This window comes from Sinomicrobium halophytocola (genome assembly GCF_052983395.1).
The window spans coordinates 1-57,671 of sequence record NZ_JBRKIT010000018.1 but is presented as its reverse complement, the minus strand read 5'-3'; the positions used below and the strand labels follow the sequence as shown (position 1 = coordinate 57,671).

Genomic DNA, 57,671 nt, shown 5'->3' with positions numbered 1-57,671 from the left:
TATCCAGGGCTTCTTCCGCAGTGAAGCACTCGTGATCCGTAGAAATGCCCGCGGAAATGTATTGTTCCGCAAGCGCTCCTTTAAGGCCGGGCGCATGTCCGTCTACGGGCTTACCGTATTTCTGTGCCACGGCTATTTTCTGCATGACTTCGGGATTGCGTTGTACGACCCCCGGCCAGTTCATCATTTCGGCCAGGTAAACAATATCTTCCCTGGCCAGTAAAGTATCGATATCTTTTGTGCTTATTTCCGCTCCCGCTGTTTCAAAAGGGGTGGCCGGGACACAGGAAGGGGCGCCGAAATAAAATTTAAAAGGTACATTCTGCCCGTTGTTAATCATGTACCGCACGCCATCCAAACCGCATACATTCGCTATTTCATGCGGATCGGATACCGTCGCTACCGTACCATGCACTACGGCGATGCGTGCAAATTCCGAAGGGATCAGCATGGACGATTCGATGTGTACATGAGCATCTATAAATCCCGGAAGGATGTATACTTCCGGGGCCGTTTCTGTCTTCTTTACGGAGATGATCTTTTTGTCCCGTATATGTATTTCCGCCGGAAATATATTCCTGTTTAGAATATCCACGAACTGTCCGGATATGGTTTTTGCCTGCATTTTACCGTAATTAGGTTTGGTCCGAAATATAAGAAAAAACCGCCAGAAAGGAAGGGGAAGGGCTGTTATTGTCCAACCTCAACCCACTGTCCCTTGGTCCTTACCCGGTAATCGTTGTCATACATGGCTTCACATTGTATTCCCGGCAGGTAATACCTGCCGAGATAGGAGGCATTGACCAATACCCGGAAAGTCTTGGTTTTATGCGCGTCCAGGTCAAAATAGAAATTTGCCCTGTCGTCCCGGAGGTCGGTATAGGTTGCTTCATTTGCAGTACCCTGGGCATCCCCGAAATCGGTAAAACGGGTATTCACGATTTCCCAACCGCTGGGAAATATGTGGGAAAGGGCTATGTTCTTCAGGTTTTCTCCTTTTTGATTGGTAATGCTCACTTCGGCAATAAAATTGGTGCCCTGGGGCAGATTGGAAACATCCAGTACCTTACCATCCCTGCCTTTATAAGTAACTTTTGCGGAGAGGTTCTGCTGTTCGGCGAGTTCCTGGCCTACGGGTAAAATACCGTTGTTCAGTATACGTACAAAAATGGTATTTTCCTTGTTGTTTTTGAGACGGACAGTATTATTTCCTTCTTTGATTCCGAGGTTTCTTTCCGCCAGGGTAAGCGCGGTGTTCAGCGAAGTGGATTTTCCGTTTATCTCGTAGCTTACGTCAATACCTTTACCTCCTATGTAGCCGGCAAATTTAGCCATGGCCAGCAGGCTGTATGCCGTACTTTGCGTACTCATCCAGCGGTCCGTATTCAGGCTTTTAGCGATAACTCCTGCCATTTCCTGTGCCTGTACCTTCTCGTCGAGCAATATGAGGGTTTCCAGGGCCAGGGCGCGGTTTCTTTCGGTAGATCCGTAGGTGTAATAATCGTACTTCACCGGTTTAAAATCGATATTGGCCGTAGCAAATATATCTTTTGCCGCGTTTTTCTGACCTATAAGCGCATAGGCAGCCGCCAGGCGATGTTTCGCTTCGTTGGAAATATTCGGGGTTTCCCGGAGCCTGTTCATGGAAGAGACATCCGCATTTTCGGCCAGGGCCAGGGTGTAAAGCCTGTACGCCTGAGCGAGATCGGAACTTTGGGCGGACTGCCGCCATTGTTTCGCGGCCTGTTTCTGGTAATTTATCCAGCTGTTCTTAAAGCCAATGGGCAGGACATATCCTTTTTTCTCTGCTTCGAGCAGGAAGTGCCCGGCATATGAGGATCCCCAGTCGTTCGCGTAGTTCTGGCCGTTCCAGTAGGCAAAGCCGCCATTCGGCAGTTGATAGCCCCCGAGACGTTTTATGGCTTGCTCCGCATTTTTCTGGACTTCCTGCTTTTTGTTTGCCGTAAGGTCAAAGATATCAGACAGGAACAACTGCGGGAATACAGCAGAGGTAACCTGTTCCACACATCCGTGCGGGTAGCGGATAAGGTATTGCATGCGACCGTTGAAATTCATGGGCGGCAGGGTCGAGAATTCGATACTCGCCGTATTGCTGCCGGCCACACCGAAAGTTTCCAGGGATATTTCCCCGGAACTTCCCGGCTCCAGTACCAGGTCCCTGACAGAAGTGGTTACCGGGTTCGGGTTTACCACATCTATTTCAACACCATAAGAAGCTTTTTCACCATTTCCCGAAGCGGCAATCTCTACTTTCCCGATGCCCTCAAAATCGGAGATTTCCAATTCAAAATAGGCTATTTTCTCGTCCGGCCGGTCAAAAGAGATCGTTTGCGAAGAGCCCCCGACAACCCGGAAAGCCTTGTTGTCTTTTACCTGTATGGTTACATTCTTCACCTTGTCTTCCATGGCAAAGATGGTGACCGGCAGTGTTACTTTTTCTCCCGGTGTTATTTTTCTTGGTAGCGAAGCCAGTACCATTAGTGGCTTACGTACCGGTGTTGTCTTTTCCGTGCTTCCGTAAGCCCCGGTATCCGGGGCTCCGCCTACGATCATTGTTCTTACCGAACCAATATATTTCGGAATGTGTATTTCATGTGAACGGGTTTGTCCTTTGTCGAGGGTAAACGGCCCGAGGTACACTACCATAGGCTTAAAGCGGTTGGCCTTTTTGTTTTTGGCGCCTGCCAGCTCTTCATCTCCCCCTATGCTGAATACCTGGTCTATACGCCCTCCGAAGGCACCTATGACATCGTCATAGATATCCCATGTCTTAACGCCCAATGCCTCCCGCGCAAAGAAAGATTCCCAGGCATCCGGAGTTTTGAACCGGGTAAGGTCCAGCAGGCCGTCGTCTACAACGGCGATAGTATAGGTCATAGATTTACCCTCTTTTTCCCTGACTTTAACCGTAACGGTTTCTTCCGGTTTGAGTACATCGGGCATGTTAACCTGAGGTTCCAGCCTGGTTTCCGGATCTTCGACGGTGATGGGAACCACTCCGTATAAACGTATGGGCAGGTCATTTGCCGTTGAAGCATGCGGTTGTAACAGGGAAATGTGAATATATACATTAGGAGTATAAAGAGCCGCTATGGGCAGTTCGAAACGGGTTTCGCCGTCCTGAGCTTCCACCCACATGGAGTGCAGCACCTCGGTACCGTTTTCTACGGTAACGAGGGCCCGTCCGCCGGCACTGCCGGGGAAAGTGACAACGGCTTTTTCACCAACCTTGTAGTTTTCCTTATCTGTAGAGAATACCAGCATGGTAGCAGAGGAAGGATCGTTCTTCATGGATTTTCCTGCCCATCCCGGCCAGTCGATATAAACGGTTTTTCCGGTGGCATGGCCGCCTTCCGGGTCTTCTATATGTACCAGGTAACGGCCCCATTCCGGGTATTTCAGCTCAAATTCGAAAGCCGCTTTCCCGTCTGCCCCGGTATGGAGTGTTTGAGAAAATACATTTTCTCTCTGGTTACTGCCATTATACGAGGAGAGGTTGTCTTCGGAGGTATCCCACCACCAGCGCCAGCTAACTTTGTATATATTTACTTTGAGTCCTTTTACTGCTTTGGGATTTCCCTTTTCGTCAACCGAGACCACCTCGAAACGGTGCCTGGTGTCGGTGAGGAGCATGCCGCGGGTTTTGTCTCCTTTCGGGGTATTGAGGCCTATGTAAGTACTGTAAGGGGAATAGGTTTTTGTAAAGACATCGGTACTGAAATCTCCTCCTGTTTCGTATACTTTGGTAATAAAAGAAGCCTGTAACATTCCCGGGGCCTGTTTTTCGAGTTGGGGTTTCAGGGAAAAAGAAGCTTTTCCCTCCGCATCAAGCTTGCCGTCAAAAACCGTTTGTTCTTCAGAGCCGAAAGACCTGGAAGGATCGTTAAAGGTATATCCCGGAAACTGTTTGAAACTGGTATTTTGCGGTTGGAACCTGGCCTGGATGTCCGCTTTCAGATTCCTGGCAATGGCCCCGTGCAGCCAGGCTACTGCCAGGCTACCGTTTACCGGTTTGGCGCCGGAGAGGATATCATCTGCAAAATCGGCTTTGATCTTCAGCCGGTTGGGTTTTATGGTTTCTATACGCATGCTTTTGCTGAAAACAGCGCCACCCACAGACACCTGGGCCTGCCAGCTTCCCGTAGGGGCATTCTGGTCAGTTGGAGTTATGAAGGTGTAAAAGTTATTCGTTCCGCTGTTACGTACTTCTTTACGGGTGATCTTTCCGTAAGGATCACGCAGTTCGAATTTCACCGGGTGCCCCGCGGGGAGTTTGTTGGACTTATCGTTCAGGATAAATGACAGGAATAATGTATCTCCGGGGCGCCATACACCACGTTCGCCGTAGATGTATCCCTTGATGCCTTTTTGCAGTTTAACACCGGAAACATCGAACTTACTTACCGAAAGCACATTTCCATCGCTGAGCTTGACATAGGTTTTCTGCTTTCCTTTTTCTGCGATGGCAAAATACGCCGGAAGTGTGGCATCGTACATGGCAAACCCGTTCTTGTCGGTAACTACCGTAGCTACTTCCTGCTGCTGGAAATTGTAGAAAACAACCTTGGTATCTCCTTCCGGTTTGGCGGAAACCAGGTCGGTAACACTTACAAAATACGATTCGTTATCGCCTTTTTTAATAGTCACCCCGAGATCCGAAGCCAGTACGTTAACGGCTACTTTTTTGTCCCTGTAGTAAGAAGTATGACAAGGGTTTTCCCTTTCGCGCCAGTCGTAGGTATAGTCGTAATAATAATCCTCGTAGTAATAATATCCTTCTACATTATCCCAGTAACTGGATTCCTCTTCTTCGTCATAGTTTTCTTCCGTATCAGTATCCTCTTCCGGGAAGTTGGTCTGGTCACATTTATAGGTGCTGTAAGATGGCTTATAGCGGAATTCCACCCGGTATATGGCGCCGGGATCGGGATTGATCAGCTCACGCAGGTCAAGGGCATAGGCATGCCATTTGCCATCGGCTGCGCTGAGACTTCCCTGGAGGGTTATGGTTTTTTTGGCAATGGGACGGGCAACGGTACGCAGGTCTCCCTCGCCGCCGAGGTCCTGGTATTGCAGGAACTGTAAGATATTGTTCTGGAATATTTTGATAACAGATACATCCACGGCGTTGAGATTTACGGCTTCGAAATTTATTTTGAGGTTGTTGGAAGAGGGCAGAATGCTACCATTTTGCAGCATTCTTACTTCCGGTTTCAGCTGCTCAAAAGCGATCTGTTCGGAAAAGACCTGTTTAAGCTTATAATCATCCACATTTAGTATTCCCTGGAACACTTCGAGGGATTTTACGCCTTTAAGTTCGTTCTGAGGATATACCTTCAGTATATTCCCTTCTACCGAAAACTTCAGGGTTCCTGCATCCTGGATGCTTACCAGCCCGTTAAAGTTCTGGTTTTTCTTCAGCGGATCGGAAAAGTTGATCTCTACATAGGGTTTTTCGGTTCCGGCAACATTTACTTCCATGACGGTAAAGTTGTTTTTACCGGGGATAAGGATTTCCCCTTCCCCTTCGGAATCGATGTCATGGGTTTTTCCGTTCCAGGTCAGCTTCACTTTGGAGTCTTCCTCCATGCGCTGTATGCTGTCTATCTTAAAGCGGAAAAGCGTGTTGGTTTCTGTGGTATTATATAATTTAACAGAAAGATTTTTGCCTTCCTGGGAAGCCTGTACCAGTTTTCCGGCAGTTTCGGCCGATAACTGATCACTGCTTCGCAGCGTACCTTCCACATATTGCCAGTTGCGATTGTAGGATTGTACCCTTTCTGTAGTGACATTGAACTGTTGTTTGATGGTTTTTACCTTAAAACGGAAGTTGCGAAGCTCTTCGGGAATGTCGCTTACAATAGCTTCCATGCGTAAGGTAAATTCGTATTCCGTGTCCTGTTTCAAGGGGGATTCGGGAACAAAAGCAATGGTCTGGTTATTCAGGGCGACTACCTTACCTTTGGTCTTGGGAGATACGTTTATGAGGGCATCCGGGAGCTCTTTGTCGGCATCCCATCCGGAAACCGGTTCGCGGAGCATTACTTTTACGTCGGAATGTGCGGAGATGATCCCCTGGGAAACATCCGAAACGTATTCCCGGTATTTATACAGGTTGGATATTTGTTCCTGTATTTCCTGTTTCTGGTCTTTGTCCTTGCAGGCGAACAAGAAAAGAAGAGCGGTAGCGGATAAGAGTAATCTTTTGAATCCCATAATGATCTTTTATTAGGTTTGGTTGCCCGTCAAGGCATTGCTTTTTGATATAAAAGAGGATTCCGTAAGGCTGCTTACATTCCCCTTCTTCCTGTGTTCCTGCTTTTGGGGCCTTTTATTTGCCGTAAATACCTATGTACAGGTCTCCTTCGGCATTCATACTTGCCCTGTACATTCCGGCGGTATTAAATTCCATAACCATATTACCATCGTGGTCCACGGCAATAATGCCACCGTCCCCGCCCAGTTCCGGCAGTTTTTCCCGGATCACTTCCCGGGAAGCTTCCTGAAGGGAAAGGCCTTTGTATTCCATAAGTGCGGAAATATCATAGGCTACCATTCCCCTTATAAAGAACTCTCCCCATCCTGTGGAAGATACGGCACAGGTTTGGTTATTGGCGTAGGTCCCCGCCCCGATGATCGGCGAATCCCCGACACGTCCCCATCGTTTGTTGGTCATTCCTCCCGTGGAGGTGGCTGCCGCCAGGTTACCGTTTTTATCCAGGGCAACACAACCCACCGTTCCGAACTTGGAATCCCTGATGTAAGGATCGTAAAAAGCCGTTTTTTCGTCGTGGTCCAGTTCGGTTTTTTCCTTATCTTTTATTTGCTCCAGCGCTTTCATGCGTTGTTCCGTATAAAAATAGGAGGGGTCTACGATCTCAAGTCCCTGTTCCTTGGCAAAGGATTCCGCTCCTTCGCGGGCCAGCATTACATGTTCGGACTTTTCCATCACGGCCCGCGCCAGGTCAATGGGGTTCTTGACGGTGGTGACTCCGGCAACCGCACCTGCATTTCGTGTTTTTCCATCCATTATGGAAGCGTCGAGTTCATTCTTCCCTTCGTTGGTAAAAACTGCTCCCTTTCCCGCATTGAACAGGGGAGAGTTTTCCATTACGTTAACGGTCTTCTGCACGGCATCCAGTCCGGAGCCCCCGTTTTTAAGGATGTCATAACCCGTTCTTATAGCTTTTTCCAGAACTTTGCGATATTCGGCTTCCCTTTCCGGTGTCATATTCTTTTTTAAAATAGTCCCGGCCCCACCGTGAATAACTATAGCAAAATGTTCTCCTTTCGGCTTGGAAGGTGTTTCCGGTGTTTTGGCGGAGGTATCCGGAGATTCTTTGCATGCTGCGGCCAAACATAATAGTCCTATAAAATAAACAGGTATACGGGCCATGGTTTTTCTGATCATTTCCTGAATAGTTAGTTTTAAGAAATAAATTTAATAAAAATACCTGGCTAATGTTAAGAGACTGTCTAAGTTTTATCCTTTGGTTCTTTTATGCATCTTTTTCCGCCATACTTCAGCTATTTTTCGACACGTAGCTTAGGCTATGTGCCTCAAAATACCTTCGCCTGACGAAAAAATACACTATAATCCCGATAATTATCGGGACCAAAAACAAAATTTAGACAGTCTCTAAAAATAAACCATTTTCCGGCAAACCTGCCCGCGGAGTGCAGGCAGGTTTGCGGAAAGCCTGACTAACTAATCCGGTATTCCGGGAAACCGGTTTCCGGAAAAACAAAACCCTTAACCAAAATTACAATAGTACTGTGTTTCGGGAAATCCCGGGAATCGGGTATTTTTCATATCGGAAAAAATTGGAAGGACACATGCTTTCATACGGATGGAAATCCTTAAATTTAAGGTTTCATAAGAAACAGAACCGGAAAAGGGCAAAACGGGAAGTCTTTTTGTAATGGCCTCCCGTGAATTAGCTTTTTCAACCGAATAAAATTTATATCCGTAGGGAAATACAAATAAACCGGAGATGAGTGTAAAAAAACCTTTTAACCTTCTGCAGTGGATAGAAGACCACAGAGAACTTTTAAAACCCCCGGTAGGGAATAAGAACCTGTATGTAGATTCGGGGGATTATATCGTGATGGTGGTTGCAGGGCCCAATGCGCGTAAAGACTATCACTACAATGAAACCGAAGAGTTCTTTTACCAGATAGAGGGGAACATAAAGGTTATCATCCAGGAAGACGGCCAACGAAAGGAGATGGAACTGGGAGCAGGAGATATTTACCTGAACCCGGCGGGAGTACCACATAGCCCTGTTCGCGGTGAAGGGTCTATAGGCCTTGTTATAGAACGAAAACGGGCAGGGAAAAATTTCACGGACGGATTGTTATGGTATTGCGATAACTGCAATCATAAACTTCACGAAGTATACTTTGAACTGCACGATATAGAAAAAGATTTCCTGCCGCACTTTAAAAAGTTTTACAATTCCGAAGAACTGCGTACCTGTGACCAATGCGGTACTGTAATGGATACCGACCCGCGATTTACGGGGTGACGCACCAGGTGAGCTTTATGCTCCGTCGTTTATAACTATGGGGATTAGTTTATCTGAAACTTTTACTTTGTCCGGTTATTAAGTTAATAGGTTATTTAGGTTACTGAATAACCTATTAACTAAAGTACAATTTCATTGCCGCTTCCTCACCTCCGGACTTGCAGTCCAGAGTGATTTATTTGGTTTTCCGGCTTATCATTACAATTCCTGCGATAAGACAAATAGCACCACCACCCAGCCAGGCATACGCGGTATTTTTGGATGAGGTATCTTCCGCTTTAATTTCAAAGTCGCCGATTTCCAGGCCGCTTTCGCTATCTCCCAGTTTATTTATGCCCATATATCCTGCAGCGAGTCCGGCAAGGACAAGAATAATTGCAATGACTTTTTTCATAATCGTATGTTTTTATGTCTATATCTTATAAAGTTAATAAAAAATTACACATAAAACGGAGAAATAGTTATAATGACCCTGTGGATTCCCTTTTTTATATATGCTATATTGTGTGCTGAATTTCCCTTTTCAAAGAACGTTAGGCCGTTACCTTTTGCCGTGAGCAGTGTAAGTTCTATAAAAGCAGATTTCAGTAAAAGAAGGAATTTTGCGTGCCGGATTTTATTTTTTAACTTCTAACAGAGAAAATAATAATTTGTAACTTCGTGAAAATTTAACAAACCAAGTAAAAAAAGTTATAAATGTCATTAATTGCTACCGATTTTGGAATAGATAAGAGCCTTAGAGCATTAGGATTGACCGATGTTAATAACGGAACTTCTACAGGGAAGAACTTTTTCGGCAGTGGAGATCTCATAGCTTCATATTCTCCGGTGGATGGGGCGCTTATAGGTAAAGTAAGCATCACTGCACGGGAAGATTATGAAAAAGTGGTTACCGCGGCGACCGAAGGTTTTAAAACCTGGCGAACCATGCCTGCACCCCAGAGAGGCGAGATCGTACGCCAGTTTAACGATGAGTTGCGCCGTTTGAAAGAACCCCTCGGAAAGCTTGTGTCTTACGAAATGGGAAAATCTTACCAGGAAGGCCTGGGGGAAGTTCAGGAAATGATAGATATCTGCGATTTTGCGGTTGGCCTGTCCCGCCAGTTACATGGCCTGACCATGCATTCGGAAAGGCCGGGGCATCGTATGTATGAGCAATATCATCCGTTGGGAGTAGTAGGTATTATTTCAGCGTTTAACTTCCCCGTTGCCGTATGGAGCTGGAACACCGCCCTGGCGTGGGTATGTGGCGATGCCTGTATATGGAAGGGTTCGGAAAAAACGCCGCTGACCTCCGTAGCGTGCCAGAACATTGCAGCAAGGGTATTTGCCGAAAACGGGCTTCCGGAGGGCATATCTTGCCTGATTACAGGAGATTATACGGTGGGTGAGATGATGACACGGGACGAACGGGTTCCGCTTATTTCTGCCACAGGATCTATTCGTATGGGGAAAATAGTGGCGCAGGCCGTGGCAGCACGCCTCGGAAAATCCCTGCTGGAGCTCGGAGGCAATAATGCTATTATCGTAACCCCGGATGCAAATATCAAAAATACGGTCATAGGAGCGGTTTTCGGCGCTGTAGGTACCTGTGGACAACGATGTACTTCCACCCGTCGCCTGATCGTTCACGAAGAGATATATGACAAGGTTAAAGATGCCGTTGTAGCTGCATACAAACAACTTCGCATCGGAAATCCTTTGGATGAGAAAAATCACGTGGGGCCGCTTATCGACAAAGATGCGGTAGCCAATTACCTTCATGCGCTGAGAAAGGTAGAAGAAGAAGGAGGTAAGGTATTGGTAGAAGGAGGTGTACTCGAAGGAGAAGGCTATGAGAGCGGATGTTACGTAAAACCCGCTATTGCAGAAGCGGAAAACCATTTTGAAATTGTTCAGCACGAAACTTTTGCCCCCGTACTTTACCTGTTGAAATACAGTGGCGACCTCGACAACGCTATTCGTTTACAGAACGGGGTGAAACAGGGGTTGTCATCGGCCATAATGACCAATAATCTGCGTGAAGCGGAAAGATTTTTGTCCGCAGAAGGATCCGATTGCGGTATTGCGAACGTAAATATAGGGACCAGCGGTGCGGAAATAGGCGGTGCTTTCGGAGGTGAAAAAGAAACCGGGGGCGGACGCGAATCCGGTTCGGATGCGTGGAAAGTATATATGAGAAGGCAAACCAATACGATCAATTATACCACCGAACTTCCCCTTGCCCAGGGAATTAAATTTGACCTATAGCTTTTTTCCGGAAACCGGGGTCGGGTTTCCGGAAGTAATGTTTTTATAAATTGAACTCGTTTAAACTTTTTTGCGCTGCATAGCAGAGCTACGAAGTAATAAAAAGGCAAAATTTGGGGCAAAAAGATCATTTTGCGGCCTCCCGATAATTATCGGGATGGAAAAAATTTAAACGAGTTCACTAACAACATAAATTCACGAAACATGAAAAAAGTAGTTTTAAATGCTGTGGTGGTCATGGGGGTAATGACGCTCCTGATTTCCTGTAAAGACAAGGAAAAACCAGCGACGAAAAGTGTGGAAACGGAACAGATTACAACAGAGGAATCCGAAACTCCTGACATGCACAACGCGGCAAATTCACTGGATTTCGAAGGGGTTTACGAAGGCATTATTCCATGTGCGGACTGTGAGGGAATAAAACTCACCGTCGCCATTAATGAAGATGGGACCTTTAAGGAAGAGAACGAATACCTTGGGGTAGCCAAAGAAAACACTTTTTCGAATGAAGGCACATGGAATATAGAAGAAAGTACCATCACCTTTACGCCCGAAACAGGAGAACCTCATATGTACTTCGTCGGAGAAGGTTTTATTAAGATGCTGGACCAGGAAGGGAATGAGATAGAAAGTGATTTTGCGGAAATGTATATCCTGAAAAAGAAATAATGAAGGTTATTTAATACAGACAAAAAGCGTGGCAGTTGTTTCCTGCGACGCTTTTTTTATTGTGCTTCTTCTCCTTTTACCTGGTTTGTTTTCGACTGATTCCCGGTTTTCCTTTCTTCTTCCCGGGCTTTGTCCTGTGCCTCTTTCATTTCCTTCAGCCTGTTTTCCACTTCTTTATACATGGCTGCATAATCCGAAGGCCTTGAAGCGTAATACGTATTGCTTTCCGCAAACTGAAGACTGTCTACCTGGTGTTTTTGGTAAATATAGGTGTCGGGAACTATATTGTTTTCTTTGAGCACATCCGTGCCGATGCCCCGGGCGGCGTTAACCAGGGCAACATCCAGCAGTATATCCGTCATTTGGTTTTTCGGGATGAGATTTTCCGGTTTTTCCACGGGTTTTTGCTTGCAGGAAGCAATGCTCAACAGGATGCCCGTAAGGATGAATACATGCTTTATGTTCATTTTTTTTCTGTTTCTAACGATTGAACTCCAGCCGCTTTACATTCCGGTATGCGGAGAATTCCCCGTTGTTATACGCCAGGTTACCGTTTACAAAGGTATGGGTTATTGCCGATTGAAAGGTAGTCCCTTCAAAAGGAGACCAGCCGCATTTATATAAAACATTGTCCCTGCTTACGGTTTGAGGGCTGTTGAGGTCTGCCAGGACCAGGTCTGCGAAATATCCTTCGCGGATAAATCCTCTTTGCTTTATGCGGAAGAGTATAGCCGGGTTGTGGCTCATTTTTTCTACCATCTTTTCCAGGGAAATCTTCCCTTTGTGATAGGCTTCCAGCATGGCAACCATGGCGTGTTGCACCAACGGACCTCCGGAGGGTGCATGAGTATAAATATTTTGCTTTTCTTCGAGGGTATGAGGTGCGTGGTCGGTTGCGATAACATCTATACGATCGTCCAGCAATGCCTGCCATAAGCCTTTGCGGTCCGCAGGTGTTTTTACAGCAGGATTCCATTTGATAAAGGTCCCTTTTCTGTCGTAATCGTCATCGCAAAACCAGAGGTGGTGTATACACACCTCGGCAGTGATCTTCTTCTCACGCAGCGGAATATCATTGCGGAAAAGGTCGGTCTCTCTGGCTGTGGAAAGGTGAAAAACATGCAACCTGGCCCCGGTTTTTTCAGCGAGGGCAACAGCACGGGAAGAAGACAGGTAACAGGCTTCTTCACTGCGTATGGCGGGATGGTATTTTATGGGAATATCATCGCCATACATGGTTTTGTATTTCTCCAGGTTGTGTCTTATAGTCGTCTCGTCTTCGCAATGAGCAGAGATCAGCAGGTCGGTTTTGGAAAAGATATTTTCCAGTACCTTTTCGTCATCCACTAACATGTTCCCGGTGGAAGACCCCAGGAAAAGCTTCAGTCCTGCACATGATTTCGGGTCAACCCGAAGTATTTGTTCCAGGTTGTCATTGGTGCCGCCAAACATAAACGAGTAATTGGCGGAAGAGGTATTGGCCGCTATCCCGAACTTTTCTTCAAGCTTTTCTATGGTCGTGGTTTGCGGATTGGTATTTGGCATTTCTATGAAAGAGGTTATCCCTCCCGCAATGGCTGCCCTGCTTTCGGTTTCTATGGTTGCCTTGTGAGTAAGTCCCGGTTCCCGGAAATGCACCTGGTCATCTATAGCGCCGGGAAGGAGGTATTTTCCTTCTGCATCGATCACCGTACAATCTGTAGCAGAGATATTTTTATCGATCCTGGTAATGATCTCGTCTTCGATTAATATATCCGTTTCGAATTTCCGGAATTCATTTACTGCGGTGGCGTTCTTTATCAGTGTTTTCATGGTGCTTCTTTTTACAGGCTTTCGAATAATGGTCCGGAAGCGACTGTGCTTTTATAAGCGTATTGTTTTTGCCCGGCCTTTAATTCACCAATAAAAAGTTATGGAATATCAGTGTATTAATGGCTTATATATTGTTAAAATTTCCGTGTGCTTTTTAAAACCCTTCCCTGTTGAACAGGCTCCGGAATTTCATGGTCAATACTCCAAGAACGGCTTCATTAATGATCTTGCCACTCATCTTTGAATTGCCTTTTTCCCGGTCTTTAAAGATAATAGGTACTTCTACGATATGGAATTTTTTCAGGAAGGCACGAAACTTCATTTCTATCTGGAAAGCATAACCTACGAAACGTATATTGTCGAGGGGAATGCTTTCGATGACCTCTTTTTTGTAACAGATAAAACCTGCCGTAGGGTCGTGTATACGCATGCCTGTGATAATTTTCACATAGAAGGAAGCCCCGTAAGAGAGGAGTACCCGTTTCATGGGCCAGTTCACTACATTAACTCCTTTTACATACCTGGAACCTATGGCAACATCGGCCCCGTGAAGAGAACAAGCATTGAACAGGCGCACCAGGTCGCGGGGATTGTGGGAAAAATCGGCATCCATTTCAAAGATGTAAGGATATCCTCTGTGCAGAGCCCACTTAAAGCCATGGATATATGCCGTTCCCAGTCCGGATTTTTCTTTTCGTTCCTCCAGAAAAAGGCGTTCGGAAAACTCTTGTTGCAATGCTCTGACTTTTGCCGAAGTGCCGTCCGGTGAATTATCGTCCACGATCAGGATATGAAAATCTTTTTTTAACAAAAAAACTTCTCTGATAATGGCTTCTATGTTCTCAATTTCGTTATATGTGGGGATAATCACCAGGCCGTCGGTTCGCATAAATTTTTTAACTAAGATGCAAAAATAGAATTTCCTTCGTTTTTAACTATTATGGCTGGAGAATATTTGATATACAGAACTGTTTTAAGGCTAAAATAGTGTATTATTCTCATATATTATTAAGTATTTTTGCTTGAAATTTTTCGGAAGTATGAGTGTTGCGCAAAGAAAAGAACAATTATTACTGCTTTTTTTAGGAGTATTGACCCTGGTAAATCTGGTCCAGAGCGGGACGACCCAACTGATATATGACGAGGCTTATTACTGGTATTTCTCTCAGGATCTCGCTTGGGGGTATTTCGATCATCCGCCGATGGTTGCATTTTTTGCGGCTGTAGGAACAGCGTTATTCGACAATGAACTGGGGGTGCGTTTTTTTGCACCGTTCCTGTTTTCCGGAACCATCTTCCTGTTGTGGAAACTTATAGACGACCGCAGGAAATATGACCATATATGGATATTTATATTGCTGTCTGCTTCCGTAGCCCTGTTTAACGCGTATGGTTTTTTTATGCTTCCGGATACGCCCTTGTTGTTTTTCGGGGCCTTATTCCTGTACACATACAAAAAGTTCCTGCAGCGCCCGGGCATATGGATGATACTTGCGCTGGGCTTTTCCATGGCGGCGATGATGTACAGTAAATACCACGCGATCCTTCTTATCGGTTTTGTTATCTTGTCCAATCCGAAAATCCTCCTGAGATCTCGTTTCTGGATGGCAGCGGTTTTTGCCCTTATGCTTTATATTCCGCATTTTTACTGGCTGAACGAAATGGACTATGCCCCGTTAAAGTACCATTTGTCCGGCAGGGCAAACAGTTATTATAAGGTTAAATACACGTTGAATTACCTGACGAATGTACTGGTGGTCCTCGGTTTTTCTTTTCCTTTGATATACTGGGCACTGTATAAGTTTACCCGCTTCGGTTATTTGAAAAACCATGTTTTCGACAGGGCGCTTGTTTTTACGGCCTGGGGGATTATCGGATTTTTCTTCCTGTCTTCCTTTAACCGGAAAACACAGGCACAATGGCCGCTTCTCACGGTTTTACCCTTGATTATTTTCGCTTTCCGGTATGCGTTGGACCGGCCGGGATTCAGAAAATGGTTGCGAATTACAAGTATTATTTCCCTGGTAGTGTTGTCTATGGCCCGGGTTATACTGGTCAATGAAAACATCTCTCCTATAAAATACGAAAGCCATGGAAACAAAAAATGGGTACAGAAACTTTATGAAAAAACAGGAGGCCTGCCCGTCGTTTTTGAAGATTCTTACCGCAGTGCCAGTATGTATGGCTTTTATTCGCGGGTACCGGTATATTCGCTGAACAGTGTAAAAAACAGGCAAAATCAGTATGATATTGATAGTGCCGAATATAAATTCCGGCATAAGAAAGTGGCATATATTACAGAGCGTAAAGATTATGATTCTGTCATAAAGGTGCGTATCGGCAAGGGGAAAGGACATATATGGAGAGGGAAGTTTATAAAAGATTTCAGATCTTTCCGCAAACTAATATGCCGGGTGGATAATAAACGAGTGGTTCGGGGAAAAGACTCTCTTTCCCTGACCCTGATAAACCCGTATAACGAGGGCGTGCCATTCGAAGACCTGGAGTTTTACGGACTTGTGCTCAATGAAAAAAGGCATATTATGGATACGATAAATATTTCCCTTGGCAATAACACCGGAAAGACCAGAGTGCTGAGCCCGGAGAGCACTATACACCTCAGTGCCGGAATGGACAGTATCCGGAAATTGAACAAAGGCGTATTTTTCAGGATGTCCGTATCCGAATACGGATATCCGTCAGGTTTTCAGGGGGAAATAGTACCGATAGAAAATGAGTAAGGTGTCGCTTAATCGATAAAAGCAGCTATCATGGATATGGAAATACTGTACAGGGAGGTTGACCAATACACTGTGGAGACTATTTTGCTCATCGGTTGTATTGCCCTGATCACTTTTGCCAAAATCACCCATGAGATAAAGTTCCAGCGTTTTCTGGAAACCTTTTTTTCGGATAAATATTTAAAATTATACGGTAAAGAACAGGAACCCAGCGTTAACAGGTTCAATATCCTACTTTTTATCGTGCAGTTGGTTGTCTTTGGTATGCTCCTGAAACTTACCCTGGAGTATCTGGACTTTGTTCCCGGCAATATCAACTTATTGTTAATTATAACAGGGCTGGGGTTGTTTGTGCTGTTCAAGTTTTACCTGGAAAAGATCATCGCCACGATCTTTGATCTGAATTACTTTCTCGAACAGTACAATTTTTACAAGCTGACGTACAGAAACCTGGTATCCATTATATTACTACCTTTCATGGCACTGCTTATTTATAACCCTATGAATAAGAAGGTTGTCTTATTTGTAACAATTGCCCTGTTTCTTTTGTTAAATGTCATTGCATGGGGCAGGATGTTTAAAAAACATCAAAAATTTCTGTTTAAGAAGTTGTTTTATTTTATTTTGTATCTTTGCGCACTGGAAATAGCACCTTATTTGATTATTGCCCGAGTGGCATTTTTCAGTTAAGGAAATCAAACAAATGGTTAATATGAAAGTGAAAACAATCTTGGTTTCCCAGCCGGAACCTAAAGTAGAAAATTCACCATATTTACAGCTTGTAGAAAAGCAAAAAGTAAAAATAGACTTCAGGCCTTTTATTCATGTCGAGGGAGTTAATGCAAAGGAAGTAAGGCAGCAAAAAATAGATTTAACCAAGTTTACTGCTATTATTCTCACTAGTAGGAATTCCGTAGACCACTTTTTCCGGATTGCCGAGGAAATGCGTTTTAAAGTACCGGATACGATGAAGTATTTTTGCCAGTCCGAAGCCGTGGCTTATTACCTGCAGAAATATGTAGTTTACCGGAAACGTAAGATCTATGTGGGGAAACGTACTTTCCAGGATCTGGCGCCAATGATGAAGAAGTATAAGGATGAGAAGTTTTTACTGCCTTCTTCGGACGTGTTGAAGACGGACGTACCGGAAAGCCTGGACAAGCTGGGAATAGACTGGAAAAGGGCGATTCTTTACAAGACTGTGATCAGTGACCTCTCAGACCTGAGAGATGTTTATTATGACATCCTGGTGTTCTTTAGTCCTTCGGGGATAGAGTCACTTTTTAAGAATTTCCCGGACTTTAAGCAGAACGATACCCGGATAGCCGTATTCGGCAATACAACGGTAAATGCTGCAAACGATGCAGGACTTCGTATAGATATACAAGCCCCGACACCGGAAACACCTTCAATGACTATGGCATTGGAAAAATATATCCTGGAGGCCAATAAGAAATAGAGAAATACGTTAAAAGATTAACTAAAAACCCCCGGTTGCTGTCGGGGGTTTTTGTTTTTGTACAAGTACGGTAGCCTAAAGAGGAGCGCCACTCATAATCTCTTCACTGGCATGAGCCTCAAACCTGGAGAAATTGTTTTTAAAGGCCATGGAAAGTGCTTCTGTCTGTTTGTCGTAGGCAGTCATGTCTTTCCAGGTATTTCTCGGATTGAGCACTTCTGAAGGTACTTCCGGGCACGATTGCGGTACTGCCAGGCCGAACACTGGATGTTTCTCAAAAGCCACTTTTTCCAGGAGCCCGTTAAGGGCGGCAGATATCATAGCCCTGGTATAGCGCAGTTTCATACGCGACCCTAAGCCGTAAGGTCCGCCGGTCCATCCGGTATTTACCAGCCATACATTTACCCCGGCCTCTTTCATTTTAGCACTGAGCATCTCCGCATATTCGGTGGGATGCAAAGGCATAAAAGGAGCTCCGAAGCATGCTGAGAAGGAAGGTACGGGTTCATCGATACCCGCTTCGGTACCTGCTACTTTAGCGGTGTAACCGGATATGAAATGATATGCCGCCTGACCCGGTGTTAGCCTGGAAATAGGAGGCAGAACGCCAAAAGCATCTGCCGTAAGGAAAAATATATTTCCGGGATTATACCCGATAGAGGGTTCCCGGATGTTTTGTATATGGTTAATCGGGTAACTTACCCTGGTGTTTTGAGTGATGGAGATATCGTCAAAGTCGACTTCACCCCTGTTGTTGAGAATAACATTTTCGAGCAAAGCACCTTTTTTGATGGCCCGGTATATGTCCGGTTCGTTCTCTTCCTTAAGGTTAATTACCTTGGCATAGCATCCACCTTCAAAGTTGAATACGGAGTTTTCCGCGGTCCAACCGTGCTCGTCATCACCTATAAGTCTGCGTTGCGGATCGGCGGATAAGGTGGTTTTTCCGGTACCGGAAAGGCCGAAGAAAATGGCCGTACGGTTGTCTTTACCCACATTGGCACTACAATGCATCGGCAGGGTATCCTTAAATACGGGCAATTCGAAATTGAGCGCGGAAAAAATCCCTTTTTTGATCTCACCCGTGTAGCCGGTACCACCGATAAGGACTATTTTTCTGGAAAAGCTGAGAATGGCGAAATTGTGCTGTCTGGTACCGTCTTCCGATGGGTTTGCATGAAAGCCCGGCGCATTAATAACGGTCCATTCCGCTTCAAAATTTTCCAGTTCGTCCTGCGTAGGGCGGAGGAACATATTGTAAGCAAAGAGGTTGCTCCAGGAGTATTCCGTTATAACACGGATATTTGTGCGGTAATCGGGGTCTGCACAGGCGTAACAATCCCGGGCGTAAACCTCTTTTCCGGAAAGATATCCTGTCACCTTCCGGTACAACCGATCGAAGGCTTCCTCGTCAAACGGAATATTAATATCGCCCCACCATACTTTGTCTTTCGTAATATCGTCTTTTACGATAAAACGATCTTTCGGGGACCTCCCGGTAAATTCACCGGTGTTGATGGCAAGAGCCCCGGAAGAAGCTTCTTTACCCTGCCCTTTACTAATGGTGATCTCATGCAACTTTTGCGGAGAAAGCTGATAACGAACCCTGGCATCTTTAATGCCGTACGCCTCTAACGAAATCGTTTTAGTGTTCAGTGTGTTGTTAATCATTACAAAATAGTTAGTGTGTGTGTTTTTACACTACAAAAGTAAAAATTAATCCAAACGAAATCGTTATAGTGTTATATTTATTTGGTTTTTAGCCTAAGAAAGTTAAAAAATAAAACTCCCCAGGCTATGATGAGAAGTGTTCCTCCTATAGGGGTGATAATTCCGATCGTCTTAAAGTCAAAAGAGGTGAGGTCATTGGTTGCGAGCCCGTATATGGAACCGGAGAAAAGAATAACTCCGACCGTCACCAGCGAGTAAATAGTTTTCAGGGCCTTTTCGGATAGCGCGGACAGGTTACCAATCAGTAACAGGAACAGGGCGTGGTACATTTGATATTTAACCCCCGTTTCAAAGGTAGAAATAGCATCGGTCCCGATGGCGGATTTTAAGGCATGGGCCCCGAAAGCCCCCAGTATAATGGCAATGAACCCTAAAATCGTTGCAGTGAGAAGAATAGTCTTTTTCATATAGTGTTTATTCAGGAGAAAAGTTGATGGTAAAACCAACTTATCCCGCTACAATTTTTTATAAATATAACAATTTACTACATTCGTGTTATAAAAATTAATAACGGTAGTTTAAACCAATACAAAAATACATCAGAAAAGTATTATGGAAAACATCTTGATCGTCGGAGTGGGAAAATCTACATCATATCTTATCGATTACCTGTCAAAAGAGTCACGGAAAAAGGGTATACGCATAACCGTAGGGGATATTAATGCGGATAACCTGGAAAGGCTGAAAATGACCTATAATGATATAAATGGTATCCGCCTGGATATTTTCGACAAGAAACAGCGGGAAGAAGCGGTGAAAGCGTCGGACCTGGTCATATCCATGTTGCCTGCCAGGCTCCATGTGGAAGTAGCCAAAGACTGTATTGCTTTCGGGAAGCACATGGTTACGGCGTCTTATGTAAGCGATGAAATGCAGGCGCTTGATGCGGAAGTAAAGAAGAAAGGACTTGTGTTTATGAACGAGATAGGCCTGGACCCGGGCATAGATCATATGAGCGCCATGCATGTTATAGACCGTATACGTGACCGTGGCGGGAAAGTACTACTTTTTGAATCGTTCTGCGGAGGATTGGTTGCGCCTGAGAGCGATAATAACCTGTGGAACTATAAATTTACATGGAACCCGAGAAATGTGGTTGTTGCAGGGCAGGGGGGAACAGCGAAGTTTATCCAGGAAGGGACATACAAGTATATCCCTTACCACAAGCTTTTCCGTCGTACCGAATTCCTGGATGTGGAAGGATATGGCAAGTTTGAAGCTTATGCCAACAGGGATTCGCTGAAATACAGGGAAGCGTACGGACTTGAGGATGTACTCACTCTTTACCGGGGAACCATGAGAAGAGTAGGTTTTTCCAGGGCGTGGAATATGTTCGTTCAATTGGGAATGACCGATGACAGCTACGTTATGGAAGATTCCGAAAACATGAGCTATCGCGATTTTGTCAATGCTTTTTTACCCTATTCCCCGACGGACTCCGTAGAGTTGAAGATGCGGCACTACCTGAAGATCGACCAGGATGATATTATGTGGAACAAACTTGAGGAATTGGGACTGTTCAGCCGGGATAAAAAAGTGGAGCTCCCGAAAGCTACGCCGGCACAGGTCCTTCAAAAGATACTGGAAGAGAGCTGGAGCCTTGCGGAAGATGATAAGGACATGATAGTAATGTACCACAAGTTTGGCTATGAACTGGAAGGTAAAAAGTTCCAGATCGATTCCAGCATGGTCGTAACGGGAGAAGACCGGAAGTTTACGTCGATGTCCAAAACCGTCGGATTGCCGGTCGCCATGGCTGCGTTGCAGATACTCGAAGGGAAAATTACCACACCTGGTGTACAAATACCTTTGAAAAAGGAAGTATATGATCCCATTTTAACGGAATTGGAAAAACAGGGGGTTGTGTTCCGGGAAAAACAAGGTCCTTATATGGGATACAACCCACATAATGTAGCAGGTTAGGAAGAACGCTTAGGGACCTGTTACCTTTTTTTATTGTTGGTGAAGAAATAAAATTTCCTTATTATATTTATAATTTGTTAATGTAATACCCTTTTTAAAGCACAAATGTGTTGCAAATGTTGTATATTTAATTGCAATTTAATATCTGTGCTATGAAGATTATTAATGAAACGGTAGAAATTGACGGGATAGATAAGGAGATTCTCCGTTCCCTCATGAACGATGCGCGAAAGCCTATTCTGGAGATCGCGCGTAAGATCGGTATTTCGGGAGCAGCCATTCACCAGCGGTTGCGAAAACTGGACGACTCTGGACTGATTGCCGGGTCCAAGTTTGTCATAAACCCGAAAGTACTGGGATATTCCACCATGGCTTTTATTGGTATTTACCTGGATAAAGCCATGCGAAACCCGGAGGCGGTTAAACAATTGAATGAGATTCCGGAAGTACTGGAATGCCATTATACCACCGGAAACTGGAGCATACTTATTAAGATGCTCTGTAGAGACAATGAGCACCTCATGTACCTACTCAATGACAAGGTGCAAACTATTGAAGGCGTTTCCCGTACGGAAACATTTATTTCCCTGAACCAGCAGATCAACAGGCAGATACAGCTGTAAAAGGGAGGCAGATTACAAGTTCCAGGTTGCAGGAGTGTAAATAGTTGTAACGCAGAGACACGCAAAGAAAACACAGAGATACACAGCGCAGTTGTACTTTGTGGTTCTTTGTGCCTGCTCCGTGAAGTTTAGTGTTACTAATAAAACTGTTCCCCAACTACCCTGTGATCATTGGCCAACCTGCAACCTTCAATTTTCTGTGATAAAAACTGTAATTTAGTTTGTATTTATTCTAAATAATAATTAATTTCGCTCCCGTAATGGAGACGATATTATTTAAATCCAGGTATTATACGGCGTATCAGCCCGAGAAGGGGCGCTGTTTTTTTGTGGATATCCAGGATAAGAAGATAAGGATGTCTTTTTGTCAATTGCTGGCTTTCCGGCAGAAAATACTGGCAATAGACCTGGATGCGCACTTTGATTCCGAGTTAAATCGTCACGGCATAGAAATTCTTACCCTGTGTAACAGGGAGCATCTCTTCATACTGGATACCCTGGAAGTTCTTGATCTTAAAATGTTTGTACAGGGTATATTTGCCATGTCCGAACTCCACGCTTTGGTTACGGTATAAAGCCCATCGCGTACCTTTCTACTGTTTTTATTTTCCCTTATTTATATTTAGTCTTAGACCGGATACAAATTCTCTGTGTTTTAGATAGTTACGTGTTATTTTTGTAAATTTGTACCAGACAAGTAAAAGATTTAGGACAGCTTAAATAAAAAATCAGACCGATGAAAGATTTAGTACGACAACGATTGAGTATAAATGTAGATGTAATGGACCTGTTAAACGAGCAGATCGCTAAGGAGGCACATTCATCTTCCATATATCTGGCTATGGCTTCCTGGTGCGATCACAACGCTTTGGAAAACAGTGCCGAATTCTTCTATGAGCAATCCAAAGAAGAAAGAGATCACATGATGAAAATATTCAAGTTCATCAATGATAACGGCGGAATGGCGATTTCTCCGGAAGTAGCCGATGTTACTCATGATTTCAATTCCCTCGAAGGCATATTCGAGTCCGCACTGGAACAGGAAATAGCGATCACAAAATCCATTCACAATATTGTGCTGAAATGCCGAAAGGTAAATGACCTGGCAACTGAGAACTTTTTACAGTGGTTCGTTAAAGAACAGATGGAAGAAGAACAAACCATGCGAAGAGCGCTGGACCTGTTTGACCTTATGGGAACAGAAGGGATAGCTCTTAAGCTTATCGATGAGCGTATCCCGAAAATTAAGGAATAACATGTAAAAATTAATTTCCAAATAATTGAGGTTGTCTTAACGGGCAACCTCTTTTTTTGTCTTGATAGTTTTGGAGTTGGAAGGGTTTTAACGTGTTAATTGTCGGTTTGGGCTATTTACGCAGTGATTGAATACCCCGGTAGAAGGAGAGAGTCAAGGGCGGGTTTGTAATACCGTATTTGTTCGTTGGGATCCCGAAGTCCGGCCCTCGGCATTTGCTTTTCCCATTTGGTGATACAGGTGTGGAAATAAAACGAGGGGAAATCCGAAATAAAAAGGCTGCAGGAAGTTTTATCTCCTGCAGCCTTTTCGATACTAATCTGTTCTTAACTGCAAATTACTGAGCTTGTCCGTGCACAAGTTTCTTATCGCCGATAAAATCATGATTTAAAATCTGTACTTTTTTAGCATTGTTAGCCATGTTAAGTACTTTATCCAAAAGATCGGTTTCGTTTTTAAACAACGATTTTTTCAGTGCCTGCATCTCTATTTCCATATTGTGTCTTATCTGTTTCTTAAGCTCTTCGGTAAAGGAGAGGTTAAAAACTTTTTCATATAGAAACTTGTGATTGGAAAGTGAGAAATTTCCATTTCCGATACAAATGTATATTTGATTCTCATCGTCAATAAGAAAGTATTCTTCGGAAATCGGAGAAATCAATTTCTTCACATTGTCGTTCTCAGAAAAATACTGTACGATTTCTTTAATGTATTTTTCGTCTTCTGTTAATTCTCTTTTTTTAAATCCAAACATATCTCTCGAATTTTGAAGAAGCGGGCCTTAAGTCTGAAAAGTCTTAATGGACTGTAAGCTTCTTCTGTTCTATATATTTGGACACAGAACATCGCAAAAAGTCACCTTCGGAATAAAATATTGTTTAATAAGCATATATACAGTTAGTTATATGCGGTGGTTATAGTAAAAGAAATTCGGTTTGGTCCGGTACTACGGATTATCATGAAGTATTTCAATGTTTCTATTAGTAATATTTTTTATGGGGAACACTATTTTTTTATCCTCCATGGCTATTACAAGACTTAGGTTATCAATTAAAACAATTGTTCCCTCAATGCCGTCTATGCGAATTCTCATTCCAGCCTCAAAATTTTTACGGGTGTAAAAACCAAGTATGAGCCGGTATACAATATCTTTTGAACCGAATCCTAGCGCAATGGTAAAAGCTGCGAGGAATGCCCCCAGGAGAATGAGAATGTTATTGGTAATGATATTGGTGTTTACTCCAATCTGGTTAAGGGCTGTTATGGCTGTTATTATTAAAATGATGTAGAAAGCCAGTCCACCTATAAACTTTGAGCCGCTCATATCGAATGACCTAAGCATCCCCTGTATGGTATTTTTAATAAAAGTTGCAATTACAATTCCTATGGCCAATATGACTACACCACTTAAAAAACGAGGCAGATATGTGATTAATTGACCGGCAACATCCGACACTGCCGTAAGCCCCAGCATATCGGCCCCCATTATAAGCAGGATAAGGATCACAAAACACTTTACAAAAAACAGTATAACCCTGCTCAAATCGATTTTAAGAGAAGATTTCTCCAGGAAATCCGCTTCGTTGATTTTTGCCGAGAGTTTATCGATTTTTGATAATTTTAGTACACTACCAATTAAAAGTACAATCAGTTTATAAACTACCCATCCCAGGAAGATAAAGAAAACGGCCCATAATATTTTGGGAAGTATATCGTAAAGTTGTTCAAAAAGTGTTCTGAGTATATTGAAATCAAGGTTATTTTCCATGATCATATCTTTTACCGGTTTGAGTAAGCTATTTTTTATTTGGTTTGTCTTTAAGTTTTAATATCTCGTTTACGGTCAACGGATATTTTACAGCGACGAGATCGGCCAGGTCCAGGGAAAGTTTTATCAGGGCAACGTCATCCATTACCTTTTCTCTAAGGGACTTGGGTAGTTCCTCGTCATGAATTATTTTTTTGAAAGGATTATCCACTGGCTTTCTCAATTAATTTTATTGTACAACTCCATAAGGCGATGTTTGGCCCGTTTCAGACGCATTTTGGCAGCACTTTCTCCTATTTCCAGGGTTATGCTTATATCCTTTACCGAAAAATCATCCTGATATTTCATCAGAAGAATCATTTTATCGTCCGGATCAATGTCCTCCATGGCATTTTTCAATGTCTCTTCTTTTAGTTCGAAGATGACCTCATCTTCTATTTCGGCCATTTCACTGGTAAAGTCTTCCGTTGGGACAAATACCTGCCTGTATTTATTCAGGTTTCGTTGCATATAGTTAACACAAAAATTATAGACAAAAGAATACAGCCATGTTGAAAACCTGGATTGCCCCCTGAAGGTTTTCAGTTTAGCAAAAAGCAAAACAAAAATGTCATGGGTTAAGTCCTGTGCTTCTTCTACGGATTTTGTAAAGGAGAGGCACTTATAATAAACGATGCGTGCATACCTGTCATACAATATCCCGAACCAATAGGTGTCGTTTACCTGTACTATCCGTGCGACAAGCTCTTCATCGGTGATGTTTTCAACATCCGTTCTCTGATGATTTCTCTCCATAGCAGGTAAAGAGCAACCTTTTTTAGGGTTAGACACATGATGTACCGGAAAGGTCACATTTTTTTATAAAAATACTTATTTATTTTTAATAAATAGCATTACCGAATTGTTATTCAGTTTGTTAAGAAAGCTCAGATTATTTTAATCAGACTGTAGGCGGAAGAGGAAGGAGAAGGTTTATAAAGGGACCCTCCAAAGCGGATTCATTCCATGTAAAGTAGTGTAAAACGCAAATATGATAACTCAGTCAACCCACTAACTAAAAACCCGCCTGAGATCTCAGGCGGGCCGTTTTCTGTATGAAATATGTGATTATTCTTTAATTTCTCGAACCCAATATACGAAGGGCCCAATACAGCAGCATGGCCAGGGAACCGATAGCAGCTACCAGGTAAGTCCTTGCTGCCCATTTGAGGGAATCTTCGGCTCCGTTGTATTCCTGCGGACTGAGCATATTTTTGTTCTTTAACCAGGCCAGGGCACGGTTACTGGCATCGTATTCCACCGGAAGGGTTACCAGGCTGAAAATGGTAGCGAGTGACATCAGTACGAGTCCGGCTACGGCTATCAGAAACCCGAAACTATTGGCTATACCAAGAATAAGCCCACCGATGATAAGCCACTGGGACATCCCGGAAGAAACGCTTACTACAGGCACGAGTTTGGACCGTAGCTGTAACCACTGATAAGCTTTGGCATGCTGTACGGCGTGTCCGCATTCGTGGGCCGCTACGGCGGCAGCGGACGCGTTACGTTGATTGTACACACCTTCACTGAGGTTAACGGTTTTGTTTGCGGGGTTGTAATGGTCTGTCAGCATCCCGGGAGTAGAGACGACCTTTACGTCACGAATACCGTGATCCGCAAGCATTTTTTCGGCAATTTCCGCTCCGCTCATGCCATTGCGCAAATGTACCGTCGAATAGTATTTGAATTTGCTTTTCAGCTTGTTGCTCACCAACCAGCTTATTAAAGCGATTCCCCCTATAATGATATAATATCCTAACATTCTTTCTCCGTTTTAACTTTATAAAAATACGAAATTTTCTGTTTCCGTTACTGCGGAAACTCCTTTTCGGAATAAAAGACAAAAACCCGGCCAAAAAGAACGGACCGGGTATGTTATTAAGAATATTTTAGTATTTACTGCCGGATGCAGTGAATTTTTGTCAGGCCACCTCATTACACCACGGCTTCCCATCCGAAAGCTTCGGCTATGCCTTCATATACGAGCACCCCGTTTACGATGTTTACTCCTCTGCCTAGTGCTGCATGTTCTTTACAGGCCTTTTCCCAGCCTTTGTCGGCCAGTTGCAGCACATAAGGCAATGTCACATTGGTAAGGGCCACAGTGGAGGTGTAAGGGACTGCTCCGGGCATATTGGCTACGCAATAGTGAACGACATCATCTATAATGTAGGTAGGATCCTCATGGGTGGTAGGCCTGGTGGTTTCGATACATCCTCCCTGGTCTACGGCAACATCCACGATAACGGTACCCGGGTGCATTTCACTGAGCATGTCGCGTGTAATGAGACTGGGCGCTTTGGCGCCGGGTATGAGAACTCCGCCAATGATGAGGTCGTGGGTTTTTATATGTTTTCTGATATTGTATTCACTGGAGAATTCAGTAACCACATGACTGGGCATAATGTCGTTTACGTAACGCAGGCGTTTCATATTGATGTCCAGGATGGTAACATGTGCTCCGAGCCCGGCAGCCATTTTAGCGGCCTGTATACCTACGGTTCCCGCCCCGAGAACAAGGACTTTTCCCGGAGGTACGCCGGGAACTCCGCCAAGGAGCACTCCCCGTCCCTTAATGGGCTTTTCCAGGTATTTAGCACCCTGTTGAATAGCCATGCGTCCGGCTACTTCAGACATGGGGATGAGCAATGGCAGGCTGCCGTCGCTTTCCTCTACGGTTTCATAGGCAATACAAACGGCATTGCTTTTCAGCATGGCCCGGGTAAGGGGTTCGCTGGAAGCAAAGTGAAAATAAGTGAATATCACCTGGTTTTCCCGTACCAGCGGATACTCTTTTTCAATTGGTTCTTTCACTTTGACGATCATGTCACTTTTGGCATACACTTCCTCGATAGTGGAAAGTATTACGGCGCCTACGGCTTCATAATCGGTATCAAAAAAGCCACTTCCTTCTCCGGCAGTGGCTTGAATGTAAACCGTGTGGTGGTTCTTTACCAGTTCGAAAACCCCGGCGGGCGTTATACCGACCCTGTTTTCGTTGTTCTTGATCTCTTTTGGTACCCCTATTTTCATAATGTGTGTGTTTTGTACTTAGAACTTGTTTCAACTGAATTCATCCCGATAAGTATCGGGAGGCTAAAAAAATGTCCTTTTTGCCCCATACTCGTCTTTTTTTCACCCCATAGCTAAGGCTATGCGGCTCAAAAAAGCCTTCATATGGAACAAAAATCATCATTTTTCGCTACAATCAATCCAGTTGAAACAAGTTCTTAAAATTAACCATTTAGGAGAATAATCGTACAAAGATTTATGCAAAAAGAAAGGGAGTTGTTTCGTTAGTACGAAAAAAAACTCCCTGTATGTTGAAAATATTTAATTATATCCGACTTATGTTAGAAGGAAATGGGCCGGAAAAACGTTGTTATCCCACAATATTAATGATCTTACCGGGTACGATAATGATCTTTTTCGGGGTCCTTCCCTGAAGCTGTTCCTGTGTCTTTTCATGCGCCATTACAGCTTTTTCCATGTCTTCCTTGCCCATATCGAGAGGAAGTTCCAGCTTAAAACGCATTTTCCCGTTGAAAGAAACGGGGTATTCCTTGCTGCTTTCCACCAGGTATTTTTCTTCGAATTCGGGAAAAGGAGCAAAAGCTACCGATTCTTCATGTCCCAGTTTTTGCCATAATTCCTCTGCGATATGGGGGGCATAAGGAGAGATTATGATGGCAAGAGGTCCGAGTATGTCCCCGGAATTACATTTCTGTGCCGTCAATTCGTTCACAGCGATCATAAATGAGGAGACCGAAGTATTAAAGGAGAAATTCTCTATATCCTCTATTACCTTCCTGATGGTTTTGTGAAGGGTTTTGAGGCTTTCTTCGGAGGCGGGTTCTTCCGATATGTAAAAGGTGTTGTCCGGCCCGGAATGATACAGTTTCCATAATTTTTTCAGGAAGCCGTGGACGCCGGTAATGCCCGCGGTGTTCCAGGGTTTGGCCTGCTCCAGCGGACCGAGGAACATTTCGTACATCCGAAGAGTATCCGCACCGTATTGTTCGCAGATATCATCAGGATTGACGACATTGTATTTCGATTTGGACATTTTTTCCACTTCACGGCCTACGATATATTTACCGTCCTCCAGTATGAATTCCGCGTCGCGGAATTCGGGACGCCAGTTTTTAAAGGCTTCCACATCCAGTTCCTCCGAGGCATTTACGAATGAGACGTCGGCATGTATCGACTCCGTTTCCCGGTCTTCTATCCTGTTTTTGGAAATGAAGGTATTCGAACCTTTGACCCGGTAAACAAAAGCGCTCATTCCCAGGATCATGCCCTGGTTAATCAGTTTTTTGGCGAATTCGTCCACCGGGAGCAGTCCTTTGTCAAACTGGAATTTCTGCCAAAACCGGGAGTACAGCAGGTGGCCGGTGGCATGTTCGCTTCCACCTATATAGAGGTCAACATCCTTCCAGTAATCCAGCGCTTCCCGGGATGCGAATATATCTTCATTACGGGCGTCCATGTAACGGTTAAAATACCAGGAACTTCCCGCCCAGCCCGGCATGGTATTCAGTTCCAGGGGGAAAATGGTTTTATCATCGATGAGGTCGTTGCTGACCACTTTATTCTTTTCGGTATCCCAGGCCCATGTTCTGGCATTTCCTAACGGGGGCTCGCCGGTTTCTGTAGGGAGGTATTTTTCTACTTCGGGCAGTCGTACGGGCAGATGTTCCGCGGCGATCATTTGCGGTAATCCGTTTACATAATATACCGGGAACGGCTCGCCCCAATAACGCTGACGGCTGAACACGGCATCCCGCAGACGATAGTTTATCCTGCCTTTTCCGGCATTGATGGCCTCAAGTTCGGCGATGGCCTTTTTGGTAGCTTCTTCATAGGGTAACCCACTGAGGAAACCGGAGTTGGCGATGACCGCACCGTTCTTTTCACTGTATGCGGCTTCGGAAATATCCGCATTTTCGAATATATTGGGTATAGGAATATCGAAATGCTTTGCAAAATCGTAGTCGCGCTGATCTCCACAGGGAACGGCCATTACAGCGCCGGTACCGTAACCTGCCAGGACATAATCGCCTATCCACACGGGAACGGGCTCTTTGGTGAACGGATGTTCCGCATAAGCACCGGTAAAAACCCCGGAAATGCTTTTTACGTCCGACATACGATCGCGTTCGCTTCGCCTGGCAGTTGCTTCAATGTAAGCATCTACGGCTTCTTTCTGCCCGGGAGTGGTAATTATGGGTACGAGGTCGTGTTCCGGGGCGAGGGTCATAAAACTTACCCCGAAAATGGTATCCGGCCTGGTCGTAAATACAGGGATCTCATGATCGGAACCCTTTACTTTGAATCTTACTTCAGCGCCTTCGGAACGGCCTATCCAGTTGGTCTGTGCATCTTTCAGCGGCTGCGGCCAGTCTATACGGTCCAGTCCCTCCAGCAGGCGTTGGGCATATGCGGTGATACGCATGCTCCACTGGGTCATTTTTTTCCGGATAACCGGGTAGCCGCCTCTTTCGGAAACGCCGTTCACGATCTCGTCGTTCGCCAGGACCGTTCCCAGGGCAGGGCACCAGTTTACTTCGGTTTCTGCAAGGTAAGTCAGCCTGTATTTTAATAGTAATTTTTGTTTTTCTTCGTCTGTGAAAGCCTGCCATTGCCCGGAAGAAAAGGTTTCCGTATCACTGTCACAAACGGCATTGACATCGGCATTCCCGTTGTTTTCGAATTTCCGGACCAGTGTTTCGATGTCTTCTGCCTTGCCGGTATCGTTGTTGTACCAGGAATTGAAAAGCTGGATGAATATCCATTGTGTCCACCGGTAGTAATCCGGGTTGGACGTACGTACTTCGCGGCTCCAGTCAAAAGAAAACCCGATTTTGTCCAGTTGCTCCCGGTATCGTTTGATATTCGTTTCTGTGGTGAGCGCAGGATGCTGCCCGGTTTGAATGGCGTACTGTTCGGCGGGAAGTCCGAAAGAATCATATCCCATAGGATGTAAGACATTAAATCCCCGGTGGCGTTTATATCGCGCGTAAATGTCCGAAGCAATATATCCGAGGGGGTGTCCTACGTGCAGTCCCGCGCCGGACGGATAAGGAAACATGTCCAGCACGTAATATTTGGGTTTGTCTGCTCCTTCGGAACCGGGATTTTTCGCTTCGAAAGTTTTATTTTCTTTCCAATACTGCTGCCATTTGGCTTCGATTGCGTTGTGATCGTATTTCATATGCGGATATTACCGTTTTTACGGAATGCTTTTTAGCTGATTAGAACGATGAATGATGCGCAAAAATACAGTTATTGAACGAAACAGGCAATATCCGGAAAAGCTTGATGGAGGGGGATATTGTTTCAGGTTACAAGCTACAGGTTGCAGGTTTTTTTAAACGGATTTTTGAATATATTCTTTAAGATCCGTCGGGGAATACTTCTTTTTAAAGGTGAAGGCATAGGGTGTTTCTCCGTGTTGCCGGATGTGATCCAGGCGTTCACGGGCATCGGTCACCGAAGGGAACATACCGTCCTCCACATACCAAAGGGCCATGTGCATTTCGTGCATTTTGTGAAACCATTCTTTTTTTCGTTTGAATATTTCCACATGGTCCGAATGGTAAACATAGCGGAACAACGAATCCATGTCTGCCCATACGGACATATTTACGATAATAAAATCATCGTCATATATTTTCATGGAGGTGGCATTATTGGCGTCGTCCTTAAGTCGCCATACAAATCCGGTACTGCTTTCGGCGAGGGCATTGATACGGTCCAGGTTGGCTACGAAATCGGACATCACGGGGCTATCGATCGCTCCTTTCATACGGGCGATGTTTACTTGCGCTAATTGCATAGATCTTGCATTTTTGGAAACAGACGGAATCTGCCAGGCAAAATACAAAACAAAAACGAAAAAAATAGTGCAGGTGAGGTATCCTTTTAAAATTTAAGGATGGGGTTGATGGTAAAAAAGGGGAGGAGGTTGTCCGGAAGGGAACTTAGTGACATAACAAAACCGGTTGTAATGCCTATAAGTTCTTCAGGTCCTTGATCACTTTAAACGCCTTGTCTATTTGTCCCTCGCCTACGATAATCGTAAATTCGTTGGTGGTGGAAATTACTTCGTGCAGAATAATTCCTTCCCATGCCAGTCGCTGAAAGATAAAGTAATAGATACCGGGGATAACTACGTTTTCTTCGGGAAGTTTGACGGTAATGGAGGCCAGGTCTTCTACTTTCTGTGTCATTTTTTCCTCACGGAACAAAGATTCGACCATAGAATTAAGCGAATTGCTGACCACAATATTGGTTTCGTTAACTCCCCTCGAAGATGTATAGAAAGCATCTTTGTTCTTGTTTACCTCCTTGAGTAAGCTGGCCTGGCTGTTCAGTATGGTATCAGACAGCAGAAAGGTATAATCCGTGAGTGACGAACGTACGGTAATTTCACCAATGTTCTTAAGCACTTTCAGTATTTTGTGTGTGGCACGGAATTCCATATCCATGGATAAACGTTTGAGCGCCATCACAACAGCCCCGCTTCTTACCTCTTTTCCCAGTTGCTCCTCTATCTCCGGCCCTATAATTCTGGATAAAGAGGTCAGGTTAATAATGCCCTGTGCCAAAGCGCTCTGCAGAAAAGGCTTTGTTTTAATGTAATTCTCAACTACGGAAGAAATGGTTTTCATCTTGAATGGTTTTGGTTTACGGGGCTAAATTAACAAATTGTTTTATTTAAAACAAATAGTAATTTAAATAAATTAATAAAAAAATGGAGGAGTAGGTTTTTTTATGTATGTGCTGTTGTGAAAAATCGATATTTATTGTTGCGAAAGGGCTATAATTTAGGGGCTAAAAGTGATAAAAGGCATCCGGCATATGTTCCAGGGTATGGCTTTTACCTTTTCTGATAATGGTAATGATATCGAAACGGACTTCCGTATCTATGTTTTTTGTAACAACATAGTGGTCTATAGCTTTGACAAGCAACTGTATTTTCTTCTTATTGACGGCGTCCTGGGGATTTCCGAAGTCTATAGAGCTCCTCGATTTTACCTCTACAACGGCCAGGATATCCTCTTTTTGTGCTATAATATCAATTTCCGCTTTACCGAAAGTGTAATTTCGTTCGAGGATGTGATACCCGTTTTGCAACAGGTGTTGTGTAGCCAGTTCTTCTCCTTTTTTCCCGAAGTTGTTGTGTTCTGCCATGGTTTTCGTATTCCGCCCTATGAACTCATCTTGACTTTTGTGATTGAAGCGAAAAATAGAGATTTTTGCTTCAGATGCAGGCTTTTTTGCGCTGCATAGCCATAGCTACGGAGCAAGAAAAAGGCGAAATCTGGAGTAAAAAGATCATTTTGTAGCCAATTAGAAAAGTCAAGATGAGTTCTATCTGTAAAATTAAGGAAAAACCTTATAACATGCAGGGATTCTTTCTGAGGTGCTGCTTATTTTGTCATTATATCCGTACTTTTATATATAAATATTTCGGATATGTATTTTCAAAAATCAGGAATTGCCCTGGGTTTAATAGTGTCGTTGTTCCTCATCGCCTGTGGGGGTAAGCGCGAGAAAACAGGAGAGAAAAAATCAGGTTCTGCCGGAAACCCTGTAGCGGGAATAACGGAGGTTTCCCGAGATACCCTGGCATTGTCGTTGGAAAATGGCTTTGTTAAGGGAGAAATATATAAAGAGGAGCGGGATAAAAAGTATTTTGTGCTTAAAACCGATGCCCCGGTACAATTATCTGCCAGACTGGAGTCGAAAGACACGCTGGCCAACCTGCGCTTCACCCAGATATTCTTTCCGGACGGATCGGCAGACGGTCCGTTTGGCCGGGAACTGGAATACGACCTGGAAAAGCCCGGGACCTATGTTTTGTCCGTAGGGGAAAATATGATGGCCGGGGAACCCTGGTCCGGGGATTTTACTATTGAAGTGAAAGTGGAATAAGGATTCTCCTGTTCCGGTATTATTTTTTAAGGGCCTTAAACTCCAGGGTAACGGAATCCCTGGCAACGTTCAGTTTGGCGTCTTCACCCAGTATCAGGGCCCTGTTGTCCTGGATATGTCCTGCCGGAAAATCGAAACAGACCGGAAAATTATACTTGTCGGCAATTTCCTTTACAATACCTATGGCATCTTTCCCCCACGGAATGCTGTTGTCGTGCATTCGGGTCATACCACCCACGATCAGGCCTTTGATATTATCAAAGTACCCGTTGCGTTTCAGGTTCAACATCATCCGGTCTATGTGGTAGAGGTACTCGTCCAGGTCTTCGATAAACAGTATTTTTCCCTCCGTTTTTATAGCCGAGGGAGAGCCTAACAGGCTGTATAGAATGGAGAGGTTTCCTCCGACAACTTCTCCCTCTGCAACTCCTGCCCGGTTTTGTAGACGTGAAGGGATGGTGTATTGGAGTTTTTTGCCGAAAAGAGCTTTTTTAAAGCTTCGTATGGCTTCTTCGGAGTTCTTTTTCACATTTATGGGCATGGTGGCATGGAGGGTAGCTATACCGAGATTGTGAATATGGCTGTGCAGCACGGTAACATCACTGTAACCTACGATCCATTTGGGTTTTTGCCGGAACCTGGTAAAATTGAGCATATCCACGATCCTCACCGTACCGTAACCTCCTCTTGCCGCCCAGATGGCTTTAATAGCCGGGTTATCCAGCATGTCCTGTAAATCCTGTGCACGGGCTTTGTCTGTTCCCGAAAGCTGATGGTATTCCGGTCCGATGGTCTTTCCCAGCACCACATGTAATCCCCATTGGCGCAGGGTGTCTATGGCAGGTTGCAGGTCTTCCGGCTGAAAGCTTCTGGCCGTGGCTACAATGGCTACGGTATCTCCTTTTTTAAGGTTCGGGGGAAAGATCATGGAGTCTTGGGCATATCCTGTTCCCGTGATTAAGGTCAAAAAGAGGATAAATACAAAGTGTTGCGTGTGTTTTAACATGTGTAATCCTGGTATGATTAGTATCCGACGGAACAAAATAACAAATTACCCGGGAAACAGGACTACGATTTCCCGATTTTTAAGGTCTAATCCATCCTAATGCTTATTTTTGCACCCTGATCCGGCTGTGTGCCGGATTTTAAAGAACAGGACTTCACGGATTTGTCCGGATGAGTCTTTTTTACAGTAAACGAAATAAGAAAAGAATATACTATGCCACAAAACCCAAAGCGCTATACGATCACGTCAGCATTACCCTATACCAACGGCCCCATACATATAGGCCACCTGGCCGGGGTGTATGTCCCTGCCGATATTTATGCCCGTTATCTCAGGTTACGGGGAAAGGATGTCGCTTTTATCTGCGGAAGTGACGAACACGGGGTGGCTATTTCCATGCGGGCTAAAAAAGAAGGGGTTACACCACAGGAGATCATAGACAAATATCATGCGATCATCAAAAAATCCTTTGCGGATTTCGGGATCTCATTTGATAATTATTCACGTACTTCGGCAGAGATACATCACAAAACAGCATCCGGTTTTTTCCGGAAATTGTACGATGACGGGAAATTTATAGAAGAAGTTACCGAGCAGCTATACGATGAAAAAGCCGGGCAATTCCTGGCAGACCGTTTTGTTATTGGGACCTGTCCGAAATGCGGAAATGAAGAAGCCTACGGAGACCAGTGTGAAAACTGCGGAACTTCACTGAATGGCACGGACCTGATCAACCCGAAATCGACCATAACCGGTACTAAACCGGTGCTGAGAGAAACCAAACACTGGTTCCTCCCTTTAGATCAATACGATGCTTTTTTGCGGGAATGGATACTGGAAGGACATAAAAGCGACTGGAAACCCAATGTATACGGCCAGGTAAAATCGTGGCTGGACGACGGACTAAAACCCCGTGCCGTCACCCGAGACCTGGACTGGGGAATCCCGGTTCCGGTGGAAGGCGCCGAAGGAAAGGTGCTTTATGTGTGGTTCGATGCGCCTATAGGATATATTTCGTCTACCAAAGAGTGGGCGGAGCGCGAAGGGACAGACTGGGAGCCTTACTGGAAAGATAAAGATACCAAACTGGTACATTTTATCGGGAAAGACAACATCGTCTTTCACTGTGTGATCTTCCCGGCCATGCTCAAAGCGGAAGGAAGCTATATCTTACCGGAGAATGTTCCGGCCAACGAATTCCTGAACCTGGAAGGGAATAAATTGTCAACTTCCAAGAACTGGGCGGTTTGGTTGCACGAATACCTGGAGGATTTCCCGGAAAAACAGGACGTACTTCGGTATACCTTAACGGCCAATGCCCCGGAGACCAAAGACAACGATTTTACCTGGAAGGATTTCCAGGCCAGGAACAACAACGAACTGGTAGCCATCTTCGGAAATTTTGTAAACCGGGTTATTGTACTTACCAATAAATACTACGACGGTGTTATCCCTTCCCCGGCGACGTTTACCCAAAGAGATGAGGATACGCTGGCAGAACTGAAGAAATACCCGCAGGTCATATCTTCTTCCGTAGAGCGCTATCGCTTCCGGGAAGCCCTTGGCGAACTGATGAATGTAGCCAGGCTGGGGAACAAGTACCTGGCGGACGAGGAGCCGTGGAAGCTGATAAAAGAAGATGCGGAAAGGGTACAGACTATTATGTATGTAGCATTACAGGTGGCCGGTGTGCTGAGTGTGTTGAGCGAACCCTTCCTGCCGTTTACCGCGAAAAAACTCCAAAAAATGCTCGGGCGGCCGGTTTCCGAAGAAAAAGCCCCCTGGGATGCCGTTGCGGAAGGAGAGGACCTTCTCCCCGCAGGACATCGCGTGAACCAGGCCGAACTGTTGTTTACCAAGATAGAAGATGCGGAAATAGAAAAACAACTGGAGCGGCTGGAACAAACCAAACTTGACAATAAAGCGGAAAATAAGGAGGTAGCTCCGCAGAAAGAAACCATATCCTACGAGGACTTTGCCAAACTGGATATGCGTGTGGGGACCATTATCGAGGCGGAAAAGATGAAGAAGGCCGATAAACTGCTCATTCTGAAGGTAGATACCGGTCTTGACGTCCGAACCATAGTTTCCGGAATAGCCGGAAGTTTTAAGCCGGAGGACATTATAGGCAAAAAGGTAACCGTACTGGTAAACCTCGCCCCGAGAAAACTCAGGGGAGTGGAGAGCCAGGGAATGATACTGATGACACAGAACAGCGAAGACAAACTGGTTTTCATGAACCCGGACGATACGGTAGATAACGGGGAAACGATCTCCTGATTCAGGATTATTTTTAGTATATGAAAAAATTCGATCCGGGTGGATTTTCCTCTCCCGAAAGGTTTCGGGAGAGGAAAATCGGATTCCCTTTAATCCCGATATTTATCGGGATCGGTCAAACTGATTTACCGATAAATCTGTATAAAACAAATTTTGCCATATACTAAATAGATTATTATAAAATTAAAAAGACAATGTTTCCCCCCTGGGGAGATGCCGAAGGCAGAGGAGGATTTCTCCAGACTATAGACTATAAAATAACGAACAGATGAACATATTAATATTGGGAAGCGGCGGTAGAGAGCATACATTTGCCTGGAAAATTGCCCAGAGTGATAAGGTAAAACGGTTATTTGTAGCCCCCGGTAATGCCGGTACGGCCAAAACAAAACTGGCTTCCGGAAGTACGGTAACCAATGTAGATATATCCGCTACCGATTTCGGGGCGGTAAAAGAACTGGTGCTTCGTGAAAATATTGAAATGGTCGTTGTAGGGCCCGAAGATCCTTTAGTGAGAGGAGTTCACGATTATTTCCTGGATGATCCCCAACTGAACAAGGTAGCGGTAATAGGTCCGCAAAAACAGGCGGCTTTACTGGAAGGAAGTAAGGAATTTGCCAAACAATTTATGGCACGGCATGATATTCCCACTGCGGCATACCAGAGCTTTACCAAAGACCAGCTGGAAGCCGGGTACGGTTTCCTGGAAACGCTTAACTCTCCATATGTACTTAAAGCGGATGGACTTGCAGCCGGAAAAGGCGTGTTGATACTGGACGACCTGGAAGAAGCCAAAGCAGAGCTTAAAAACATGCTGGTAGCGGAAAAATTCGGGAATGCCAGCGCCAAGGTAGTTATAGAGGAATTTTTGAGTGGAATTGAACTCAGTTGCTTCGTCGTGACCGACGGAAAAAATTACCTCACCCTTCCTATGGCAAAGGATTATAAACGGATAGGAGAAGGAGATACCGGGTTGAATACGGGGGGTATGGGAGCAGTGTCCCCGGTGCCTTTCGCGGATGATGATTTTGTAAAAAAGATAGAAGAACGTATTGTAAAGCCTACCATTGCCGGTTTGCAGGAAGATAAGCTGCCCTATAAAGGTTTTGTATTTATCGGGTTGATAAAAGTAGGAGATAATCCTTATGTTATAGAGTATAACGTCCGTATGGGGGACCCGGAAACGGAAGTAGTGCTCCCCAGGGTAAAGACAGACCTGGTAGCGATCTTTGAAGCGGTAAGTACAGGCACCTTAGACCAGGTGAAACTTGAAGTGGATGAACGGGCGGCAACTACCGTTATGGCGGTTTCCGGCGGATACCCGGAGGCCTATGAGAAAGGAAAAGAAATTACCGGGGAGGATGCTATAGGAGAATCGTTGGTTTTTCACGCCGGAACAGTTCCGAAAGATGGTAAGACTGTTACCAGCGGAGGGCGTGTGATAGCCGTTACTTCTTATGGAAAAGATTTTAAGGAAGCTTTACAAAAGTCCTATCAGAATATGGAAAAACTGGACTTTGACGGAATGTATTACCGGAAAGATATAGGCTTTGACCTGTAGTCTTAACTAAAAACGGCATCCAGAGAGCGTATATACCCAATGATACGATCTTGTATCGAAAAAGCCATTAACTTTGGATGCCGTTCTTTGGAGTAGGGGAACCTCTTTATTTCAGAAAAGAATGTGCAGAGACATCTTTGTTCTCTTCACCCCCGTCATTGTATTTTTTCAGTTGCATAATCCAGTATACCAGGGCGGACATACAGATAAGGATAAATATCCAGTTCAGTGTATTTGCCGCCCACCAGTTTTCGAGTTCCAGGGACCGTAACCAATTAAGAGGTACGAACAGGATGTTTTCGAACAGGTATTGAATGCTTTCCAATAGGTCTTTCATCTGTTATTTTTTTAATTGTTTTTCATAGGTCATGCCGATAATATTATGGTCTGCTAACAGGCATTTCATAACCAGAAGGTAAAAGTTATACTATATTTACGCAGCAAATTTACGTTTTTTACGTTGTAAAATATAAAAACACGAGATGATTTCCAGTTTTTTTAACCGGGCAAAACCCATAAATTTTTTATTGATAGCACTTTATGTGGGTTTTTTCTACTGGATGACACAATTTTATCTTTACCATACGGATTGGACGGGACCGACTTTACTCTCCCGGTTTTCCGTTTTTCTGGTTGTTGTCTTCAGTGTTTTCCTGGCCAATTTCATCATTCGTAAAAATACACTTTGCGAGGGGAATTCCTATGCTGCGCTGCTTTTGGTGACATTCCTTTGCCTGTTCCCACAGATATTCCGGAGTTCCGAAATTATAGTGGCCAATCTGTTTGTATTGCTGGCTTTACGGAGGATGATCAGTATCCGCTCGCTGATACAGATAAAACAAAAGATATTTGATGCCGCCCTGTGGATCTGTGTGGCCGCCCTGTTTTACGAATGGGCCCTGCTGTTTCTCCTGGTAGTATTTGCTTCTATCCTGGTTTATCGCCTCGGGGATTACAGGAACTGGCTGGTGCCTTTTGTCGCGATATTTGTAGTGGCCTTATTGCTGTTTACCTATGTTATATGGTTTGCCGATATAGAATGGATAAAGGAGGTTTTTCCGTTTTCCGTGAATTTTTATAGCATCAGGACCAGAACAGTAGGATTTATACTGCCTATAGCTTTAATAACATTTTTCAGCCTGTTGTCCCTGGCGGCTTTTATAGCCAACTATAAGGCGAAACCCTCTGCTATACAGTCTTCCCTGCTTTTAGTGATCATAACATTGCTGGTAGCGGCCGGAATAGCGGCAGTTTCGAATAACAGGGAAAGCGATGAGGTGGTTTTCGCCTTTTTTCCTGCTTCCATACTCATCACCAATTACCTGCAATTGATCTCCAAAAAATGGTGGAAAGAATTTATGCTCTGGTTGTTTTTGATGTTGCCGGTAGCGCTGTTGTTTATTTGATGTAAGTTTAGTTTGTTTTGGTTTTGTAACCAGGGATTTAATGTGTGACGAAAATGATTTCAACCCTGTTTCCCGGAAAATCAGTTTTACCCCAGCCATTTCGACTGTTCTGATAAATATCGGGATCGGGAGAAGAGGGGTGGACCGCTTTGCGGGGTAGGGAGTTTTGACCAGCCCGAACCTTGGCGCATATACATAGTGTTTACGTTTATCCCTATGGTTTGGGCTTTCAAAACCCTCCCCCCTTCGCTGCGCTCGGGTACCTCCCTTCTCCCGATAAGAATGTCGGGATTATCGGGGGAGCAAATCGAGGAAAATCAGGCTCCCTTTAGGGTCGGGGTTAAACTGATTTTCCGAACTTATATTTAACAAAACAAACTTCTCAGTGTTGTAGTTTGCTCCCGTAGGCAAGGTCGCCGGCATCGCCCAGGCCGGGTATAATGTATCCTTTGTCGTTCAGCTTATCGTCTATCGCCGCAATCCAGAGATGGGTGTCAGCGGGGAAATGTTTTTCGACCAATTCAATCCCCGGTTTGGCACCGATAACGGCCAGAAGGTGTATTTCCGCCGGAGTTCCCAGATTTTTCAGGCTCTCATATACCGAAATAAACGATTGCCCGGTGGCCAGCATCGGATCGGCCAGGAGCAGTGTTTTGCCATCCAGGGAAGGGGATGACAGGTATTCCACCCGGATCTCGAAATCATCTCCGTTTCCGGTGTGGTGCCGGTATGCCGAGATAAATGCGTTTTCGGCATGGTCGAAATAATTGAGTAGTCCGTTGTGAAAAGGTAACCCGGCCCGGAGAATGGAGCATATGACTATTTCGTTCTCCACCAGCGGGACTTCCTTTTCGCCCAGGGGAGTGGTCACGGATTTCGGAGCATAGGAAAGCGTTTTGCTGAGTTCATAACCCAGAATCTCCCCGATGCGTTCCAGGTTCTTCCGGAACCGCATACGATCCGTTTGCATAGAGCGGTCGCGCACCTGCGCTATAAAGTGATTCAGTATGGAATTCCGGCTTTCGATATGATGAATATGCATTTGAGACTTTTATTTATTCAAATGTACGCAAAATGAGGATAAAGAACGTGTTTGGAATAAGGTACGGGTTTCCGCTTTGAACTTTAAAGGATTATCGTACTTTTGCGCAAAGGAGAAGAAGAGATAAAGATGTTTTCATGAAATTAGAGCGGGTTTTTAAGCAACGGAATTAAGGGGATGGCGTCATAAGGATGTGAAGAAAAGAGATAAGATGGATATCTTGCTTGGAGTGTTTATTTTTATAATTTTTTAATATGTCAAAATATAAATCTTTAAGGGAAAACAAAATTGCTGTTATTGGTTTGGGATATGTTGGATTGCCTTTGGCGGTAGAATTTGCAAAGAAAGGATATTCCGTTTTAGGATTTGATATAAACGAAGAACGAATTAAGGAGTTAAAGAGAGGGAAAGACAATACCGGTGAAGTTTCAGAAGATGAATTACAAGAGGGTAGAGATATTAGTTATTCTTCACAGCAAGAAGCTCTTTCGGAATCCAATGTTTATATAATTACTGTTCCTACTCCTATTGACAAGTTTAAACAGCCGGATCTGTTTCCTTTGTTGAATGCAAGCAGATTAATTGGGAAATTTCTTAAAAAAGAAGATATTGTAATTTATGAATCCACGGTTTATCCCGGATGTACAGAAGAAGATTGTGTCCCTGTTTTAGAGGAAGCAAGTGGACTGAAGTATAATGTAGATTTTTATTGTGGGTATTCACCGGAAAGGATAAACCCAGGAGATAAGAATAGAAGAGTACATAATATTGTTAAAGTTACTTCGGGGAGCACTCCTGAAATAGCGGATATAGTTGATGATCTTTACAATTCGATAATCGAAGTAGGAACCCATAAGGCCCCGAGTATTAAAGTAGCGGAAGCTTCGAAAATTATAGAAAATACCCAAAGGGACCTGAATATTTCATTAATAAACGAACTAGCTCTGATATTTGATAAGTTAGGAATAGATACCCTGGATGTTTTGGAGGCAGCGGGGACTAAATGGAACTTTCTTCCATTCAGGCCCGGATTAGTTGGAGGACACTGTATCGGAGTAGATCCTTATTATTTAACTCATAAAGCAGAAAGTGTTGGATATCATCCGCAAGTAATACTTTCTGGCAGGCGTATTAATGATAATATGGGGATACATGTAGCCAGTAGTGTGATCAAGTTAATGGTTAAAAATGAATTAAAGGTTAAAAATTCAAGGATACTTATTTTGGGCTTTGCATTTAAAGAGAATTGTCCGGATGTTAGAAATTCCAGGGTTATAGATGTTATTGAGGAATTGCGGAGTTTTGGGGCAAGGGTCGATGTGTATGATCCTTTGGCGGACAAAAAGGAAGCTTTTAATCATTATGGTGTAAATCTTATTAATGATATAAAAAATAAGTATGAAGGGATAATTTTAGCTGTTGGACATGATGAATTTAGAAAAATAGCGATAGAAGACCTTAAGGTTCATCCCAAAACGGTAGTATATGATGTTAAAGGTTTTTTGTCTAAGGACATAATAACAGGAAGGCTATAATAAGATGAAAGAGAGGGAATTTTTTGCTCATAAAACCGCAATTATTGATGAAGGATGCTCAATAGGTGACGGAACTAAAATCTGGCATTTCTCTCATATTATGACTGGTTGTGTTATAGGTGAAAAATGTAATATAGGCCAGAACGTTGTTGTTTCCCCTCAGGCAATTCTCGGAAAAAATGTGAAGGTACAGAATAATGTATCCATTTATACCGGTGTTATATGTGAAGACGACGTGTTTTTAGGGCCTTCTATGGTATTTACCAATATAATAAACCCCAGAAGCGCCATAGTCAGGAGGGATGAATATATAGAAACATTGGTAAGTAAGGGAGCATCTATTGGTGCTAATGCAACTGTAATTTGTGGCAATGCTATAGGACAGTATGCGCTAATAGGTGCCGGGGCTGTCGTAACTAAGAAAGTTAAGGACTACGCATTGGTTGTTGGGAATCCGGCCATACATATCGGATGGGTGAGTGAATACGGGCATCGCTTGAATTTTGACGATAAAGGTGTTGCAATTTGCCCTGAAAGTCTTCAGGAATACCGACTGGAAGATGATAAAGTAAAACGAATTAAATAACTATATTACCCTTTTACATGAAGAACTTTGCATTGGTAGGAGCAGCGGGCTATATAGCCCCGAGACATATGAAAGCTATTAAAGAAACAGGCAATAATTTGTTAGCGGCTCTGGATCGGAGTGATAGTGTAGGTGTTATTGATTCTTATTTTCCAAAGGCCGATTTCTTTGTCGAATTTGAACGTTTTGACAGGCACATAGAGAAGTTAAAATATGAGAATAGCACCTATCTGGACTATGTGAGCATATGCTCTCCTAATTATTTGCACGACGCCCATATTCGATTTGCTTTGCGGAGTGGAGCAGATGCGATATGTGAAAAGCCTTTGGTGTTAAACCCCTGGAATGTAGATAAACTTCAAAAAGTAGAGGAAAAAACAGGAAAGAAGGTCTATAATATTCTTCAACTAAGAGTTCATCCAAGTATCATTGCATTAAAAGAAAAAGTAAAAAATGCGACAAGAGACCGGAAATTTGAAGTAGATCTGACTTATCTGACATCTAGAGGACACTGGTATTATACATCCTGGAAAGGAGATATGAATAAGTCAGGGGGTATTGCGACGAATATTGGTGTTCACTTTTACGATATGTTGTCTTGGATCTTCGGGGATGTACAGGAAAACATAGTTCATATTCATGATAATGACCGGGCCGCGGGATATCTGGAATTTGAAAATGCCCGGGTCCGATGGTTCTTATCTATAAATGCACAGTATTTGCCAAAAGAGGTTAAAGCAAAAGGGCAAACTACCTTTAGGTCCATCACTATAGATGGTGAAGAACTCGAATTTAGTGGAGGCTTTACAGATTTGCATACTATGGTGTATAAAGATATATTGGAAGGTAAAGGGTATGGGCTGGAAGCGGCCAGAACAGCAATCGAAATTGTACATAGTATTAGGGGTATGAAACCGGTTGGGGTTAAAGGGGAGTATCATGGTTTGTTGGTAAATGTTTAGATGAAACTATATATGTCTTTTAAATTAATTAAAGAAAAATTTTTAAAATCTGAATTCACGAGACATGTATTAACTCTGCTTAGTGGAACTGCCTTAGCCCAAGCCATTCCAATATTAATTAGTCCTATAATAACGAGGTTATATTCACCCGAAGAAATAGGAGAATACACAATTTTTTTTGCTACGTCTAATATATTAGCATTATTAGTTTCTGGAAGATTAGAATTGGCGATATTGATTCCCAAAAAAAGGAAAGAAGGAATCATGGTGTTGATTCTATCTTTATTTTTTTCATTAATTCTTTTTTCATTCTTATTACTTCTTTTTGTTTCTTTTAACGAAACTATAGCTAGTTTTTTAGGTTTAGGTTCATTTAGTAGATGGTTGTTTTTAATACCATTTACTTCATTGTTTTTGGCATTTTTTCAAATTTTCAGCTATTGGTTAAATAGAGGAGATAAATATGATATAATATCAAAGGGTAAGGTATTGCAAGGCACAATAACAGGAATTATTCATGTAAGTTTTTCTTTTTTAAGTGTTTTGGGGCTTTTTCTAGGAAGGATAAGCGGAGTTTTTACTTCTGTTATTTATATGTTGATATCTAAAGGCACTTTGGATATGGAACAAAAAAATGCTATTAACTCAAAGTTAATGATAAAAACACTTCAAAAATATAGAGTATTTCCACTTGTAACAATGCCTAATGCATTGCTTAACATGACTTCGAATAATTTACCAAATTATCTACTAGAGACACTATATACCCTACAACAAACAGGTTTTTATGCATGGTCGGTTAGAATTGTTCAAGGTCCTATGTGGCTGATAACTAGTTCTTTGCAACAAGTTTTTTTTAAAAGAGCTTCAGAAACATTTAATGAACATGGAGATTTATATGGTCTTGTCATTAAGATGTATAAAAGGTTATTTATATTAGGTATTATTCCATATACATTATTGTATTTGTTTTCAGCAGATATCTTTGAAATAATATTTGGGATGGAATGGAGAACAGCGGGAGAATACACTTCTTATTTAGTTCCGTGGTTGTTTGTAGTATTTTTAAATTCACCTGTAAGTAATGTTATTATAATACTTAATAAGCAAAAGGAATATTTCTTATATGAAATAGCTTTGTTTTTATGTAGGTCAGGAGCACTGGTTAGTGGATATTATATTCTAAATGAGGCAAAATATTCCATTATTTTTTATGGTATAGTAGGTTTAATTTTCAACACCTTGTTGTTTTTTATAACATTAAAAATATCAAAGCAAGCATATGATTAATCAAATGAGAGTCAATTTTATTGGAGATATAAGCCTAACATATTTTTTAAGTCAGGAGTCAAATCTAAAGAAGAAATTTTTGACGATAAGTTGTCAAATGTTTTTAATCTAAAGAATTCTTCGGGGCTTGCCCCGGGGTGGTAAGGAAAAGTTTGAAAAAGTGTAGCTTAGTGGAGTGGAAGATAAAATATATACAAGGGTCACAATAAGACTTTATTGTTGTGCCATTTCGTGTCTCCAATGAAGTATATGCATAAAGTATTGACAGCTGTCGAGATCAACGCTTAAAGAAATTTTGAATATCTGAACGCTATTAGATTGCCTTTATAGAGAGATAGGATATGAATCCGATCATGTCCATTTTTTAGTTCAGAATATACCCTCTATATCTGTGAGTGATATGGTTCGTACTTTAAAGAGTATAACAGACAGGTCGGGAATTGTTTCGTTTGCATCTTGAAACAGAACAATTTTTGTGGGCGGTAGTTTTTAGACAAGTGGATATTATGCCAACACCGTAGGTCAATATGGGAATACTGAAGTGATTCAGAAGTATATTGAGTCAAGGTAAAGAAAAAGAGTACGAAAAAATATATTCAGGACAACTCAAGTTGTTCTAATACCTTGGGGCTTGCCCCCGGGGTAGTTTATTATAGAAACTGGAATGGTAGAATCTCATGATATAGAAGAGATAGATCGACTCGAACAGCGCTCATCAAAATAAATAAAAATATTATAAGAATAAGATAAGAGAGTCTACCGTGCTTTTTTAAGACTAGGAGAATAGAAAAATATATCGCGAAGAAACCAAACAATTCTATCCTTAATTAAGGGTAAAAGCAATATTATACATTTTATTTCTTTATTAAGATCAAAAAATAAAAGGCTTTTGTTTATAGGTACTATAAGATTTAAATAAATTTGGATTATTAAATGAAAAATCATAAAAGATTAATGCACTTGTCCTATTTTTTAAAAAGAAGAAAGGATATACAATTGTATTATAAATTTAAAAAGGAATATTATACACCAATTGAAGTTTTAGAAGCAGAACAATTGAATAATTTTAAAATATTATTTGATTATTCAAAAGATAACATACCTTATTATAGAGAATTATTTAATGATCTAAAGCTAAAATCTGATGATTTTAATAGTATTGAAGATCTGAGTAAAATACCTGTTTTAACAAAAAGAGAGATTATTTCTAATTACGAAAAATTTATTCCAATAAATAAAATATTTAGGAGTGTCACTCGGTCTACTGGAGGATCGACTGGTGAGCCGTTGAAATTCAGAATGAGTATAGAGGATTATTCAAGGGCATATGCTTTATTATACAGGGGGTTTTCAAAAGCGGGGTATAATATTGGGGACAAAATGGCAATAATTGCAGGTGGCTCACTTGTAAACGATGATTCAGGGATAAAAAATAAAATTCAAGACTACATATTAAATTTTAAAAAATTATCCTCATATGGTATTAATGAAGAAGCTCTTAATGATTATTTTGATAAGCTTTATAAATGGAAACCATTGTTTTTAAGGGGTTATGCTAGTTCACTATTTTTATTTGCAAAATTTGTAATGGCTAATAAAAAACCCCCTTTAGAGTTGAAGGGAGTTTTCTCAACAGCAGAAATGCTAAATGATAATCAACGTGATTGTATAGAAAGAGCTTTTAATACAAAAGTTTTTAATAACTATGGGTTAAATGATGGCGGAGTGTCGGCATTTGAGGATGAGAAACAGGATGGCTTTATTATTGATACGGAAAGAAGTATTATGGAAGTAGTGAATAATGCTGGCAAAAATATTTTCAATGATAACGGAAAAATTATCGCTACTTCTCTTTATAATTTTAGTATGCCTTTTATCCGATATGAAACAGGTGATTTTGGGGCTCAAATTAAATCGAAAGGGGAGCAATATTCTAGACATAGACTTGTAAACCTAGGAGGAAGAACTACAGATTATATTTCTTTCAATAATATGGTCATAGGGAGTCCAGTTTTGACAGTATTAATGGGTAAATTGGATATACTTAAATATCAAATTATACAGAAAAAAAATAATAAAATTCAATTTCGAATAGAGCCCGGGAATAGCTATACTGAAGAAGATGAGAACTATATAAGAAGATCATTTAAGGATAATTTGGGAGATAATTCTTGCATAGAATTTATATATACAGAGGAATTTTTATACTCCGAAAATAAGCATAAATTTATTATAAAAGAAAAGTAATCAATAGTCCATGGGGTATTATTATAGAGATTTTTTATATTAAAATACAGCTTTCACTAAAAACTACTGCAGTAATCATAATCAATTTGTTTTTATAAAATGATTTTGTATTCAATCAATTTTTTAATGTGACTTAGCGTCATAAAAGATAAATAATAAAGAAGATAATTGATGAAAAATTTATCATATATAATTAAAGATAATGGGTATGTATACGGAGCATGTTTATTTGCCTTCTTACTACCATTCAATCAATTTGTTTCTACATTTGCCATAGTTTTATGGTTATTGTTATCAATAACAAGCCTTAAGAAGGAAAATATAAATAAGAATAGGTTATTAGGTTTATTTCCTTTGTTGTATATATTGTATGGAATTAGCCTTTTATATTCTCAGAATGAATCCTTTTATATTTTGGAGAGGAAACTCTCGTTAATAATATTTCCGTTACTTTTTTTCTTACATAAATATCATGAACATCAAAGAAAAGCAATTCTTAGAATGTTTATTTATGGTTTAATGATTTCAGGGTTATTATGTTTAATGATTGCTATATTTAAGTCTTCTCATTTTGAAAATGGAGTACTATATTTTAAAGCAAATGTTGAAGATGGGAGAGGGTTTATTGAGTCTATTATGTACGGGGGAAATTATTTCTTTGGAAATTATTTCTCTGTATTTCATCAAACAGTATACTATGCAATTTACCTATGTGTAGGTGTCGCTATTTTGCTTTGGGGGAAAAGGATTTTTGAAAAGAAAACCCGTACAGCTTTACTATTTTTTTTTATAATGTTACTTTTTTTAATATCAAATAAAGCGAGTTATTTGGTTTTATTTGCTATTCTATTGATAAAATTAACGTTTACTGATACATTGACTGTTAAAAGGAAGTTTATTATAATAATAACAGTTTTGATTGTTTCTATAGCGTTTAACTTCGTAAATCCACGAATGGGTTTGAGTTTAAGAAAAATACTCACAAAAGGAATTGAGTTGGAGAAAACGGCTAGGTATGATTATAAATTAAGGTTGTTAAGTTGGGATGCGGCGATTACTCTAATAAAAGAAGAGCCCGTTATAGGTTATGGTGTAGGTGATGCTCAAGATTATCTAAATGATGTTTATGAACAGAATGGGTATGTTTGGCCATTCAAATGGTCATTAAATGCGCACAATGAATACCTTCAGCTATGGATTGAAACAGGGATTTTTGGAGTTGTAATTTTTTTGATAATTTTATTTGTTCTGTTAAGGCATGGAATATACAACCATAGAAATTCATTGGCGTTGTCAATATTCATTATTTTCTTTATGAACGCTTTATTTGAAAGTTATTTAAACAGGTACTCAGGAATATCGTTTTTTTCTTTTATGTATTGTTTTATCATTTCGGCTTTTAATTACAAACCGCATGTCATTAAAAATTAGGCTTACTATAAAACAATCTTTTTGGTTGTATTTTACCTTGTTAATAGTTCTTTATCATCATGAAATCAAGGATTATTATTATTGGAAAGGTGTTGCTGATATTATTGGTGGGAAATTTGATTTTTCAATACCTAGGCTTATTTTGTCTGTTCTTTTTTTTAGTATCAATCTAAGAACACTAATGGGCTTAAATAAACAAAAACTTTCGTTTATTGTCATTAGCTTGTTCTTTTTACTGTTAACAGTACCTTCATTAGTTGCCAACACTTCCGGAGAGATATATCCTTTTAAACTATTGGTATATCATCAGTTGTTTTTCTTTTCATTATGGACGTTTTTTAAAATTAAAATTAACCTAAAAAAGTTACCACGACTAAATAAAACACAATCTCTTTATTTGTTAATCGTAATTGTTACAATTGGTATTATACCATATTTATGGGTTTATGGTCCATATATCAATTTAAAGAATCTATTTTTAGTTGAAGTATACCAAACAAGAACTAAAATGGCAACAGTATCTAATCCGTATATAGCATATACTTATTCTCTATACAGTAAAATAATAATTCCGTTAATTATAGTATTTTCACTTGAGCTAAAAAATAAGCTTACTTTTATTTACGGAGTTGTTTTACTTATTCTATTTTATTTGTTTGGAGCGCACAAAACAGTGTATGTTGGGCTGCTAATTATACTTGTTTTTTATAAGCTATCATATTATTATGCTATCAAGAAGATGGTATGCCTTCTAAATATTTTATTAATTGTTTGTTTTTTATTGGTCTTATTTTTTGAATATGATTATTTATGGATACTCACAATAAGGAGGGTCCAATTTTTGCCAACCTTATTGGATATTTGTTATATAGATTTCTTTAATAAGAAGCCGCTTCTTTGGTCTGAATCTGTATTTAAATCTTTTGTCGAATATCCATATGATCTTAACCATGGTCAATTAATTGGGAAGCATTATTTTGATAGATCAGATATGAGAGCCAATAATGGGTTGATATCAGATGGATATATGAATTTTGGTTCACCAGGAATTTTGATAAATATTTTATTTGCTTCAATCTATTTTTTCATAATTAACAATTTGAATATCCCGTCAAAGTATTTTGGATTATTCTTTTTAGTGATCTTCTCTTTTGTAAGTTCTTCATTGTTTACAGTATTATTAACTCATGGAGGGATAGCTTTATTAATTGTTTCCATGTTTATCCTAAATAAGAAAAGTGAGTTTTAACTCAAATTATATAAAGATGAAAAGCATCACGCATATAACTACAGTTCACCCAAGATACGATACAAGAATTTTTCTTAAAGAATGTAACTCTATCAAGGAAAATTATAAAATAGTTAATCTTATTGTCGCGGACGGGCTTGGGAATGAGGTAAAGAATGGGGTTAATATATATGATATTGGGAAGCCTAAAAATAGATTAATTAGAATGCTTTTTTATACAAAAAAGGCTTATATGGTTGCAAAAAAGATGAGTTCAAGTATATATCATATTCATGACCCTGAGCTTGTTTTTTCTGGCTTAAAGTTAAAAGGAGCGGGAGAGAGAGTAATTTTTGACGCACATGAAGATTTACCTAAACAACTCAAAAGTAAACCCTATTTGAATGGTTTTTTGAGAACAACACTATCAATGTTAGCAAGTATTACAGAAAAGTATACCTTAAAAAAATATACTATGTTGGTAGGGGCAACACCTAGTATTACCAGTAAATTAAAAAAGATTAATAGTAATGCTGTAAATATAAATAATTATCCAATACTTGGGGAACTTGATAACAATACTAAATGGTCTTCAAAAAGAAATGAGGTATGTTACTTAGGGGGGATTACTAGGATAAGAGGGATTGTTCAGCTAATAAAAGCAATGGAATATGTTGAAGATGATATTAAATTGAATTTAGTAGGAGGTTTTTCAGAGAATGGTTTGATAGAAGAACTAAAGCAAGAGCGTGGTTGGGAAAAAGTAAACTACCTTGGCGTTTTGTCAAGAAAAGAGGTGTCAAAAATATTAGCAAGATCTAAAGGTGGAATAGTTACATTTTTAAATGTTCCTAATCATATAGAATCTCAGCCTAATAAAATGTTTGAATATATGAGTTCAGGAATTCCGGTTATTGGTTCTAATTTCCCATTGTGGAAAGAGATTTTAGAAAAACATAAATGTGGTTTAACTGTAAATCCGGAAGATCCAAAGGCAATTGCTGAAGGGATAATGCAGCTGATTAGAAATGATGACCAAAGTAAAGAGATGGGAGAAAATGGAAAAAAAATAGTGAATATTATTTATAACTGGAGTGCGGAAAGTAAAAAATTAATTAATGCATATAAAGTGATTTTAAGCCAATGATGAAAATAATTACAATAGTAGGGGCTAGACCACAATTTGTAAAAGCGGCAATAATAAGTAGAGAGTTTGCTAAGTATAAAAATGTTAAAGAAATAATTGTACATACGGGGCAGCATTTTGATCAAAATATGAGTGAGGTGTTTTTTAAAGAAATGAAAATCCCTAAACCACATTATAATTTTGATATTAATGGTTTGTCACATGGAGCCATGACAGGGCAAATGATTGAAAAAATTGAACAAATCTTGTTAAAAGAAAAGCCGGATTGGGTATTGGTGTATGGAGATACTAATTCTACTTTGGCCGGAGCACTTGCTGCTAAAAAGCTGCATATTGAGATAGCTCATGTAGAGGCAGGGTTACGATCTTTTAATGATAAAATGCCAGAAGAAGTCAACAGAATTTTAACAGATAGGATTAGTAATGTATTGTTTTGTCCAACAGATACTGCTCTTAAGAATTTAAAACAAGAAGGATACGATAATTTAGATTCAGAAATAGTTCTATCTGGAGATGTAATGGAAGATGTAGCTATTTTTTATAAAAAATTAGCAAAGCGTCCTGAAAATTTGGAATTGGCAAAAGAATTTGTACTTACAACAATACATAGGGCAGAAAATACGGATGAAGAAGAAAAGCTTAAAGAAATTTTTGAGACTTTAGATGAATTAGCAAAAGAAATACAGGTAATATTGCCTTTACATCCAAGAACAAAAGGAAAGTTGAAATCTTGTGGAATCAAAGTGGAAAATATAACGTTTATAGAGCCCGTGGGATATTTGGAAATGGTGTATCTTTTGGAAAAATCTAAAATGGTAATAACAGATAGTGGAGGTTTACAAAAAGAAGCATTTTTCTTTCATAAGCCATGCATAACTTTAAGGGAGGAGACAGAATGGGTAGAGTTGATAGAGAATAATGTGAATATTTTAGTGGGATCAAACAGAGAAAAGATTCTCCTGGCTATCGATAGTTTTAAGGAAAGAGATTTGAACTTTAATATCAATTTATACGGAAAGGGACATGCAGCAAAAAATATTGTAAAATACTTTATGGAAAAAACATTTTAGATAATTACCAGAATGTGAAATTACTTAAGTTATGATAGACAGTAAAGTTTCAATAATTACCCCGGTATATAACTCTGCAAAATATATGAAAAAGTGCATTGATTCAGTATTGAATCAAACGTATTCAAACTTTGAACATATTTTAGTTGATGATTGTTCTACAGATAATAGTGTTGCGATTATTGAAGAATACTTTTCCATGGACCGTAGAATTAAACTGATTAAACTATCTGAAAACGAAGGAGCAGGCATTGCTCGGAATACAGCCATAGAAATGGCAAAAGGGAGGTTTATTGCTTTTTTGGATTCTGACGACGTTTGGGATTCTGAAAAACTTGAAAAGCAGATAACCTTTATGATTAAAAACAATTGCCCATTTACATTTACGTCGTATGGTTTAATAAATGAAAATGGTAAGCCATTAAAAAAAACGGTTAAGGCCAAATCATTCGTATCATATAAATTAGCATTGTATTCTAATCCTATAGGTTGTTTAACTGCAATATATGATACAGCATTTTATGGAAAACGATATATGCCCGATATTCGTAAAAGACAGGATTATGCACTATGGTTATCACTTTTAAAGGAATCTAATGGTATAGGATTACAAGAATCTCTTGCTTTTTATAGAGTTAGGTTAAACTCAATCTCTTCAAACAAACTAAATCTAATAAAATATCAATGGGATTTGTATAGAAATATAGAGAAGTTGTCGGCGGTTAAAAGTGTTTTTTATTTAACTACTAGTTTTTTAGCGAAAATAAGAACTGCGTTATAAATAATTTTATGAAGTATGCATTTATTTTAAACCCAATAGAAAGGCAAATTATTCTTCTTATAGGAGATTTGTTTTTTATTGGTGTTTCTCTTAATTTGTTTGTCAATTATGCTATTGATGAGGATTATCTATCGCCGCTTTTGGATAGCTCGCTATTTGCTTTGGGAATATGTATATATTTATTTCTTTCCTATGTACTGGATTTCTACAACCTGGAAAAAGCCAGCCGGTTTAATACAATTATATCGCAATCTATCTTTGTTTCAGGGCTTTTTGCATTAATGATATTTTTCGGAGCCATTTTACTTTTTGATGCAAGTTTTTGGAGAATACCTCTTCTAACGTTTTTAGTAGGAACTCCATTATTAATTTTTTTATGGAGGTTATTATATAAGAATACATTTCGTTTTATTCCAACTATAAGAAAAACCCTATACATTTATGATAAAAGTAATGAGAAGGACTATTCTGATTATGTTGGGTACATCAATGGAAATGAATTAAAGGAAACTTATTATAAGGTAAGGCTCAGCTATGATATTGACAAAAACATATTAGAAGGTAAAAATAAATTTATGGAATCCTTAAGTAGTATAGATACTTGTATAATAAATATTAAGGATTACGGTAATTTACCTGAAGATGTTAAATCGATTATAATAAGACTTATTGAAGAAGGCAAAGACGTACAGTCATATACATCTTTTTATGAAAACAATTATGAGGCGTTACCAATACAATCCCATAATGATAGTTTTTATGAGATACTTCAGATGAGAAATAAGAAAATAAGATATTTACAGATCCTTTTTACAGCTATAACGGATTATTTGTTATCTTTTTTAATAGGGTGTATTTTACTAGCGGTTTTACCCTTTGTATGTTTTTTTAACTTCTTTTTCAATCAGGGGCCATTGTTTTACAGTCAAAATAGAGTTGGTAAAAACGGTAAAGAATTTAAAATATATAAATTTCGCTCTATGGTAGTCGATGCAGAAAAAAGCGGTGCCAAAATGGCCACCACAGGGGATACTAGGATAACCCCTTTCGGCAAAATACTCCGCAAACTCCGGATTGATGAATTACCTCAGATTCTCTCTGTTATTAAAGGAGACATGACATTTATTGGCCCCAGACCAGAGCGAAAAATATTCACGGAACAATTAAATAAGCTAACCCCATTCTATAGTATACGACATATAGTGAAGCCAGGTATTACAGGATGGGCTCAGGTTAAATATAAATATGGTGAAAATCTCCAGGATTCAATTAAAAAATTGGAGTATGATCTTTATTATATCAAAAATAAATCAATAACTCTAGATGCTAAGATTATCTTTAAAACAATTACTGCAATTTTATTTTCCAAGGGAGTGTAATGTTTTTAGTTTCGAGATAATCTCGGCACTTAAAGAAGTAAATAAATATTTGTAGGCACTTTCAGAAGTAAGCTAATTTCCCAAAAAATAGACAACAAACTCTAGTGATTTTGTATGGATCACCGAAGTTTTTTTCTTTTTTTGAGGGTCACCCTGGTGTTTTTGTAATCTTCCCTAACATTAGCTACAATTGTGTATCCGTCCGACTAAGTACATCTTTTCCGGAATATTTAGGTCCTATAATTTTGGACACAAAAAGAACGATGTCTAAAACAACGAACTACAGACGCATGGTTTCTGACATCTGTCGGGAGCAGGGCATCACTTTTATCCCAGGTTTAAAAATGGTAAAATTTTCTTTTTTTGAGCAGTAAATGAAAATATTTTATATTTTTATACTCCCTAAGTAATTTAACCCCCCTAATAAATTATTTGCCTGGCATATGCCAGGGTCTTTTTCGTACGCCTTTTTTAAAGGTTTGCGATGGGACAGTTAATGATGTAAACAGAAATATTAACTTAAATATATTAGCGTGGAAAAATTTTTACTCTCTTTTTTGAAATCTTGTTTTCTATTCTTTTTTTCGTTTGCCTTTTATATGGCAGATGCACAGGAAATCACTTTTACTTATGACACCGCCGGGAACCAGACAAGCCGGAAATGGGTATGTGTGAACTGCAGAACTGTGGAAGACCTTGCCAAAGCGGCCAAAATGGAAGAAGCTGCGGAAACCCCCGAGGAATTACAGGAGGTAGCCATGGCGGACGAAGAAACTTTGGCCCGTCCTTTAACCTTATATCCCAACCCGGTGTCTTCTACCTTATATGTGGATTGGGAAGGCGATTTCCCGGTGCGGGAGGTACAGATCTATGGCAATACCGGTAACCTGGTCGACAAAAATGCTGTTGCGAAGAGTCAGACCCAGGCCGAACTGCAATTCGGTATGCTCCCCATAGGGGCATACGTCATGGTAGTGATCTATGAGGACGGTCATAAGGAAACCCGTAAGATCATTAAGAAATAGATAGTACTTCATATCCATGTCTTTAGTCCATGATCAAATTCATTATAGGTAGATTTTCCTTTAGACGATGCTTTGATCCCGATCCCAATAATTATTGGGATTATCGGGACAGTTGCCATGGTCAGTGTAAAACTGATTTTCTGACAACGCATTGAAAAGCAAATGTTGCCATGTACTAAAAACAGATGTAATTATGTATTTCCCTGTATAAGAAATCAAACCCAATTGACTTGTGAAATATGAATAAACAGATCAACTTAAAAAGCCGTAATATGAGAAATATATTCAAAAAAATATCAGCATATGTTCCCTCCCCCGGGGGGAGGGTCAGGGCGGGGGTATTGTTTCTGCTGCTCCCTTTTACTTTTTATGCCCAAACTAATACGTTTCCGGCTTCCGGAAATGTAGGGATAGGTACAGCATCTCCAGAAGCAAAACTTGATGTAGCAGGGATTACCTATTTAAAAGGAGCACCAACACATTCCCGGGTTTCAGAACAACTTAGAATAGGGAGGTCAGATCAAAGTATCAGGTACCATTCTATCTATTCCAATCATACAGGTACAGCACATTCTAATTATATTCAATTCCGGATACATAATGGTAATACTACTGATTTCACGGAACAAATCACTACAATGACATTGAATGGAGAAGGCAACGTAGGCATAGGAACAGAAGTGCCCGGCACCTGGAAACTCGCCGTAAATGGAAAAATACGTGCCAAAGAGATCAAAGTAGAAACCGGCTGGAGCGACTTTGTCTTTGAAGACAATTACAACCTGCCCACTTTAGAAGAAGTGGAACAGCATATTAAAGAAAAGGGTCATTTAAAGGATATTCCCAGCGCCAAAGAGGTTGAGGAAAATGGAATCTTTCTTGGAGAGATGAATGCTAAGCTGTTGCAGAAGATAGAGGAGTTGACTTTATACATGATAGAGCTAAAGAAAGAGAACCAACAACTCCGAAAAGAAATCGATGAACTCAAAAAGCCGTAATATGAGAAATATACTCAAAAAAATATCAGAATATATCCCCTCCCCCGTGGGGAGGGCCAGGGTGGGGGTCTTGTTCCTTTTGCTCCCTTTTACTTTTTATGCCCAGACCAATACTTTTCCGACTTCGGGGAATGTAGGGATAGGGACCACTAATCCTTTAGACAAACTGCAAATCGGAGAAGGGATAACTTTTCATAGTGGAGGCCATAAGGTCATAGGGTTTAGTTATGCTCCCAGCGGAGCAGTGGATTTAGACGAGACAGCATATTCAGGGGAAATTCGTTTTGATCCCGGTCAAGGAGAACTAATGCTAGGAGTTTCATCCTCAATTACAAGCAAACCCTCCACCAGGATCATTATGCGAAAAGATGGAAACGTAGGCATAGGTACAACCAACCCCGGCACCTGGAAACTCGCCGTAAACGGCAACATCCGCGCCAAAGAGATCAAAGTAGAAACCGGCTGGAGCGATTTTGTCTTTGAAGACAATTACAACCTGCCCACTTTGGAAGAAGTAGAACAACACATTAAGGAAAAAGGACATTTAAAAGATATTCCCAGCGCTAAGGAAGTGGAAGCGAACGGGATATTCCTGGGGGAGATGAATGCTAAATTGTTGCAGAAGATTGAGGAACTCATGCTTTATACAATTAAACAGGAAAAAAGAATTCTTCAATTGGAAGAAGAAATAGAAACGCTTAAAGCAATCGTCAAATGAAAAAACTATTCTCAGGGATTATTTTGTCCCTTACTTTTCTGAGTGTATCGGGTCAAACCCAATATTCGGGGCAATGGTCTTTGGGTAATTCGTCTGCGGAAAAATGGTATAAAGTGGCTTCTCTCGATTTTTCCGGACGAAACTTTAATACAGTCATTGCAGATGCCACCATTAATTATGCAAGGTCCTCTGTTCAGGGCTATAAGGCTTCCGTACA

The 57,671-nt window shown here is 41.2% G+C and carries 52 protein-coding genes (1 of these 52 running past the window's edge); 30 read left to right on the top strand and 22 right to left on the bottom strand.

The genetic code is table 11. The features are described from left to right. The 3 genes from ade to ACVBDY_RS06325 form a co-directional block, all read right to left on the bottom strand. A protein-coding gene (ade, locus tag ACVBDY_RS06335; RefSeq protein WP_447174624.1) for an adenine deaminase crosses the window boundary here: on the bottom strand, nucleotides 1-625 show its beginning. It extends 1,007 nt beyond the left edge of the window; the window shows 625 of its 1,632 coding nt (coding positions 1-625); its start codon is at nucleotides 623-625; its stop codon lies off the left edge, out of view. 65 nt (nucleotides 626-690) lie between these two features. Next, nucleotides 691-6,237 carry an alpha-2-macroglobulin family protein gene (locus ACVBDY_RS06330; RefSeq protein WP_447174623.1) on the bottom strand — a complete coding sequence of 1,849 codons (5,547 nt, stop codon included), beginning with the start codon at nucleotides 6,235-6,237 and terminating at the stop codon, nucleotides 691-693. 115 nt (nucleotides 6,238-6,352) lie between these two features. Further along, nucleotides 6,353-7,432 (bottom strand): isoaspartyl peptidase/L-asparaginase family protein, encoded by a 1,080-nt coding sequence (locus tag ACVBDY_RS06325; RefSeq protein WP_447174622.1) that lies wholly within the window; start codon nucleotides 7,430-7,432, stop codon nucleotides 6,353-6,355. 583 nt (nucleotides 7,433-8,015) lie between these two features. Here ACVBDY_RS06325 and ACVBDY_RS06320 point away from each other — a divergent pair. After that, nucleotides 8,016-8,549, top strand: coding sequence for a 3-hydroxyanthranilate 3,4-dioxygenase (locus ACVBDY_RS06320; protein ID WP_447174621.1), 534 nt, complete (start codon nucleotides 8,016-8,018; stop codon nucleotides 8,547-8,549). A 175-nt stretch (nucleotides 8,550-8,724) separates the two neighbouring features. On the opposite strand, the gene ACVBDY_RS06315 is transcribed toward ACVBDY_RS06320, so the two are convergent. Beyond that, nucleotides 8,725-8,943, bottom strand: a complete 219-nt coding sequence (locus ACVBDY_RS06315) for a hypothetical protein (protein ID WP_447174620.1) — start codon at nucleotides 8,941-8,943, stop codon at nucleotides 8,725-8,727. A gap of 302 nt (nucleotides 8,944-9,245) precedes the next feature. On the opposite strand from ACVBDY_RS06315, the gene amaB reads away from it, so the two are divergent. After that, nucleotides 9,246-10,799: an L-piperidine-6-carboxylate dehydrogenase gene (amaB, locus tag ACVBDY_RS06310; protein WP_447174619.1), complete on the top strand. Its 1,554-nt coding sequence runs from the start codon at nucleotides 9,246-9,248 to the stop codon at nucleotides 10,797-10,799. A 204-nt stretch (nucleotides 10,800-11,003) separates the two neighbouring features. After that, nucleotides 11,004-11,468, top strand: coding sequence for a copper resistance protein NlpE (locus tag ACVBDY_RS06305; RefSeq protein WP_447174618.1), 465 nt, complete (start codon nucleotides 11,004-11,006; stop codon nucleotides 11,466-11,468). A gap of 56 nt (nucleotides 11,469-11,524) precedes the next feature. On the opposite strand, the gene ACVBDY_RS06300 is transcribed toward ACVBDY_RS06305, so the two are convergent. The 3 genes from ACVBDY_RS06300 to ACVBDY_RS06290 form a co-directional block, all read right to left on the bottom strand. Continuing rightward, entirely contained in the window at nucleotides 11,525-11,935 is a 411-nt protein-coding gene (locus tag ACVBDY_RS06300; protein ID WP_447174617.1) for a DUF4296 domain-containing protein, read from the bottom strand. A gap of 13 nt (nucleotides 11,936-11,948) precedes the next feature. Beyond that, entirely contained in the window at nucleotides 11,949-13,280 is a 1,332-nt protein-coding gene (locus ACVBDY_RS06295; RefSeq protein ID WP_447174616.1) for a dihydroorotase, read from the bottom strand. A 154-nt stretch (nucleotides 13,281-13,434) separates the two neighbouring features. Continuing rightward, the gene (locus ACVBDY_RS06290) at nucleotides 13,435-14,169 is read right to left on the bottom strand and encodes a polyprenol monophosphomannose synthase (protein WP_447174615.1); all 735 of its coding nucleotides are present in this window, start codon (nucleotides 14,167-14,169) and stop codon (nucleotides 13,435-13,437) included. 151 nt (nucleotides 14,170-14,320) lie between these two features. Between ACVBDY_RS06290 and ACVBDY_RS06285 the strand changes: the two genes are divergently transcribed. Genes ACVBDY_RS06285 through ACVBDY_RS06275 form a run of 3 tightly spaced genes read left to right on the top strand, consistent with a single transcriptional unit; the run spans nucleotide 14,321 to nucleotide 17,480 of the window. Continuing rightward, the gene (locus tag ACVBDY_RS06285) at nucleotides 14,321-16,021 is read left to right on the top strand and encodes an ArnT family glycosyltransferase (RefSeq protein WP_447174614.1); all 1,701 of its coding nucleotides are present in this window, start codon (nucleotides 14,321-14,323) and stop codon (nucleotides 16,019-16,021) included. 30 nt (nucleotides 16,022-16,051) lie between these two features. Further along, entirely contained in the window at nucleotides 16,052-16,711 is a 660-nt protein-coding gene (locus ACVBDY_RS06280; protein ID WP_447174613.1) for a DUF4271 domain-containing protein, read from the top strand. 22 nt (nucleotides 16,712-16,733) lie between these two features. After that, nucleotides 16,734-17,480, top strand: a complete 747-nt coding sequence (locus ACVBDY_RS06275) for a uroporphyrinogen-III synthase (protein ID WP_447174612.1) — start codon at nucleotides 16,734-16,736, stop codon at nucleotides 17,478-17,480. A gap of 75 nt (nucleotides 17,481-17,555) precedes the next feature. Here the strand turns inward: ACVBDY_RS06275 and pckA are convergent, their stop codons facing one another. Next, on the bottom strand, nucleotides 17,556-19,151 hold the full coding sequence (gene pckA, locus ACVBDY_RS06270) for a phosphoenolpyruvate carboxykinase (ATP) (RefSeq protein WP_447174611.1): 1,596 nt from the start codon (nucleotides 19,149-19,151) through the stop codon (nucleotides 17,556-17,558). A 77-nt stretch (nucleotides 19,152-19,228) separates the two neighbouring features. Next, a complete protein-coding gene (locus ACVBDY_RS06265; RefSeq protein WP_447174610.1) occupies nucleotides 19,229-19,618 on the bottom strand; it encodes a DUF423 domain-containing protein in 390 nt (129 codons plus the stop codon). 145 nt (nucleotides 19,619-19,763) lie between these two features. Between ACVBDY_RS06265 and ACVBDY_RS06260 the strand changes: the two genes are divergently transcribed. From ACVBDY_RS06260 to ACVBDY_RS06245, 4 genes are all read left to right on the top strand, one after another. Beyond that, on the top strand, nucleotides 19,764-21,134 hold the full coding sequence (locus tag ACVBDY_RS06260; protein ID WP_447174609.1) for a saccharopine dehydrogenase family protein: 1,371 nt from the start codon (nucleotides 19,764-19,766) through the stop codon (nucleotides 21,132-21,134). Nucleotides 21,135-21,286: 152 nt separating this feature from the next. Continuing rightward, nucleotides 21,287-21,757 carry an Lrp/AsnC ligand binding domain-containing protein gene (locus tag ACVBDY_RS06255; RefSeq protein WP_447174608.1) on the top strand — a complete coding sequence of 157 codons (471 nt, stop codon included), beginning with the start codon at nucleotides 21,287-21,289 and terminating at the stop codon, nucleotides 21,755-21,757. Nucleotides 21,758-22,017: 260 nt separating this feature from the next. Beyond that, nucleotides 22,018-22,332, top strand: coding sequence for a hypothetical protein (locus ACVBDY_RS06250; RefSeq protein WP_447174607.1), 315 nt, complete (start codon nucleotides 22,018-22,020; stop codon nucleotides 22,330-22,332). 161 nt (nucleotides 22,333-22,493) lie between these two features. Further along, nucleotides 22,494-23,012, top strand: coding sequence for a ferritin (locus tag ACVBDY_RS06245; RefSeq protein WP_447174606.1), 519 nt, complete (start codon nucleotides 22,494-22,496; stop codon nucleotides 23,010-23,012). A gap of 337 nt (nucleotides 23,013-23,349) precedes the next feature. On the opposite strand, the gene ACVBDY_RS06240 is transcribed toward ACVBDY_RS06245, so the two are convergent. The 10 genes from ACVBDY_RS06240 to ACVBDY_RS06195 all read right to left on the bottom strand — a co-directional run bounded on the left by ACVBDY_RS06240 (nucleotide 23,350) and on the right by ACVBDY_RS06195 (nucleotide 33,018). Then, on the bottom strand, nucleotides 23,350-23,766 hold the full coding sequence (locus ACVBDY_RS06240) for a hypothetical protein (protein WP_447174605.1): 417 nt from the start codon (nucleotides 23,764-23,766) through the stop codon (nucleotides 23,350-23,352). 192 nt (nucleotides 23,767-23,958) lie between these two features. Continuing rightward, nucleotides 23,959-24,780: a mechanosensitive ion channel family protein gene (locus ACVBDY_RS06235; RefSeq protein WP_447174604.1), complete on the bottom strand. Its 822-nt coding sequence runs from the start codon at nucleotides 24,778-24,780 to the stop codon at nucleotides 23,959-23,961. A 28-nt stretch (nucleotides 24,781-24,808) separates the two neighbouring features. Beyond that, nucleotides 24,809-25,003 (bottom strand): hypothetical protein, encoded by a 195-nt coding sequence (locus ACVBDY_RS06230; RefSeq protein WP_447174603.1) that lies wholly within the window; start codon nucleotides 25,001-25,003, stop codon nucleotides 24,809-24,811. After that, a complete protein-coding gene (locus ACVBDY_RS06225) occupies nucleotides 25,000-25,632 on the bottom strand; it encodes an RNA polymerase sigma factor (protein WP_447174602.1) in 633 nt (210 codons plus the stop codon). Before ACVBDY_RS06225 ends, ACVBDY_RS06230 begins: the two co-directional genes overlap by 4 nt. Before the next feature lie 262 nt (nucleotides 25,633-25,894). After that, a complete protein-coding gene (locus tag ACVBDY_RS06220; RefSeq protein ID WP_447174601.1) occupies nucleotides 25,895-26,584 on the bottom strand; it encodes a zinc metallopeptidase in 690 nt (229 codons plus the stop codon). A 173-nt stretch (nucleotides 26,585-26,757) separates the two neighbouring features. Beyond that, entirely contained in the window at nucleotides 26,758-27,855 is a 1,098-nt protein-coding gene (gene ald / locus ACVBDY_RS06215; RefSeq protein ID WP_447174600.1) for an alanine dehydrogenase, read from the bottom strand. Nucleotides 27,856-28,204: 349 nt separating this feature from the next. Beyond that, nucleotides 28,205-31,036, bottom strand: coding sequence for a leucine--tRNA ligase (gene leuS, locus ACVBDY_RS06210; protein WP_447174599.1), 2,832 nt, complete (start codon nucleotides 31,034-31,036; stop codon nucleotides 28,205-28,207). A gap of 156 nt (nucleotides 31,037-31,192) precedes the next feature. Further along, a complete protein-coding gene (locus tag ACVBDY_RS06205) occupies nucleotides 31,193-31,660 on the bottom strand; it encodes a DUF3291 domain-containing protein (protein ID WP_447174598.1) in 468 nt (155 codons plus the stop codon). Between the two features lie 175 nt (nucleotides 31,661-31,835). Next, nucleotides 31,836-32,495 carry an aspartate kinase gene (locus ACVBDY_RS06200; protein ID WP_447174597.1) on the bottom strand — a complete coding sequence of 220 codons (660 nt, stop codon included), beginning with the start codon at nucleotides 32,493-32,495 and terminating at the stop codon, nucleotides 31,836-31,838. A 163-nt stretch (nucleotides 32,496-32,658) separates the two neighbouring features. After that, entirely contained in the window at nucleotides 32,659-33,018 is a 360-nt protein-coding gene (locus ACVBDY_RS06195; protein ID WP_447174596.1) for a YraN family protein, read from the bottom strand. A 285-nt stretch (nucleotides 33,019-33,303) separates the two neighbouring features. Here ACVBDY_RS06195 and ACVBDY_RS06190 point away from each other — a divergent pair, with 285 nt between their 5' ends. Next, the gene (locus ACVBDY_RS06190; protein ID WP_447174595.1) at nucleotides 33,304-33,762 is read left to right on the top strand and encodes a hypothetical protein; all 459 of its coding nucleotides are present in this window, start codon (nucleotides 33,304-33,306) and stop codon (nucleotides 33,760-33,762) included. A gap of 19 nt (nucleotides 33,763-33,781) precedes the next feature. Here the strand turns inward: ACVBDY_RS06190 and ACVBDY_RS06185 are convergent, their stop codons facing one another. After that, on the bottom strand, nucleotides 33,782-34,768 hold the full coding sequence (locus tag ACVBDY_RS06185) for a S66 peptidase family protein (protein WP_447174594.1): 987 nt from the start codon (nucleotides 34,766-34,768) through the stop codon (nucleotides 33,782-33,784). Nucleotides 34,769-34,981: 213 nt separating this feature from the next. Here ACVBDY_RS06185 and metG point away from each other — a divergent pair, with 213 nt between their 5' ends. Both metG and purD read left to right on the top strand, forming a co-directional pair. Next, the gene (gene metG / locus ACVBDY_RS06180) at nucleotides 34,982-37,048 is read left to right on the top strand and encodes a methionine--tRNA ligase (protein WP_447174593.1); all 2,067 of its coding nucleotides are present in this window, start codon (nucleotides 34,982-34,984) and stop codon (nucleotides 37,046-37,048) included. 268 nt (nucleotides 37,049-37,316) lie between these two features. Further along, nucleotides 37,317-38,609 (top strand): phosphoribosylamine--glycine ligase, encoded by a 1,293-nt coding sequence (purD, locus tag ACVBDY_RS06175; RefSeq protein ID WP_447174592.1) that lies wholly within the window; start codon nucleotides 37,317-37,319, stop codon nucleotides 38,607-38,609. Nucleotides 38,610-38,715: 106 nt separating this feature from the next. On the opposite strand, the gene ACVBDY_RS06170 is transcribed toward purD, so the two are convergent. Further along, on the bottom strand, nucleotides 38,716-38,946 hold the full coding sequence (locus tag ACVBDY_RS06170) for a DUF6341 family protein (RefSeq protein WP_447174591.1): 231 nt from the start codon (nucleotides 38,944-38,946) through the stop codon (nucleotides 38,716-38,718). A gap of 145 nt (nucleotides 38,947-39,091) precedes the next feature. On the opposite strand from ACVBDY_RS06170, the gene ACVBDY_RS06165 reads away from it, so the two are divergent. Next, nucleotides 39,092-40,015 carry a DUF6427 family protein gene (locus ACVBDY_RS06165; RefSeq protein WP_447174590.1) on the top strand — a complete coding sequence of 308 codons (924 nt, stop codon included), beginning with the start codon at nucleotides 39,092-39,094 and terminating at the stop codon, nucleotides 40,013-40,015. A gap of 382 nt (nucleotides 40,016-40,397) precedes the next feature. Here the strand turns inward: ACVBDY_RS06165 and upp are convergent, their stop codons facing one another. Beyond that, on the bottom strand, nucleotides 40,398-41,057 hold the full coding sequence (upp, locus tag ACVBDY_RS06160; protein ID WP_447174589.1) for a uracil phosphoribosyltransferase: 660 nt from the start codon (nucleotides 41,055-41,057) through the stop codon (nucleotides 40,398-40,400). A gap of 254 nt (nucleotides 41,058-41,311) precedes the next feature. Between upp and ACVBDY_RS06155 the strand changes: the two genes are divergently transcribed. The 16 genes from ACVBDY_RS06155 to ACVBDY_RS06080 all read left to right on the top strand — a co-directional run. Continuing rightward, complete coding sequence (locus tag ACVBDY_RS06155; protein ID WP_447174588.1) at nucleotides 41,312-42,592, top strand: nucleotide sugar dehydrogenase; 1,281 nt, start codon at nucleotides 41,312-41,314, stop codon at nucleotides 42,590-42,592. Between the two features lie 4 nt (nucleotides 42,593-42,596). Further along, nucleotides 42,597-43,178 (top strand): acyltransferase, encoded by a 582-nt coding sequence (locus ACVBDY_RS06150; protein ID WP_447174587.1) that lies wholly within the window; start codon nucleotides 42,597-42,599, stop codon nucleotides 43,176-43,178. A 17-nt stretch (nucleotides 43,179-43,195) separates the two neighbouring features. After that, nucleotides 43,196-44,140 carry a Gfo/Idh/MocA family protein gene (locus ACVBDY_RS06145; RefSeq protein WP_447174586.1) on the top strand — a complete coding sequence of 315 codons (945 nt, stop codon included), beginning with the start codon at nucleotides 43,196-43,198 and terminating at the stop codon, nucleotides 44,138-44,140. Between the two features lie 12 nt (nucleotides 44,141-44,152). Further along, nucleotides 44,153-45,430 (top strand): lipopolysaccharide biosynthesis protein, encoded by a 1,278-nt coding sequence (locus tag ACVBDY_RS06140; protein ID WP_447174585.1) that lies wholly within the window; start codon nucleotides 44,153-44,155, stop codon nucleotides 45,428-45,430. Between the two features lie 334 nt (nucleotides 45,431-45,764). Further along, a complete protein-coding gene (locus ACVBDY_RS06135; protein ID WP_447174664.1) occupies nucleotides 45,765-45,890 on the top strand; it encodes a transposase in 126 nt (41 codons plus the stop codon). A gap of 473 nt (nucleotides 45,891-46,363) precedes the next feature. Then, entirely contained in the window at nucleotides 46,364-47,677 is a 1,314-nt protein-coding gene (locus tag ACVBDY_RS06130; protein ID WP_447174584.1) for a phenylacetate--CoA ligase family protein, read from the top strand. A 171-nt stretch (nucleotides 47,678-47,848) separates the two neighbouring features. Then, the gene (locus ACVBDY_RS06125) at nucleotides 47,849-49,108 is read left to right on the top strand and encodes an O-antigen ligase family protein (protein WP_447174583.1); all 1,260 of its coding nucleotides are present in this window, start codon (nucleotides 47,849-47,851) and stop codon (nucleotides 49,106-49,108) included. Then, nucleotides 49,092-50,357: a hypothetical protein gene (locus tag ACVBDY_RS06120; RefSeq protein WP_447174582.1), complete on the top strand. Its 1,266-nt coding sequence runs from the start codon at nucleotides 49,092-49,094 to the stop codon at nucleotides 50,355-50,357. Before ACVBDY_RS06125 ends, ACVBDY_RS06120 begins: the two co-directional genes overlap by 17 nt. 16 nt (nucleotides 50,358-50,373) lie before the next feature. Further along, nucleotides 50,374-51,483 (top strand): glycosyltransferase, encoded by a 1,110-nt coding sequence (locus ACVBDY_RS06115; protein ID WP_447174581.1) that lies wholly within the window; start codon nucleotides 50,374-50,376, stop codon nucleotides 51,481-51,483. Further along, nucleotides 51,480-52,553: a non-hydrolyzing UDP-N-acetylglucosamine 2-epimerase gene (gene wecB / locus ACVBDY_RS06110; protein ID WP_447174580.1), complete on the top strand. Its 1,074-nt coding sequence runs from the start codon at nucleotides 51,480-51,482 to the stop codon at nucleotides 52,551-52,553. The genes ACVBDY_RS06115 and wecB overlap by 4 nt, the downstream gene beginning before the upstream one ends. 31 nt (nucleotides 52,554-52,584) lie before the next feature. Beyond that, entirely contained in the window at nucleotides 52,585-53,334 is a 750-nt protein-coding gene (locus ACVBDY_RS06105; RefSeq protein ID WP_447174579.1) for a glycosyltransferase family 2 protein, read from the top strand. Nucleotides 53,335-53,342: 8 nt separating this feature from the next. Further along, nucleotides 53,343-54,713, top strand: a complete 1,371-nt coding sequence (locus ACVBDY_RS06100) for a sugar transferase (RefSeq protein ID WP_447174578.1) — start codon at nucleotides 53,343-53,345, stop codon at nucleotides 54,711-54,713. Between the two features lie 533 nt (nucleotides 54,714-55,246). Continuing rightward, nucleotides 55,247-55,738 (top strand): T9SS type A sorting domain-containing protein, encoded by a 492-nt coding sequence (locus ACVBDY_RS06095; protein WP_447174577.1) that lies wholly within the window; start codon nucleotides 55,247-55,249, stop codon nucleotides 55,736-55,738. Between the two features lie 272 nt (nucleotides 55,739-56,010). After that, a complete protein-coding gene (locus ACVBDY_RS06090; RefSeq protein ID WP_447174576.1) occupies nucleotides 56,011-56,736 on the top strand; it encodes a coiled-coil domain-containing protein in 726 nt (241 codons plus the stop codon). Between the two features lies 1 nt (nucleotide 56,737). Beyond that, on the top strand, nucleotides 56,738-57,454 hold the full coding sequence (locus ACVBDY_RS06085) for a hypothetical protein (RefSeq protein ID WP_447174575.1): 717 nt from the start codon (nucleotides 56,738-56,740) through the stop codon (nucleotides 57,452-57,454). Continuing rightward, on the top strand, nucleotides 57,451-57,671 hold a 221-nt coding region (locus ACVBDY_RS06080; RefSeq protein ID WP_447174574.1), incomplete at its 3' end, for a hypothetical protein. The genes ACVBDY_RS06085 and ACVBDY_RS06080, both read left to right, overlap by 4 nt.

Excerpts from the sequence above, each read along its gene's own strand:
- ACVBDY_RS06130 (WP_447174584.1), top strand. The coding sequence starts at position 46,364 with ATGAAAAATCATAAAAGATTAATGCACTTGTCCTATTTTTTAAAAAGA.
- ACVBDY_RS06165 (WP_447174590.1), top strand. The coding sequence starts at position 39,092 with ATGATTTCCAGTTTTTTTAACCGGGCAAAACCCATAAATTTTTTATTG.
- ACVBDY_RS06325 (WP_447174622.1), bottom strand. The coding sequence starts at position 7,432 with ATGATCAGAAAAACCATGGCCCGTATACCTGTTTATTTTATAGGACTA.
- ACVBDY_RS06250 (WP_447174607.1), top strand. The coding sequence starts at position 22,018 with ATGGAGACGATATTATTTAAATCCAGGTATTATACGGCGTATCAGCCC.
- ACVBDY_RS06220 (WP_447174601.1), bottom strand. The coding sequence starts at position 26,584 with ATGTTAGGATATTATATCATTATAGGGGGAATCGCTTTAATAAGCTGG.
- ACVBDY_RS06295 (WP_447174616.1), bottom strand. The coding sequence starts at position 13,280 with ATGAAAACACTGATAAAGAACGCCACCGCAGTAAATGAATTCCGGAAA.
- ACVBDY_RS06260 (WP_447174609.1), top strand. The coding sequence starts at position 19,764 with ATGGAAAACATCTTGATCGTCGGAGTGGGAAAATCTACATCATATCTT.
- ACVBDY_RS06145 (WP_447174586.1), top strand. The coding sequence starts at position 43,196 with ATGAAGAACTTTGCATTGGTAGGAGCAGCGGGCTATATAGCCCCGAGA.
- metG (WP_447174593.1), top strand. The coding sequence starts at position 34,982 with ATGCCACAAAACCCAAAGCGCTATACGATCACGTCAGCATTACCCTAT.
- ACVBDY_RS06185 (WP_447174594.1), bottom strand. The coding sequence starts at position 34,768 with ATGTTAAAACACACGCAACACTTTGTATTTATCCTCTTTTTGACCTTA.
- ald (WP_447174600.1), bottom strand. The coding sequence starts at position 27,855 with ATGAAAATAGGGGTACCAAAAGAGATCAAGAACAACGAAAACAGGGTC.
- ACVBDY_RS06300 (WP_447174617.1), bottom strand. The coding sequence starts at position 11,935 with ATGAACATAAAGCATGTATTCATCCTTACGGGCATCCTGTTGAGCATT.
- ACVBDY_RS06155 (WP_447174588.1), top strand. The coding sequence starts at position 41,312 with ATGTCAAAATATAAATCTTTAAGGGAAAACAAAATTGCTGTTATTGGT.
- ACVBDY_RS06275 (WP_447174612.1), top strand. The coding sequence starts at position 16,734 with ATGAAAGTGAAAACAATCTTGGTTTCCCAGCCGGAACCTAAAGTAGAA.
- ACVBDY_RS06140 (WP_447174585.1), top strand. The coding sequence starts at position 44,153 with ATGTCTTTTAAATTAATTAAAGAAAAATTTTTAAAATCTGAATTCACG.
- ACVBDY_RS06285 (WP_447174614.1), top strand. The coding sequence starts at position 14,321 with ATGAGTGTTGCGCAAAGAAAAGAACAATTATTACTGCTTTTTTTAGGA.
- ACVBDY_RS06195 (WP_447174596.1), bottom strand. The coding sequence starts at position 33,018 with ATGGCAGAACACAACAACTTCGGGAAAAAAGGAGAAGAACTGGCTACA.
- ACVBDY_RS06265 (WP_447174610.1), bottom strand. The coding sequence starts at position 19,618 with ATGAAAAAGACTATTCTTCTCACTGCAACGATTTTAGGGTTCATTGCC.
- wecB (WP_447174580.1), top strand. The coding sequence starts at position 51,480 with ATGATGAAAATAATTACAATAGTAGGGGCTAGACCACAATTTGTAAAA.
- ACVBDY_RS06190 (WP_447174595.1), top strand. The coding sequence starts at position 33,304 with ATGTATTTTCAAAAATCAGGAATTGCCCTGGGTTTAATAGTGTCGTTG.
- ACVBDY_RS06330 (WP_447174623.1), bottom strand. The coding sequence starts at position 6,237 with ATGGGATTCAAAAGATTACTCTTATCCGCTACCGCTCTTCTTTTCTTG.
- ACVBDY_RS06290 (WP_447174615.1), bottom strand. The coding sequence starts at position 14,169 with ATGCGAACCGACGGCCTGGTGATTATCCCCACATATAACGAAATTGAG.
- ACVBDY_RS06115 (WP_447174581.1), top strand. The coding sequence starts at position 50,374 with ATGAAAAGCATCACGCATATAACTACAGTTCACCCAAGATACGATACA.
- ACVBDY_RS06125 (WP_447174583.1), top strand. The coding sequence starts at position 47,849 with ATGAAAAATTTATCATATATAATTAAAGATAATGGGTATGTATACGGA.
- ACVBDY_RS06235 (WP_447174604.1), bottom strand. The coding sequence starts at position 24,780 with ATGGAAAATAACCTTGATTTCAATATACTCAGAACACTTTTTGAACAA.
- upp (WP_447174589.1), bottom strand. The coding sequence starts at position 41,057 with ATGCATATTCATCATATCGAAAGCCGGAATTCCATACTGAATCACTTT.
- ACVBDY_RS06245 (WP_447174606.1), top strand. The coding sequence starts at position 22,494 with ATGAAAGATTTAGTACGACAACGATTGAGTATAAATGTAGATGTAATG.
- ACVBDY_RS06170 (WP_447174591.1), bottom strand. The coding sequence starts at position 38,946 with ATGAAAGACCTATTGGAAAGCATTCAATACCTGTTCGAAAACATCCTG.
- ACVBDY_RS06105 (WP_447174579.1), top strand. The coding sequence starts at position 52,585 with ATGATAGACAGTAAAGTTTCAATAATTACCCCGGTATATAACTCTGCA.
- ACVBDY_RS06100 (WP_447174578.1), top strand. The coding sequence starts at position 53,343 with ATGAAGTATGCATTTATTTTAAACCCAATAGAAAGGCAAATTATTCTT.
- ACVBDY_RS06205 (WP_447174598.1), bottom strand. The coding sequence starts at position 31,660 with ATGCAATTAGCGCAAGTAAACATCGCCCGTATGAAAGGAGCGATCGAT.
- ACVBDY_RS06240 (WP_447174605.1), bottom strand. The coding sequence starts at position 23,766 with ATGTTTGGATTTAAAAAAAGAGAATTAACAGAAGACGAAAAATACATT.
- ACVBDY_RS06280 (WP_447174613.1), top strand. The coding sequence starts at position 16,052 with ATGGATATGGAAATACTGTACAGGGAGGTTGACCAATACACTGTGGAG.
- amaB (WP_447174619.1), top strand. The coding sequence starts at position 9,246 with ATGTCATTAATTGCTACCGATTTTGGAATAGATAAGAGCCTTAGAGCA.
- leuS (WP_447174599.1), bottom strand. The coding sequence starts at position 31,036 with ATGAAATACGATCACAACGCAATCGAAGCCAAATGGCAGCAGTATTGG.
- ACVBDY_RS06320 (WP_447174621.1), top strand. The coding sequence starts at position 8,016 with ATGAGTGTAAAAAAACCTTTTAACCTTCTGCAGTGGATAGAAGACCAC.
- ACVBDY_RS06305 (WP_447174618.1), top strand. The coding sequence starts at position 11,004 with ATGAAAAAAGTAGTTTTAAATGCTGTGGTGGTCATGGGGGTAATGACG.
- ACVBDY_RS06315 (WP_447174620.1), bottom strand. The coding sequence starts at position 8,943 with ATGAAAAAAGTCATTGCAATTATTCTTGTCCTTGCCGGACTCGCTGCA.
- ACVBDY_RS06085 (WP_447174575.1), top strand. The coding sequence starts at position 56,738 with ATGAGAAATATACTCAAAAAAATATCAGAATATATCCCCTCCCCCGTG.
- ACVBDY_RS06255 (WP_447174608.1), top strand. The coding sequence starts at position 21,287 with ATGAAGATTATTAATGAAACGGTAGAAATTGACGGGATAGATAAGGAG.
- ACVBDY_RS06200 (WP_447174597.1), bottom strand. The coding sequence starts at position 32,495 with ATGAAAACCATTTCTTCCGTAGTTGAGAATTACATTAAAACAAAGCCT.
- ACVBDY_RS06090 (WP_447174576.1), top strand. The coding sequence starts at position 56,011 with ATGAGAAATATATTCAAAAAAATATCAGCATATGTTCCCTCCCCCGGG.
- ACVBDY_RS06120 (WP_447174582.1), top strand. The coding sequence starts at position 49,092 with ATGTCATTAAAAATTAGGCTTACTATAAAACAATCTTTTTGGTTGTAT.
- purD (WP_447174592.1), top strand. The coding sequence starts at position 37,317 with ATGAACATATTAATATTGGGAAGCGGCGGTAGAGAGCATACATTTGCC.
- pckA (WP_447174611.1), bottom strand. The coding sequence starts at position 19,151 with ATGATTAACAACACACTGAACACTAAAACGATTTCGTTAGAGGCGTAC.
- ACVBDY_RS06150 (WP_447174587.1), top strand. The coding sequence starts at position 42,597 with ATGAAAGAGAGGGAATTTTTTGCTCATAAAACCGCAATTATTGATGAA.